The organism is Acinetobacter sp. neg1 (assembly GCF_000788125.1).
Taxonomy (GTDB): Bacteria; Pseudomonadota; Gammaproteobacteria; order Pseudomonadales; family Moraxellaceae; genus Acinetobacter; species Acinetobacter vivianii.
This window is the reverse complement of sequence record NZ_JSZD01000006.1, coordinates 980,417-1,038,087: the sequence shown is the minus strand read 5'-3', so window position 1 is coordinate 1,038,087 and position 57,671 is coordinate 980,417. Positions and strand designations below refer to the sequence as shown.

51 protein-coding genes and 1 pseudogene (2 of these 52 running past the window's edge) are annotated in these 57,671 nt (G+C 40.6%); 33 read left to right on the top strand and 19 right to left on the bottom strand.

Features of this window, described 5'->3' with window-relative positions:
• A protein-coding gene (locus tag PJ15_RS05920) for a LysR family transcriptional regulator (RefSeq protein ID WP_047428913.1) crosses the window boundary here: on the top strand, nt 1-869 show its 3' portion. 163 nt of this gene lie to the left of the window's left edge; 869 of the gene's 1,032 nt are visible here — the last part of the coding sequence; the start codon falls outside the window, past its left edge; it ends in the stop codon at nt 867-869.
• Nucleotides 870-1,002: 133 nt separating this feature from the next.
• The gene (locus PJ15_RS05915; protein WP_047428912.1) at nt 1,003-3,261 is read left to right on the top strand and encodes a TonB-dependent siderophore receptor; all 2,259 of its coding nucleotides are present in this window, start codon (nt 1,003-1,005) and stop codon (nt 3,259-3,261) included.
• 104 nt (nt 3,262-3,365) lie between these two features.
• Here PJ15_RS05915 and PJ15_RS05910 read toward each other — a convergent pair whose 3' ends face one another.
• From PJ15_RS05910 to PJ15_RS05860, 11 genes are all read right to left on the bottom strand, one after another.
• Nucleotides 3,366-3,791: a DUF4377 domain-containing protein gene (locus PJ15_RS05910; RefSeq protein ID WP_047428909.1), complete on the bottom strand. Its 426-nt coding sequence runs from the start codon at nt 3,789-3,791 to the stop codon at nt 3,366-3,368.
• 303 nt (nt 3,792-4,094) lie between these two features.
• Nucleotides 4,095-5,321 carry an acetamidase/formamidase family protein gene (locus PJ15_RS05905; RefSeq protein ID WP_047428907.1) on the bottom strand — a complete coding sequence of 409 codons (1,227 nt, stop codon included), beginning with the start codon at nt 5,319-5,321 and terminating at the stop codon, nt 4,095-4,097.
• A gap of 145 nt (nt 5,322-5,466) precedes the next feature.
• The gene (locus PJ15_RS05900; RefSeq protein WP_052138559.1) at nt 5,467-6,165 is read right to left on the bottom strand and encodes a DUF1826 domain-containing protein; all 699 of its coding nucleotides are present in this window, start codon (nt 6,163-6,165) and stop codon (nt 5,467-5,469) included.
• 208 nt (nt 6,166-6,373) lie between these two features.
• A complete protein-coding gene (locus tag PJ15_RS05895) occupies nt 6,374-8,125 on the bottom strand; it encodes a tannase/feruloyl esterase family alpha/beta hydrolase (protein WP_047428904.1) in 1,752 nt (583 codons plus the stop codon).
• A 33-nt stretch (nt 8,126-8,158) separates the two neighbouring features.
• On the bottom strand, nt 8,159-8,548 hold the full coding sequence (locus PJ15_RS05890) for a PaaI family thioesterase (RefSeq protein ID WP_047428902.1): 390 nt from the start codon (nt 8,546-8,548) through the stop codon (nt 8,159-8,161).
• Between the two features lie 40 nt (nt 8,549-8,588).
• Nucleotides 8,589-9,125, bottom strand: a complete 537-nt coding sequence (locus PJ15_RS05885) for a DUF3237 domain-containing protein (RefSeq protein WP_047428900.1) — start codon at nt 9,123-9,125, stop codon at nt 8,589-8,591.
• A 57-nt stretch (nt 9,126-9,182) separates the two neighbouring features.
• A complete protein-coding gene (locus tag PJ15_RS05880; protein WP_047428898.1) occupies nt 9,183-10,433 on the bottom strand; it encodes an OprD family porin in 1,251 nt (416 codons plus the stop codon).
• Nucleotides 10,434-10,515: 82 nt separating this feature from the next.
• Nucleotides 10,516-11,655, bottom strand: a complete 1,140-nt coding sequence (locus tag PJ15_RS05875; RefSeq protein ID WP_047428896.1) for an acyl-CoA dehydrogenase family protein — start codon at nt 11,653-11,655, stop codon at nt 10,516-10,518.
• 74 nt (nt 11,656-11,729) lie between these two features.
• Nucleotides 11,730-13,616, bottom strand: a complete 1,887-nt coding sequence (locus tag PJ15_RS05870; protein ID WP_171248562.1) for a feruloyl-CoA synthase — start codon at nt 13,614-13,616, stop codon at nt 11,730-11,732.
• Between the two features lie 83 nt (nt 13,617-13,699).
• Nucleotides 13,700-15,151: an aldehyde dehydrogenase gene (locus tag PJ15_RS05865; protein WP_047428892.1), complete on the bottom strand. Its 1,452-nt coding sequence runs from the start codon at nt 15,149-15,151 to the stop codon at nt 13,700-13,702.
• Between the two features lie 37 nt (nt 15,152-15,188).
• Entirely contained in the window at nt 15,189-16,028 is an 840-nt protein-coding gene (locus PJ15_RS05860; RefSeq protein ID WP_171067703.1) for a p-hydroxycinnamoyl CoA hydratase/lyase, read from the bottom strand.
• A gap of 248 nt (nt 16,029-16,276) precedes the next feature.
• On the opposite strand from PJ15_RS05860, the gene mhpT reads away from it, so the two are divergent.
• The 3 genes from mhpT to PJ15_RS05845 all read left to right on the top strand — a co-directional run bounded on the left by mhpT (nt 16,277) and on the right by PJ15_RS05845 (nt 18,851).
• On the top strand, nt 16,277-17,509 hold the full coding sequence (gene mhpT / locus PJ15_RS05855; RefSeq protein ID WP_013198528.1) for a 3-(3-hydroxy-phenyl)propionate transporter MhpT: 1,233 nt from the start codon (nt 16,277-16,279) through the stop codon (nt 17,507-17,509).
• A gap of 70 nt (nt 17,510-17,579) precedes the next feature.
• The gene (locus tag PJ15_RS05850; RefSeq protein ID WP_005070428.1) at nt 17,580-18,035 is read left to right on the top strand and encodes a MarR family winged helix-turn-helix transcriptional regulator; all 456 of its coding nucleotides are present in this window, start codon (nt 17,580-17,582) and stop codon (nt 18,033-18,035) included.
• Between the two features lie 123 nt (nt 18,036-18,158).
• A complete protein-coding gene (locus tag PJ15_RS05845; protein ID WP_077162611.1) occupies nt 18,159-18,851 on the top strand; it encodes a GntR family transcriptional regulator in 693 nt (230 codons plus the stop codon).
• Nucleotides 18,852-18,892: 41 nt separating this feature from the next.
• Here PJ15_RS05845 and PJ15_RS05840 read toward each other — a convergent pair whose 3' ends face one another.
• Both PJ15_RS05840 and PJ15_RS05835 read right to left on the bottom strand, forming a co-directional pair.
• A complete protein-coding gene (locus PJ15_RS05840; protein ID WP_047428871.1) occupies nt 18,893-19,837 on the bottom strand; it encodes a PDR/VanB family oxidoreductase in 945 nt (314 codons plus the stop codon).
• A 12-nt stretch (nt 19,838-19,849) separates the two neighbouring features.
• A complete protein-coding gene (locus PJ15_RS05835) occupies nt 19,850-20,926 on the bottom strand; it encodes an aromatic ring-hydroxylating oxygenase subunit alpha (protein ID WP_047428869.1) in 1,077 nt (358 codons plus the stop codon).
• A gap of 517 nt (nt 20,927-21,443) precedes the next feature.
• On the opposite strand from PJ15_RS05835, the gene PJ15_RS05830 reads away from it, so the two are divergent.
• From PJ15_RS05830 to PJ15_RS05815, 4 genes are all read left to right on the top strand, one after another.
• Nucleotides 21,444-22,790, top strand: a complete 1,347-nt coding sequence (locus PJ15_RS05830) for an MFS transporter (protein WP_047428867.1) — start codon at nt 21,444-21,446, stop codon at nt 22,788-22,790.
• Nucleotides 22,791-22,822: 32 nt separating this feature from the next.
• Entirely contained in the window at nt 22,823-24,103 is a 1,281-nt protein-coding gene (locus tag PJ15_RS05825; RefSeq protein ID WP_047428866.1) for an OprD family outer membrane porin, read from the top strand.
• Nucleotides 24,104-24,367: 264 nt separating this feature from the next.
• Nucleotides 24,368-25,741, top strand: a complete 1,374-nt coding sequence (locus PJ15_RS05820; protein ID WP_047428864.1) for an outer membrane protein transport protein — start codon at nt 24,368-24,370, stop codon at nt 25,739-25,741.
• 38 nt (nt 25,742-25,779) lie between these two features.
• Nucleotides 25,780-27,147 carry an amidohydrolase gene (locus PJ15_RS05815; RefSeq protein WP_047428862.1) on the top strand — a complete coding sequence of 456 codons (1,368 nt, stop codon included), beginning with the start codon at nt 25,780-25,782 and terminating at the stop codon, nt 27,145-27,147.
• A gap of 59 nt (nt 27,148-27,206) precedes the next feature.
• On the opposite strand, the gene PJ15_RS05810 is transcribed toward PJ15_RS05815, so the two are convergent.
• A complete protein-coding gene (locus tag PJ15_RS05810) occupies nt 27,207-28,211 on the bottom strand; it encodes an AraC family transcriptional regulator (protein ID WP_047428860.1) in 1,005 nt (334 codons plus the stop codon).
• 214 nt (nt 28,212-28,425) lie between these two features.
• On the opposite strand from PJ15_RS05810, the gene PJ15_RS05805 reads away from it, so the two are divergent.
• The 11 genes and pseudogenes from PJ15_RS05805 to PJ15_RS05755 all read left to right on the top strand — a co-directional run bounded on the left by PJ15_RS05805 (nt 28,426) and on the right by PJ15_RS05755 (nt 40,066).
• Complete coding sequence (locus PJ15_RS05805; protein ID WP_155766449.1) at nt 28,426-29,442, top strand: fatty acid desaturase; 1,017 nt, start codon at nt 28,426-28,428, stop codon at nt 29,440-29,442.
• 272 nt (nt 29,443-29,714) lie between these two features.
• A complete protein-coding gene (locus PJ15_RS05800) occupies nt 29,715-30,659 on the top strand; it encodes a DUF4424 family protein (protein ID WP_047428856.1) in 945 nt (314 codons plus the stop codon).
• A gap of 109 nt (nt 30,660-30,768) precedes the next feature.
• Nucleotides 30,769-31,680 (top strand): LysR family transcriptional regulator MumR, encoded by a 912-nt coding sequence (mumR, locus tag PJ15_RS05795; protein ID WP_004770567.1) that lies wholly within the window; start codon nt 30,769-30,771, stop codon nt 31,678-31,680.
• A gap of 338 nt (nt 31,681-32,018) precedes the next feature.
• Nucleotides 32,019-33,273 (top strand): annotated as a pseudogene (locus PJ15_RS05790) (NRAMP family divalent metal transporter).
• A gap of 34 nt (nt 33,274-33,307) precedes the next feature.
• Nucleotides 33,308-34,072: a LamB/YcsF family protein gene (locus PJ15_RS05785; RefSeq protein WP_004770563.1), complete on the top strand. Its 765-nt coding sequence runs from the start codon at nt 33,308-33,310 to the stop codon at nt 34,070-34,072.
• Between the two features lie 2 nt (nt 34,073-34,074).
• Nucleotides 34,075-34,890, top strand: a complete 816-nt coding sequence (locus PJ15_RS05780) for a putative hydro-lyase (RefSeq protein ID WP_155757749.1) — start codon at nt 34,075-34,077, stop codon at nt 34,888-34,890.
• A 32-nt stretch (nt 34,891-34,922) separates the two neighbouring features.
• Nucleotides 34,923-36,509, top strand: coding sequence for an urea amidolyase family protein (locus tag PJ15_RS05775; RefSeq protein WP_047428854.1), 1,587 nt, complete (start codon nt 34,923-34,925; stop codon nt 36,507-36,509).
• Entirely contained in the window at nt 36,506-38,224 is a 1,719-nt protein-coding gene (locus PJ15_RS05770; RefSeq protein ID WP_004770558.1) for an acetyl/propionyl/methylcrotonyl-CoA carboxylase subunit alpha, read from the top strand. The genes PJ15_RS05775 and PJ15_RS05770 overlap by 4 nt, the downstream gene beginning before the upstream one ends.
• Before the next feature lie 362 nt (nt 38,225-38,586).
• Nucleotides 38,587-39,180: a LysE family translocator gene (locus PJ15_RS05765; protein WP_004770557.1), complete on the top strand. Its 594-nt coding sequence runs from the start codon at nt 38,587-38,589 to the stop codon at nt 39,178-39,180.
• A 40-nt stretch (nt 39,181-39,220) separates the two neighbouring features.
• The gene (locus tag PJ15_RS05760; protein WP_004770555.1) at nt 39,221-39,430 is read left to right on the top strand and encodes a hypothetical protein; all 210 of its coding nucleotides are present in this window, start codon (nt 39,221-39,223) and stop codon (nt 39,428-39,430) included.
• Between the two features lie 354 nt (nt 39,431-39,784).
• Nucleotides 39,785-40,066, top strand: a complete 282-nt coding sequence (locus PJ15_RS05755; protein ID WP_004770553.1) for a hypothetical protein — start codon at nt 39,785-39,787, stop codon at nt 40,064-40,066.
• A 353-nt stretch (nt 40,067-40,419) separates the two neighbouring features.
• Here the strand turns inward: PJ15_RS05755 and PJ15_RS05750 are convergent, their stop codons facing one another.
• The 3 genes from PJ15_RS05750 to PJ15_RS05740 form a co-directional block, all read right to left on the bottom strand.
• Nucleotides 40,420-42,009 carry a M28 family peptidase gene (locus tag PJ15_RS05750; protein WP_052138556.1) on the bottom strand — a complete coding sequence of 530 codons (1,590 nt, stop codon included), beginning with the start codon at nt 42,007-42,009 and terminating at the stop codon, nt 40,420-40,422.
• Between the two features lie 284 nt (nt 42,010-42,293).
• A complete protein-coding gene (locus PJ15_RS05745) occupies nt 42,294-43,364 on the bottom strand; it encodes an AraC family transcriptional regulator (protein WP_047428852.1) in 1,071 nt (356 codons plus the stop codon).
• A 129-nt stretch (nt 43,365-43,493) separates the two neighbouring features.
• Nucleotides 43,494-44,438, bottom strand: coding sequence for a LysR family transcriptional regulator (locus tag PJ15_RS05740; protein ID WP_047428850.1), 945 nt, complete (start codon nt 44,436-44,438; stop codon nt 43,494-43,496).
• 116 nt (nt 44,439-44,554) lie between these two features.
• Between PJ15_RS05740 and PJ15_RS05735 the strand changes: the two genes are divergently transcribed.
• The 5 genes from PJ15_RS05735 to PJ15_RS05715 all read left to right on the top strand — a co-directional run bounded on the left by PJ15_RS05735 (nt 44,555) and on the right by PJ15_RS05715 (nt 48,417).
• On the top strand, nt 44,555-45,535 hold the full coding sequence (locus tag PJ15_RS05735; protein WP_047428848.1) for an MBL fold metallo-hydrolase: 981 nt from the start codon (nt 44,555-44,557) through the stop codon (nt 45,533-45,535).
• A 120-nt stretch (nt 45,536-45,655) separates the two neighbouring features.
• The gene (locus PJ15_RS05730; protein ID WP_081402752.1) at nt 45,656-46,606 is read left to right on the top strand and encodes a LysR family transcriptional regulator; all 951 of its coding nucleotides are present in this window, start codon (nt 45,656-45,658) and stop codon (nt 46,604-46,606) included.
• Nucleotides 46,607-46,831: 225 nt separating this feature from the next.
• Nucleotides 46,832-47,284, top strand: a complete 453-nt coding sequence (locus PJ15_RS05725) for a hypothetical protein (RefSeq protein WP_047428846.1) — start codon at nt 46,832-46,834, stop codon at nt 47,282-47,284.
• Between the two features lie 254 nt (nt 47,285-47,538).
• Nucleotides 47,539-47,871: a hypothetical protein gene (locus PJ15_RS05720; RefSeq protein ID WP_047429193.1), complete on the top strand. Its 333-nt coding sequence runs from the start codon at nt 47,539-47,541 to the stop codon at nt 47,869-47,871.
• Between the two features lie 318 nt (nt 47,872-48,189).
• The gene (locus tag PJ15_RS05715) at nt 48,190-48,417 is read left to right on the top strand and encodes a hypothetical protein (RefSeq protein ID WP_004770538.1); all 228 of its coding nucleotides are present in this window, start codon (nt 48,190-48,192) and stop codon (nt 48,415-48,417) included.
• Nucleotides 48,418-48,635: 218 nt separating this feature from the next.
• Here the strand turns inward: PJ15_RS05715 and PJ15_RS05710 are convergent, their stop codons facing one another.
• Nucleotides 48,636-48,866: a hypothetical protein gene (locus PJ15_RS05710; RefSeq protein WP_004770535.1), complete on the bottom strand. Its 231-nt coding sequence runs from the start codon at nt 48,864-48,866 to the stop codon at nt 48,636-48,638.
• A gap of 291 nt (nt 48,867-49,157) precedes the next feature.
• Here PJ15_RS05710 and PJ15_RS05705 point away from each other — a divergent pair, with 291 nt between their 5' ends.
• The 8 genes from PJ15_RS05705 (at nt 49,158) to PJ15_RS05670 (ending at nt 57,454) form a co-directional block, all read left to right on the top strand.
• Nucleotides 49,158-49,769, top strand: a complete 612-nt coding sequence (locus PJ15_RS05705) for a LexA family protein (protein ID WP_004770534.1) — start codon at nt 49,158-49,160, stop codon at nt 49,767-49,769.
• 4 nt (nt 49,770-49,773) lie between these two features.
• The gene (locus tag PJ15_RS05700; protein WP_047428844.1) at nt 49,774-51,072 is read left to right on the top strand and encodes a Y-family DNA polymerase; all 1,299 of its coding nucleotides are present in this window, start codon (nt 49,774-49,776) and stop codon (nt 51,070-51,072) included.
• A 162-nt stretch (nt 51,073-51,234) separates the two neighbouring features.
• Entirely contained in the window at nt 51,235-52,143 is a 909-nt protein-coding gene (locus PJ15_RS05695) for an AraC family transcriptional regulator (protein WP_047428842.1), read from the top strand.
• A 57-nt stretch (nt 52,144-52,200) separates the two neighbouring features.
• Nucleotides 52,201-53,079 carry an AraC family transcriptional regulator gene (locus PJ15_RS05690; protein WP_047428840.1) on the top strand — a complete coding sequence of 293 codons (879 nt, stop codon included), beginning with the start codon at nt 52,201-52,203 and terminating at the stop codon, nt 53,077-53,079.
• A 122-nt stretch (nt 53,080-53,201) separates the two neighbouring features.
• Nucleotides 53,202-54,116 (top strand): alpha/beta hydrolase, encoded by a 915-nt coding sequence (locus tag PJ15_RS05685; protein WP_004770527.1) that lies wholly within the window; start codon nt 53,202-53,204, stop codon nt 54,114-54,116.
• A 92-nt stretch (nt 54,117-54,208) separates the two neighbouring features.
• Entirely contained in the window at nt 54,209-55,366 is a 1,158-nt protein-coding gene (locus PJ15_RS05680; protein ID WP_081402751.1) for an NADH-dependent flavin oxidoreductase, read from the top strand.
• A gap of 27 nt (nt 55,367-55,393) precedes the next feature.
• Complete coding sequence (locus PJ15_RS05675) at nt 55,394-56,290, top strand: AraC family transcriptional regulator N-terminal domain-containing protein (RefSeq protein ID WP_413772460.1); 897 nt, start codon at nt 55,394-55,396, stop codon at nt 56,288-56,290.
• A 237-nt stretch (nt 56,291-56,527) separates the two neighbouring features.
• Nucleotides 56,528-57,454, top strand: coding sequence for an alpha/beta hydrolase (locus PJ15_RS05670; protein ID WP_047428837.1), 927 nt, complete (start codon nt 56,528-56,530; stop codon nt 57,452-57,454).
• A 53-nt stretch (nt 57,455-57,507) separates the two neighbouring features.
• On the opposite strand, the gene PJ15_RS05665 is transcribed toward PJ15_RS05670, so the two are convergent.
• Nucleotides 57,508-57,671: the 3' portion of a LysR family transcriptional regulator gene (locus tag PJ15_RS05665; RefSeq protein WP_047428836.1), read on the bottom strand. The gene runs 748 nt beyond the window's last position; 164 of the gene's 912 nt are visible here — the last part of the coding sequence; its start codon lies off the right edge, out of view; the stop codon is at nt 57,508-57,510.

Here is a 57,671-nt window from a genome sequence, read left to right as displayed (position 1 = left end):
AACTGAGCTTAACCCCCGATGGTGCAGTGTATTATGATCGTACGCTTAGAATTTTGGCGGATGTCGAAGATATTGAATCTTCTTTCCACGATGAGGAACGAGGACCGCGAGGAAGATTACGTATTGATGTTCCAGTTTCAATTGGGCGTTTGATTCTCATTCCAAGATTAAGAGAGTTTCATAACCGCTATCCCGATATTGATTTGGTGATCGGAATGAATGATCGCCCTGTGGATTTGGTTGGTGAGGCGGTGGATTGCGCTATTCGTGTGGGGGAGTTACAAGATTCCAGTTTAATTGCACGCCGTATTGGAACATTCCAGTGTGCAACAGCAGCATCGGCATGCTATTTAGAAAAATATGGCGAACCGAAAACACTTGAGGATTTGCAAAAGAATCATCAAGCCATTCATTTCTTTTCTAGTCGTACAGGGCGTAATTTTGATTGGGATTTTGTGGTCGATGACCTGATTCAAAGTGTTAGTGTCAATGGGCATGTGTCTGTTAATGATGGTGATGCTTATATTGATTTGGCCTTGCAAGGCTTTGGTTTGATCCAAGGCCCGCGCTATATGTTGACCAATCATTTTGAGGCGGGAAGTTTAAAAGAAGTTTTGCCAAAATGGACACCTGCACCGATGCCAATTTCGGTCGTTTATTTGCAAAGTCGACATTTATCACAAAAGGTTCGAGTCTTTGTTGATTGGGTAGCAGAGCTGTTTGCAGGCTGTCCATTGCTTGGGGGGAGTGCGTTACCTTTGGATCAAAAATGTGAATTTGCCTGTGACCAAAAAACCAATCATGAATATACGATTCGTACTTTGGTTGAACAGCATAATATCGCTGAGGCAAGGGCGTTAAAGACTTGATTCAATGAATTAAAGACAAAATATGCGATCAAGAGGCTTATATTTCTAATAAATAATAGAAATCAGTTAAATTTGTTTGTTTTTGTTGGTTAAATGATAATAATAATGATTCTTGTTTATTTGTTAAAATATTATGGACAGCCAGATCAGAAAAACTGCTTTAAATATTGCGATAAAGTCAATCTTAGTGTGGGGCGTTTTATCAAACAGTGCGCTTGCAGAAGAACAGCTTTTGGCCAAGGAATCATCTTCAATCTTACCTACGATAAAAGTTACTGCGGAAGAAGATGAAAAAACTGAAGGGAATAAAAGTTTTAAAGCGAACTCATCTAGAAGTTCATCCAAGCTTAAACTTTCTTTAAAAGAAACCCCTCAATCAGTCAGTGTGATTACACGAGAACAGATAGAACAGCGAAATCTAAATATTATCGATGATGTCCTTGCTGCTACACCTGGGGTAACAGTCACTAAAAGTGATAGCGAGCGTTCAAATTATTTTGCGAGAGGTTATGCAATTACAAATCGACAAATTGATGGAATGCCAATAGGTGAAAATAGTCCACGTGTAGATAGTTTTTTCTTTGATCGTATTGAGGTTGTGAAGGGTGCGACAGGTTTAACAGGGAGTACGGGAAATCCTTCTGCAACCATTAATATGATTCGCAAGCGACCAGCTAAAGAACTGTCGGGTAATGTAGCAACTTCATTTAGCCGTTGGAATAAAATTCGTAATGAAGTTGACGTTTCGATTCCATTATCCACAGATGGAAGTGTAAGAAGCCGAGTGATGGCAGCCCGAACTGAGGGTGATTCATATATGGATTACTACTCTCTAGAAACTTTGGCTGCAATGGCAATGGTAGAAGCAGATATTACAGAAAAATTAACGGGTAGTGTTGGCTTCCAGTATCAAGATAATCAGCCTCGTGGTTCGACATGGGGAACAGTACCTTACTGGAATCAAGATGGTTCGCTTGCCAATTTACCAAGAAATTTTAGCTTGGCGAATAGCTGGAACACCATTAGTCAACGAGATAAAACAGCATTTGCCGATTTGACCTATAAATTTGATAATAATTGGATGATCAAGGCTGCTGCCGCGTATTCACTATCCAAAAGTTTTTGGTTGATGTCCTATGGCGGTTCTGGTTTCCCGAATCAAAATGATGGGACTGGAGTCGGAGTATGGTCAACAGTCTATCCAACATCAGAATCTAAAAAAACGAATTTAGAGCTGTATGCGAGCGGTCCTTTTAAGTTATTTAATCGCGAACATGAACTTATTATTGGTGCTAATGGCTTTGACCGTTCTACAGATAGTCCTTCAGGTCAGCTCAATGGTTTGGCGAGTGGTCAATTGACCTGTACTAAAAAAGTGAATGATGTCACTTTACCTTCTAATAATATTGGTGATACATGCGTGATTAATGATTGGCGTACATGGGATGGCAATGCAACCATTAAACCAGATTATACCGTTACGCCAGCAACCAAAGATGCCAAACAACGTAATTATGGGGTATATAGCACTTTAAAACTCAATGTTACCGATGAATTAAAATTAATTGTAGGCGGACGCTATAGTGATTATTCAGCGACGAATGGAACGAAAAGTGATGTAAAAGCTGATGCATTTACGCCTTACTTTGGAGTGACATATGATCTTAATGATTTTATAACGGCTTATACCAGTTATACCGATATGTTTAATCCAAGTAGTCAAAAAGACCGTAATAATAGCTTCTTGGAGCCAGAAGTTGGTAAAAGTTATGAAGCAGGTTTGAAAGCAAGTTTGCTAGATAATCAATTACTGGCAACTGCTGCTGCTTTTTGGTCTAAAAAATCGAATGTTGCCATACTTGATAGTGAAGCAGTCGCTGCGGGTATTAAAACAGATGATGGTGCTGACCCAATGAAAGCATCAGGTGAGGGGTTAAAAATTGAAGGTTTTGAACTCGAAGCTATTGGGCAGATCACACCTAATTGGAATATTACAGCTGGTTATACCTATGTAAACAGCATAAGTTCAGAACAAGTAAGCGCTTCTACCTCTATTCCCCAAAACTTAGCGAAGGTTTATACCAACTTTAAATTACCAGAAGATTTATGGGATGGTGCAAATAAGGTAAACGTAGGCTTTGGGGTAAATTGGCAAAGTGAAGTAAAGCGCAAATGGGGTGGAGCACCATCGAATACAGATGGTTTTATTCGACAAGAAGCATATTTTCTGGCAAACGCCAATATTGGGTATGAATTAAGTAAAGATCTGAGTGCTAATATTCAAGTTACTAATTTATTTGATAAAAAGTACTATCAGGAAATAGGGTTTTATAATGGTGTGTATTGGGGAGAACCACGTAATGTAACCTTGTCTTTGCGAGCAAAATTCTAAATCATATATAAGAAAGATGTAGGCGGGCCGTCAACTAACCAGTTCAGGTTTTAAAAATAAAAAGCACTCGGTACTAAAACCAAGTGCTTTTTATTTTTAAAATTTTATTTGCTAGGAACCGTTTCAATCACTTCATCTAGGACATAACGGATACTTGAGCCATCAGCTGGTGGACTCGGGATGTCATATTCTTTAACACGAATGAGGACTTGTTCATTGCTCTTATGCGTAAAACCTTCGATTCCTGCATAGAAATTTTCCCAATCTTTGCTCTTATATGTTTTTTGCCCATCTTTATAATCAAGTTGTTTAACTTGTAAGCAATCCATTTGTCCTGCTCCAGCATCACATTTTTGAGTTTTTGGAGAAATCTCAAGATATGAAACTCGATTAGGCGTTTGCTCTGCTCCCGTTTGTGCAGTGACAGATTTATCTTCACTTGTGGGTTTGGTCTCAGTCTGTTTATTCGCGTCTTTTGAACAAGCTGTTAGGGCAATTGTTGTTAATGCTATAAATAAGATTTTTTTCATTTGTTTTCTCAATTATTGAAAAGTCTCATCATAAAAGAAATCATAAGAACTGATGTTAATAAAGTGTTAAATAATTATCATTTTTATTGAGCAATCTAGTATCTTTTTTCTAAGATATTGGGTGATATTCCTAACCAACTGAACGTGTTTTATTCCATTTTCACTGGTCATTGTAGAGAATATATAGCGTGAATAGGAATATTCTCAAATTATTGTCATTCGTATCAATTAAATATAAAGCTCAAAGAGCCAAGCCATACACGCTGACTCTCTGAGCAAAATAACAATTAGGGATTGACTGTATTATTTGGCTGCTTGATTAAATTCTTTAAAATCAGCTTTACGTATTTTTGCGTGAATTCCTTTGGTTTTATCCACTACCTGCGAAACCTCAAAATCTGTGGCTGCACTTAGATAAGCGTAAGCAAGTGCTTCGTCAATGCCATATTCCTGATTTAAAAAACGGATTGCTTCACGAGTCGACTTTTTCATAGCTTCATCTAAATCCTCATCCAGTCCTGGCGTAATCCAGAATTCTGCATTCTCTGCCAAAGGCTGCACAATTTCCTTACCTGGGATTTTATCTTTGCCTGCTTTTAATAAGGTAAATTTAAGGGTTGCACGAGCGGATGCTTCTAGTGCTGTCAGCGCAACTTCGCCATCACCCTGTGAAAAATGGCTATCGCCGGTATAGAACAGCGCACCCGGAACTTGTACTGGATAATAAATGGTTGATCCTGCGCCTAATTCATTGATATCAATATTACCGCCATACATTGCAGGCGGGACTGAATGGACAGGCTCAGATGTATTGGCCGCTACTCCCATAATGCCCATAAATGGATAAAGCGGGAAACGAATCGCTTTTCCTGATTCTGTTTTAAGTACGCCTTCATATTCACCTTTGGCGTTCTTTTCGATTGGGGTAAATACTGAAACATTCCCATAGCGTTCTGGGTGAGCAGCAGATGCATTTTCTTGTTTAGGTGTTTTAGGAAATTCACCCACCAGTGCTCCTTTACCATGACGATTGGAAATAACGCCGTAAGGAACACGAGGTTCAACTTTAATAACTTCGACTTTTAAAATATCACCGGGTTGTGCACCTTGAATTTCAACAGGTCCAGTGACGATATGCGGGCCATCCTGATGAAAATCATGTTTTAAATTAGACTTCGTAATTGTTTTTGCTTCATCGAGAATATTTTCAGCTTTTACACCTTTCGATTTAAAATATTTTTCTGCATCACGCCCTTGATCCTCCAATAAGCCTTCATGTGAGACTGTATCAAAGGTCACCACACTTCCTGATGGAACAGCAATAACAGGCTTGGCATCTTTATTGGGTAAATAGCCCCAAGTGATGGTCTCTAAAGTCGAAGGAACATAATAATTGCCTTTATAGTCACCATCTTTTAGCTGGACAGGTTTATTTGAGATCTGTTTAAGAATATTAAAACTTTCTGCGTAAACCGTTGACGTCGCAAAACTGCTGAGAATGACAAAAGAGAGGAGCGAGCGCTTAAACATAAAACATATCCTAATGAATTTTAAAAAATAACGGATATGTTTAGAGCAAATTTTATGCCATCCTAAAATTCTATTTTATTGGATAATTTAAATGAAAAATGCACTATATTCACACAATAGCTGTCTAATCTAGTGCATTAGCCTCCTAACAAATCAACAGCAACCTATATTCGCCATCTTTTTCAATAGGTGCTCTATGAATACAAGGCAAGACTTGTTGGGTTGGATGATCGACGGCTAAGCGCCAAATATGTCCCACGCCTAAATTGACTGGTTGTGCATCAGGCTGGGCCTGATAATGCAAATCAAAAAAGTACTCTTGCAAGAAATGCTCAAATTCAGCTTCTGGCCCGTCATGTAATTTTCTGAGCTGTTCTCTGATTTCTGGAATTAAAACCTTTTGTTGCGCCTGATCATTGGGCAGGATTTCGCTAGCAGCCCCATGATAGGTGCATAAAAATGTATCTGTTTCGATGGGTGAACGATCGACGTGATAGGAATACACATCTGTGGAAATGAAATTTAGTTCATCATCGCGTTCGTAACTTTGAATTAAATTAAGCGTAGGCGAGGTTCCGAGATCAGCTAATAACTGCATATCCTTTAAGATCATTTCTCTTGCCAGATGACCTTGTGCTGAAAGTTGCAGTGCCAAAAGATCTTCTATCGAAATTTCTGTAACGTTCTCTTTTAACTGAAGTTGAGCCACAATTTCTTTAAAATCACCAACCAAATTTCTGTACCAGCAAATGGCATTCATCTCTCCTTGAAAATGGGTGCTTATAAGTTCGGAAAAAGTAGAAACTATTCCAACTTGTTTGTTGTCAGAGAGCGTATTGTTCATAACAGAAATAAAAAGAGACTATATCTAATAATATTACACTTCATTTTAATGATTTTTTTATTTTGAGCTATAACAGGGAGCTAACTTGAGGCTCTTAGGGGAAAATAAATGATCTATAAAATGATATTTATGAAAATCATCTGCTTGCCTCCACCATTCTTAAAATTAAAAAAGAGCTTAAATAAGCTCTCTTTTAATTGCAACGGACTTATTTACAGCTAAAGTTTTCAGCTTTTTCACTATCCCCCTGACCATTGTAACGGGCAATCAATGGGTAAGGACAAAGTGGACGGGTACGGTCTGGTGCCCAATCTTGCGGAAGTTCAGTATTCACTTCGCCACTTGGGTTGTCTGTACCGCGCGCAGTCGCAATGATACGGTCTGGTGCCTGTCCATATTCAACCCAGTTGACTAAAGTGGTTAAAGCATCAAATTGGTCGGTTGCAATGCCGCCACGGGAATGGTTCATGCCCGGAACTCTAAAGAAACGTGCAAATTCAGGTGCTGTGCCTTTTGCATCATTTTTATAGTGTTGTAGCAGTTGATCGTACCAATTTTGAGTGTCATCCACAGAGAAAACGCCGTCTGCTGTGCCTTGTACCACAATCATTTTTCCACCGTGATTACGGAGTTTATCCAGATTCAATTCATCGGGTGGTATCATGAATGACATGGAACTTTCGGTATACACATCATTGATTGTCGAGAGTTTTGGATAGTCGGTATCGAAGTTAAAATTAAAGGCAAATTGTCTAGAGTTTTGCGTCACGGTTGGATCGGGCGGAACCTGAAAAAGAATGCCGACTGCAACGGGGTCACGTGCTGTTCCCACCGAAGATTCGAATTTCCAGCTTGCCCAGTTGCTTCCCACTAAACCGGGGTCGAAAGGCTGGGTTGCATAGAGCGCTTGTCCAGCAGAGTTTACAGGGCCGCGGTAAATGTTGGCTAATACATCAATTTGTTCGGTACTTAAACAAGTACCATCTCTTGTGCTTGAGCAAACGGGAACATCTTTGTGAATATCAAAAGCTGTACGACAAGCCTCAACATCTTGAACCAAGCCATCTGCAATACCGTCTAAAGCATCGCATCGATCTAAAATCGCTTTTGCTAAAACTTTACGCTCTGGAAGAGTAAGAGCGGTACTTAAGTCATTTTCATCTGTTGCAACCCGACGAAGCTGCTGCGCCGTGTAGAGTTGAGCCGCGGCTGCACGAGGTAAGTGAAAACCCGGTGTACTTGCTAAAATTCCATCATATTGGTCGCCCAAACGAGTTGCTGCAATCATGGCATGACGGCCGCCGTTCGATGTACCGCCTGCATAGGAGCGATCTGGCAATTTACCATATGCTGTTTTAATTAGGTTTTTTGCCATAGGCGTGAGTTTGGTGATCGCACCGTAGCCGTAGTTAATTCTGGCTTGAGGGTCTAAACCGAACATTGGATTTTGTGAAGCATTATGCCCGGCATCGGAAGAAATGACCGCAAAGCCATCATGTAGGGCATTGGTCAGTGGACCACCGCTGCCGACCTGACCCGTTGCAGATACTAGGTTACCATCGGTTCCACCATTGCCTTGATAGAGGAAACGACCATTCCAGTCAACAGGTAGGCGCATTTCAAAACCAATTTGATAGGTTTGTCCATCGACGGGACTTACACGTTGGTCCATATAACCCCTGACCAAACAATGAGCACCAATCGGTTTGTTGGCGACAGACAATGTGCCTGCTTCTTGAAGGGTAGCTGAGCTAATGACGGTATTGTTGTATTGAAATCCAAGTAAGTCGGTACAGCTTCCTGTCATTTTTACGCCCACAGCAGGAGACAACTGCGGTGGTTTGGTTGTTGAGGGAACCGTTATGTCATCATTATCACTTCCGCAGCCCGCCAAAGAACCAAGCATGGCAAGTACTAAAGCGGAGCGGTTCAAAATTCGTTTATTGTTGGTGTAATTCATTTATTCATATCCTTATTGAATGAATGTTTGCAATTAATCTAAAACCAAAAAATTAGCTGTGCTTCGTGCAATCATTTTGTTGTTTTGCCAAGCTTCACTTTCGAGATTTAGTACAGTTTTGCCTTGTTTAATGAATCGGCATTTTGTAATGACTTCACCTACAGCACAGGGCCTTAAAAAATCCATTGTTAAGTTGATGGTGGTGGCTGGTTTATGGTCATTGGCGAGATATGCAAAAAGCCCCATCACATCGTCAAGCATGGCGCAGATCATGCCACCTTCAACAGTGCCGCGTGGATTGGTAAAGTTTTCTAGCGCTGTGTAGTGGATGGTGAGTTCAGTATTTTTGTCATTCCAATGAATATTATGTCCACCCAAATGGTGATGGATGGGCGGTAAGTGTTTTAAAGTTTTTTGATCCATAATGAAGGCTCCATCCTTTTTATCAGTGTTATAAAAATTATTATTTCAGGGTATAGGCATCATAAATAACCGCTTTGCCCAAGCGCATAGCACTACCTACCGCAATGGTCTGGTTCAGCCATGAGTATTTAGGTGAGCTGGTTTCAAACTGCATGGTAATTTTGAAATAGTAATTTTTCGGGTCGACATCTTTGCCTTGGGCAAGATGTTTTAGCGTTTCTGCTGAGCCATGTCGGTAACCTTTGGTTTGAAGGTAAATAAGTGCGCCATCATCGGTTTCTAACAAATATCGTGTATCAATAATGGCTAATCCTTTACTGTCGACAATTTGCCAATCTGCGCCATTATTTAAAATGTGGCCCTTAAGTGATTTCCCTGCAAATGTCCCACCTGTAATCGAAATAATTCGGCGTTTACCTGCATCACTGGTGTTGCCTAACTCCCAAACAGGGGCATTCAGATCAACACTAAATTTTGCTAAAGGCTCAAGCTGAATAGGTGGTGGGCTATATTGCGTTTCGGCGTGCGTCAGGGCAATTAGACTCATTCCGCAGAGTAGTGTTACAACTTTCTTCATGATGAATTTCCCGAAATAAAAAGAGGTTCTATCTGTGACAGAACCTCTGGTTTTGGATTATTTAAATTTCCATGTGTAGTCGATGTTGATACGGGTTTCGTTGACAGGTTTGATGTTGGCTGTAGAGAGCATGTTGTTGTCATAAATGGCATAGCGCGCGCGTAGCCCTAGATTTTTTAACCAGCCACTTTGAACGGTGTAACCTAAATCAAAGTCTGTTTCGCGCTCTTTTAGATTGGTGCCACCTAAGTTGGGTGCATAAATATTGTGACCTGTGGTGTAACGGGTCATAAAGCGTAAACCCGGTACATAATCTTTAAAGTCATATTCATAACGGAAGCTATAGGCTTTCTCTTTTGGGTTTAAAAACTCACCCGGCCATGTGTCGATGAGAAGCCCAGTTTCACCGCCAGTCAAATATGGGAAGGCGGTGTCACCGTGATGTTGGAAAGTCCCAAAAATAAATTTATGGTTTTGATGTTTAAGTTCGAAATGCGCATGATACAGGTCATTATTGACTAAGCCTGCTTTTGCTTGTCCGTCATCTCGGCTGCGGTAGTAACGTAATTGCGAACTCAGATTGGTGCTGTCATTAATTTTATGTTGATGTAATACGCCGACCAGAGTTTGATTATATAGATCATCAACATCCATATAAAAAGCGGTGAGCTTAAATGTGGGATTGAGTTGATAGTTCCCGTCTAAATAATAGAGCCCATCGGTTTCAGCACCTTTGAAACGTCCATTCACGCCTGAAATTTTAATTTTTTCGTAGTCGGTCGAATCACGATGATTCACTTTATCGAGATAGGCTGCCTGTAAGTCGAAGTCTTTAATATCTTTACTGGTCAGTGAAATGCCTCGATAGGTCTGAGGAAGCAAACGAGCAGGTGAAGCCACTAAAACAGGGTTCATCGGCATAAGCGTACCGATCCGTAGCTCGGTCTGGCTCATTTTGGCTTTTGCGGTGACCCCAATTTCTCCATAAGAATCGGCGGGTTCATTGGTGACCGCATTTCTGAGTAAATTGCCAGTACCTGCATGTTCGGCATCAGCATCGAGTTTAAAACCTGCAGTTGCCAGTACATCCAACCCAAAACCGATTTTCCCTTCGGTATAACCTGAGTTGGCTTTGAGAATAAACCCTTGCGTCCAGTCCTTGGCAGCGGGATAAGCAGATTGCTCTTTGTAGTCACGGTCAAAATAGAAATTTCGTGTGGTGAATTCTACTGAGCTGTTGTCAATAAAACTGCTCGCCCAGACCGATCCTGAGAGCATAAGGGTAGAGTACATCCATAATTTCGACATCGCATTTCTTCCTGAAATAACATTTTTTTGTTTTCAATAAGGCATGATTGTTGTGTCTGCCTGATTTGGTTTTTAAATCGAATTATTTTCCGAGCAGTTCTCGGGCCACGATTTCTTTCATAATTTCATTGGTTCCCCCATAAATTTTTTGTACCCGTGCATCCACAAAAAAGCGTGAAATCGGATATTCCTGCATGTAACCGTAGCCACCAAAAAGCTGAAGTAATTGATCAATCACTTCACATTGGACATCGGTAATAAAGCACTTCAGTGCGGCAACTTGAGTGACGCTTAACTGGTGTTGTTGATAAAGCGCTGCACATTGATCTACAAAGGCTTGTGCGGCTTTTGCTTTGATTTGCGCATTTGCGAGCACAAAGCGTGTGTTTTGCATTTGACTTAAAGGTTGTCCGAAAGCTTTACGTTCCAAAACATAGTCTTTAGTAATTTCAATGGCGCCTAAAATTGACCCCAACGCCATCATTGAAATGCTCAAACGTTCACGAGGTAACTCTTGCATTAAATAAGCAAAGCCTTGTCCTTCTTCACCTAAACGCTGAGTTGCAGGCACATAAACATCATCAAAAAACAGTTCGGCTGTATCTTGAGCATGTAGCCCGATTTTTTGTAATGAACGGCCTTTTTTAACGCCATCTAAAGCAGCATCGACTAAGAAAATTGAAATGCCTTTTGCTTTGGCTTGCGGATCGGTTTTCGCCACCAGAACAATCAGGTCGGCATGCAATCCATTTGAAATAAACGTTTTTGAACCATTAATACGGTAGTGGCCATTTTCTAAAATGGCTTGAGTGCGTATGGCTTGTAAGTCTGAACCAGCATTGGCCTCTGTCATAGCAATTGCAGTGACGACTTCACCTGTCACCATTTTCGGTAACCAATAACGTTTTTGCTCTTCAGTTCCAATATTTTGCAGATAAGGTGAGACCAACTCATTTTGCCCACCAATGGCAACCGCCAAAGATGCAAAGCCAGCTTGAGCAGTTTCTTTAACCAGCATGAGTGAATAGTGCACAGGAGCACCGTAACCGCCATATTCCTCGGGCACATCGACGCACAAAAAGCCATTTTCCCCAAGACGAAGCCATAGATCACGTGGGATAAGGCCATTGTGTTCCCATTGTTCATAATACGGAGCAACCTGTTCTTTTAAGAACCTGCGATAGCTGTCCCGAAATAGTTCAAATTCTGTATCGTGTGGCATGTTGAACCTTTTTTAGGCAAAAGTGAGGCTAAGGCCCAAACCGAAGTTTGAGCTTCTTTTTGTATTTCAATTGCTTATTGCTTTAAGGTGGGCACCCGAATAATCAGCGGGTTATCATTCTGCTTTTGATAAAGCTCATCAATTAAAGCGGCACGACGTTTCGTAATATTGCTTTGATTGAGGTTGCCTTTATCTGTCACTTCGCCTGCATCGAGTTGAGGTGGCTCGGTCATTAAATAAAGCATTGAGACTGTATTTGAGCTACCAGTCGCATCTTTATTAAAGGTCGTTAAAAATTGGCGGAACCATTGCTGAACTTTAGGATGCTGTAGTATCTCTGCTGGAGAATGTTCGCCCAGCTTAAGACCAGCTTGTTGAGCACAAGCATCTAGTTTTGGAAAAATCAAAAAGCCAACCGCATTTAGGTTTGAACCTGTAATACAAACATCTTGAACCAGTAAGTTACCTTGAATGAGTACTTTGTTGCGTAGAGTGCCTACATTCACAAAAGTGCCTGTATTGAGTTTAAAGTCTTCGGCAATTCGTCCATCGTACATTAGACCTTTAGTTGGATCATTGATATTGACCAAACGAACGGCATCGCCTGTATGGAAAAAGCCTTCGTCGTCAAAAACAGTGCTTTGCTGGTCTGCCTTTAAGCGCCAATAGCCTTTCATGACATGTTTGCCACGCACACAAAACTCTAGTTTGTCACCACATGGCACTAACTTAATTTCACAGCCCGGTGCAGGGTAGCCAATAAAGCCTGCCATCACGCGTGGACCCGTGGTAAAAGCGCAAGACGGGGCGGTTTCAGTCATGCCCAATCCGCTCATGATGCGAATTTTTTCTCCGCAATGTTGCTGAGCAATTTTATCGAGTCTGTTCCAGCCCGCTTCTGAAAGTGCAGCACCTGCAAAGAATAAAATTTTAACTTTGGCAAAAAAGCGGTCTCTTAATTCCTCATCTTTTTCTAAAGCTTCGGTGAGTTCTTCCCAACCTTTTGGCACATTTAAATAAACGGTTGGAGAAATTTCTTTGAGATTACGAATGGTTTCGTCAAATTTTCCTGCAACGGGTTTGCCATCATCAATGTAAATGGTACCGCCGTTATAGAGCGCGATGCCGACATTGTGACTGCCGCCAAAAGTATGGTGCCAAGATAGCCAGTCGAGTAGGACAGGCGGCGTTTCTTCAAACTCAGGGAAAGTCTGTAATAGCATTTGCTGATTAACACACAACATTAAATGCGTGGTCGGCACAGCTTTAGGAAGTTTGGTTGAACCTGACGTAAATAAGAATTTGGCAATTTGGTTCTCATCAAGGGTTTGATAAAACTCTTGAACATTTGAAACAGGCGTATCTAATAGCGACTGAAAAGATGTGCAGATCTGATCGCCTACAATCCCTTTATTGGTTACCACTTCAATGTCAGGTGTAATACAGGCTTGAATGGCTTTGGCAAAGGCTTGTCCATCGCTGGCATAGACCATGCCAGGTGTAAGCACTTCAAACACATGTTTAAGTTTGCCAAAGTCTTGAGAAATCAGAGAGTAGGCGGGTGAAATAGCTGAGAAAGGTACACCTGCCAGCATGGCAGCCATAGACAGTGTTAAATGTTCAAGATCATTACCACTTAAAATAACAAGTGGTCTTTCTTGGCTTAACTTACGTTCATGTAAAGCCTGAGCAATGTGCCATGCACGTTGTAAAACTTCTGCATAACTCAGTTTGACCCATTCACCTTGAGCATTGCGTTTTGCTGCAAAAATATGGTCAGGTTTGGTTTGTGCAAAATGAATTAACCGATCTGTCAGTTTTTGTGGATACGGTTTTAATTGCTCTTTTGGGCTGATATAGAGCGTGTCATCTTTATGGTGATAATGAATATCATGTTGCCCTAATTTTACGAACCGTTCGCGGTCTTGTGATTGAGTGGCATTCATTTGCATTTCTTTCACTCCATGGAAAGCGCATCACTGCGCTTTATTTTTTTTGCATCATGCAATTTTTATTTAATATGTCTGTGTTCGCATTAGCCTGACTAAATCGGGTAATGACGTGATTGGGTTTGGATGGTGATCCAGCGTAGTTCGGTAAATTCGGCAACAGAAACTTTACTACCAAAACGTCCGTAACCACTCGATTTTGTTCCGCCAAATGGCATTTGAGCTTCGTCATGTACGGTTGCGCCGTTAATGTGACAAATACCCGAATCAATCTGTTGAGCGACTTCTAATGCTTGCGAAATATTCTGGCTAAACACTGCCGAAGAAAGGCCGAACTCGCTGTCATTTGCCAGTGCTACACCTTCTTTAATGCTTGAAAAACGTTGAACTGTGCATACAGGCCCAAATGATTCTTCGCGGTAAAGCAGCATGTCAGGTTTAATATTGAGCACCAGCGTCGGTTGCATGGTGGTGTCTTCAATATGAATGCCTAAAGGTAAGTCAGCACCTTTGTTTTGAGCATCTTCCAGCAAATGCTGAATACGGTTTGCAGCACGTCGACTTTCTAAAACACCGAGGACATTGTCTTTTGAAGTTGGATTGCCCGCCTGAATAGAGCGCGTTTTCTCAATCAGCTTTTCAATAAATTGGTCGGCAATATTGTCTTGAACCAAAACACGTTCGGTCGACATACAAATTTGCCCCTGATTAAAGAATGCTCCAAAAGCGACTGCATTTACGGCTTCATGAATATCAGCTTCATTTAAAACCACGACAGGGGCTTTCCCACCGAGTTCGAGTAAAACTGGTTTTAAATATTTAGCTGCAGTCTCGGCAATAATTTTTCCGACTTTGGTTGAACCGGTAAAATTAATGCGTTTCACGGCTGGGTGAGACACTAAACGCTCCACGATTTGTGGTGCATCTTCGGCGGCATGCGTAATCACATTCACCACACCTTCACCAAGACCTGCTTCATGTAACACTTCACCAATGAGACGATGTGTTGCTGGGCAAGCTTCTGAGGCTTTTAACACTACCGTGTTCCCACAAGCCAAAGGCATAGCAAGTGCACGTGTTGCCAAAATGACAGGGGCATTCCAAGGTGCAATTCCTACAATCACACCGCAAGGAACTCGCACACCCATCGCAAGATTGCCCGGCACATCTGACGGAATCAGACTTCCGTCAATTTGTGTGGTCATAGCTGCGGCTTCACGTAACATGTTGGCAGCAAGGTGAACATTAAACCCATACCATGTTGCAGTTGAACCTGTTTCTTGCATTCCAGTTTCAATGAATTGCTCAGTCTTTTGGTCCATTAGATCGGCTGCTTTTAACAAACGTAAGCGACGTTCAGTAGGCGAGAGTTTCGACCATACTTTGAAAGCTTGTTGTGCCGAGTCTATTGCACGGTCAACATCTTCCAATGTTGCAGCAGCAGCTTTTGTTGCTACTGATCCATCAATAGGACTAATACGCTCAAAAGTTGCCTGATTTGATGCATCAACAGATTGACCGTGAATAAGTAACTGTACATTTTGCATGGGTTGTGTCCTTACATTGCCATTAGAGAATCAAAAGTTAACCAGTACGTTTATAGCTCTGTAAACCCGGTTTAATTGATTTTTCATCTAAAAATTGTTTCAAACCTTCTTGGCGACCATTTTCTGTATCGCGGTGGATACATTGATCAAGTTTGGCATATAAGTAGTCTTCGTTTTGATCCCAAGTGAGTTCACGGCAACGCTTAAAGCCATTTTTAGCGGTACGAAGAACCACAGGGTTTTTCTCAAGTAGACAGTTTGCAAGCTCAGTCACTTCAGCTTTTAGCTGTTCAAGGGGGACGCTTTTATTTACAAGGCCCATAGTTTCAGCTTCTTTACCACTAAAGGTTTTACCCGTCATGATGTAGTACAAAGAGGCACGGTGACCAACAGTGTCTGCCATTGCTTTGCTTACAAGGTTACCCGGTGGGATCCCCCAGTTAATTTCAGATAAACCGAAAGTTGCTTCATCTGCTGCAATTGCGAGGTCACAAGCCACTAAAGGTGAGAAACCGCCTCCAAAGCACCAGCCGTTGACCATAGCAATCGTTGGTTTTGAATACATGCGAAGAAGTTGCCACTGCCAACGGCATGAGTCGCGGCGAATACGTTCTTGATAAATTTCTGGTTGAGTATCGACTTCACGGAAATATTCTTTCAAGTCCATGCCTGCTGTCCAAGAATCACCTGCACCAGTCAACACAAGCACACGTGCATCTTGATCAAGTTCTATCGCTTCAAGCACATCAATCATTTCACGATTGAGTGTTGGGCTCATGGCATTTTTCTTTTCTGGGCGGTTTAGTGTTACCCATGCAATTCCATCTTCAACTTTAACATCTACTGTTTCCCAGCGGTTTTCATAACTCATCTTCATACTCCTTGAATGATTTTTAGCTGTTCTGGGATTTAATTTAATATCAGTTAAACTTACATTCAAGTCTTTTTTGTAAAATTTCATAAATATTTTATAAACCATTGTATTTTAAATATTAATTAATTTTATTGATGATTTTATATAAAAATATGTTGATTTTTTAGTAAGTTTAACTGATATTTTTGGTGTGTTTAAACAATAATACACAAAGGGCTAAATGGAACGACTAGTCAATAAGGGATAACACAATGGAAAAGATATTAGGACAGTCCGCAAGGGCAAAAATCACGTTGCTATTATGCTTTGCAATAGCAATTTTTGAAGGTTTTGATCTTCAGTCAATGGGGGTAGCCGCTCCACGAATGCGGGCTGAGTTTATGTTGGACAATGGCCAGATGGCGTGGGCGTTTAGTGCTGCAATTTTAGGAACACTGCCAGGTGCCATATTAGGTGGTAGATTTGCAGATATTGTCGGGCGTAAGAAAATTCTGATTTTTAGTATTTTACTTTTTGGAATTATGTCTTTGCTAACGGCTTATGCTGCTAACTTTAGTTTGCTGTTACTCATTCGTTTTTGTACTGGTTTAGGAATGGGTGGGGCACTTCCGATGATGATTACACTGGCATCTGAAGCTGTACCTGATAAATATAAAGGTACCGCGGTGAGTATTATGTATAGCGGTATTCCTTTTGGTGGGTTACTTACTTCTGTCGTTGCTATGTCGTTGGCAGGTGATGCAGAGTGGCGTCATATTTTCTATATTGGTGGTATCGCGCCAATTTTACTCATTCCGCTGATTATGCGCTTTTTACCTGAGTCAAATGATTATCTACAACGTAAAGGTCAAGCGCAAAAAACCACGCCATTTTTGGAAGTTTTATTTGCAAAAGAACGCCGTATGTCGACGATTCAGCTTTGGGTAAGTTTTTTCTGTACGCTCGTTGTACTGTATTTCTTGTTGAATTGGTTGCCTTTACTGATGGGCGCGCAAGGCTTATCGAAACTTCAGGCAAACTATGTGCAGATGGGCTATAACGTGGGTGGAATTTTAGGTTCAATTCTCATGGGTGTATTGCTTGATAAATTACGCATGAGTTTTGTGATTAAGCTCATTTATCTAGGTATTTTATTTTCACTGTGCTGTTTAGCAATTTCTCCGACCGTGGCTTTACTGGCACTTTCGGCAGTGGGTTGTGGTTTATTTATTGTGGGTGGACAATCGGCATTATACGGTTTGGCTGCCATGTATTATCCAACCGAAATGCGTGGAACTGGTGTAGGTTCAGCAGTTGCAATCGGGCGTATTGGTTCTTTTGCAGGGCCTTTAATGGCAGGTTTTTTACTCTCGCTCGGACAAAGCTCGACCATCGTGATTGGTTCAAGCATTCCAGTGATTTTAATTGCAGCGATCTCTGCATTACTTCTTGTCAAAAAACCTAAACAGCCTGTACATTTAGTACAAAGCTCAGGTGCTCGCTAAGTTTTAACGAAAGTATGGGGTTAGAACCTCATACTTTCATTACAGATTTTCTTATGATGATTGAAAGGTTATGGTACGTTCGAATTCAGTTCAAAAAAAAGTAGAAGATGAGCCTAAGTTAAGTTACATGATTGCTCGTGTTGACCGAATTATTAGTAAACATTTAACAGAACATTTAAAAGAGCTTGAGATTACCTTGCCGCAATTTACTGCGCTTTCTGTTTTAGCTTCAAAAAGTAATGTATCCAATGCCAAACTTGCTGAGCGCTCTTTTATTAAGCCGCAATCGGCCAACAAAATTTTGCAAGATTTACTGGTGAATGGCTGGATTGAGAAAAAACCAGACCCAACACATGGTCGCCGTATTTTAATTACCCTGACTGAAAGCGGTGTCGAAAAGCTCAATAAATGTAATGAAGTGGTTTTAAAAGTTGAAGAAAAAATGCTTGAAGGCATTGATATTAATTTGGCTTATTTAATTCGTAATAACCTCGATATTATGGTCAATAATCTTAAAAACCTTTGATGAAAGGTAGTTTGCAATTTAATTTTTTAAAATCTACAGAAATACTTAAGCACTGATTCACACAGAAAATTTATTTCATTTTACAAATGAACTTGCTAGCATCGAAGTGACGTTTTTGGTGATGTGTGGCAGCGAATGTCTTCAGGACAACAAGTTTTACTTAAACTAAGAAAAATGATTATTTCAGGGGAACTTGAAGGCGGTGCCAGAATTGCCGAAATTCCGACTGCCGAGTTACTTGGTGTTTCAAGGCAGCCTGTTCGTATTGCCTTTCGCTTGCTCGAGCAAGAAGGTCTCCTCATTAAAAACCCAACTCGTGGTTACACGGTTCGTGAAATTTCAGAACAACTTGTTCATGATGCGCTTGAAGTGCGTGGTGTGCTCGAAGGGTTGGCTGCGAAAACTTTGGCAGAACAAGGCTTAAGCGAAGAGCAGAAAAAGACGCTGCAACATTGCATTCAAGAAACTGAAAAACTATTTAATGATAAAGACGAGTTTGGCGATGCTGAACTAGAACGTTATCACCATTTTAACGTCATTTTTCATGACACCATTATTGAAGGCGCACAAAACGTCGCACTCATACAAGCTTTAGCAAAAAACAATCAGCTACCAATGGCATCTGCTCAAGCCATTACCTATGACCAGAATCAAGCTTTGTCAGAATATCGCCGTTTGCACTACGCACATTTGCAGCATTGTTCGATTTTTGATGCCTTAGTACATCGTCAGGCAGGGCGTGCTGAAACCTTAATGCGTGAGCACAGTAGTGTGGTGATTTTGGGTGAAACGCTCAGAAATGTTCTCAGCGCTTAAGGTGAAATGTTCCTTTATTTCTGAATAAAGGAACTCAATAATTAAAGTTCAATCACAAGATTTTTAGTTTTTGCACGAGAACAGCAAGGTGTAAATTGGTCATTCAATGCGTGTTCCTCATCGGTCATAAACATATCTCGATGTTCTGGTGTGCCTTCTATAACACGTGTAATACAGGTCCCGCAAATGCCTTGTTCACACGAAACAGGAATATCAAAACCATTTGCAATTAATGCTTCAGTAGCAGTTTGCTCTGGTAGTACTTCAATTCGACGGCCCGTACCTTTAACTTCAATAGTAAAAGCTTCATCGTTGGACGTATCTGCTTTTTGCGCGACAAAATGCTCTTGATGTAACTGTTCATTGTGCCAACCAGCTTGTTCGGCTGAGCTCATAACAAACTGCATAAATCCTGTCGGACCGCATACATATAAGTGTCTATGTGGTGAAGCTTGGCCCAAAACCTCTACCATATTACATTCGGTATCTGGCTGATCTTGAATATGAAAATGGACTTGGTTACCAAAGTGCTCGGTTAAGTTGCCATAGAAGGCAATCATTTCATGACTACGAACAAAGTAGTGCAATTCGAAAGGTATATTGGCAGACTTAAGCCGATACGCCATCGATAAGATTGGAGTAATACCAATACCACCCGCAAATAAAACCGCCTGCTCTGTTTGAGGGTGAATTTCAAATAAATTGCGTGGTTCACCAATCTTTAAATGGTCGCCTTCACGATATTCAGTGTGGATGCAACGTGAGCCACCGCGTGAATTGGCATCATGTAAAACACCAATGACATAACGATGCTTTTCAGTGCAGCAGTTTGAAAGTGAATATTGACGGATTAGACCGTTTTTTAGATGCACATCAATATGTGCACCTGCCTCATAATTCGGTAGCTCTGTACCATTTGCTGCAACCAATTCAAAAGCACGAATGGTCGGGGTGAGCTGGTGAATTTTTTGAATAATAACGTCCATGTTCATGCTCCTTTAAATAATCCGAATGTTTGGAAACTTCTGTGTGGATGTTTCAGGAGGCATTTTATTTTCTTCGGCAAGTAGTCGCTCAATCACTTTACGAGACTGTACACCGCCTGCGTCGATGTTGAGCATCAGTAACTTGCGATGTGGGTTGTTTAAAATATTTTGTTGCTGTTGCTCAAGCATTTCTAAATCTTCGGTAAAGATTTTGCCTTGGCCTTCACGAATTTGATCGGTGAGTTCAGCATTGTCAGGTTGGAAGTTGCGTGCCATTCCCCAGAAATACCAATGTGAGGTTTCAGTTTCCGGCGTAATAAAATCGACCACGATTGAAGAAACTTTTTTGTCATTTGGGGCATGATAACCACCATGTCCAGCATGCGCGACACCCACTTCAATGTGAACATTACTTGGTGCAAAGAAGTGGCAACGTTGCCAACGGTCAACTGATACATTATCTGCTAAGTGGTTACCACGAAGAGCCATTTGCCAAAATGGAGGCGCGATCACATTTTCCATATAGCGTTCGGTAATGACATGGTCGCCGTCAACTTTAGTCACAGGCAATGATTCATCAATCTCTTTTTGCCCAATACTGCTTGAGTGAACATAGGTCTCGTGGGTTAAATCCATCAGGTTATCGACCATCAGGCGATAGTCACACTGAATGTGAAACAGGCCTCCGCCATAGCTCCATTCAGGATGATCTGCCCATTCTAAAGTTGGCAGTTTTGCTTCATCTGCTAAAGCTTTCTCGCCCGGCCATATCCAAATAAAACCGAACTTTTCGATAACCGCATATGCTTTATTGCAAGGGAAACCATTGACACGTTGGGCTGGCATTGAAACTGTTTTTCCGTCACAACCCATCACTAGTCCATGATATCCACACACAAGATTTCCATCTTCGACATAGCCAAGTGAAAGTGGGGCGCCGCGATGGGGACAAAAATCTTCAACGGCTGCAACTTGGTTTTCTTTACCACGGTAAAAAACAATTTTTTCACCACAAATAGTGCGACCTAGTGGTTTGTCTTGGATTTCTTCTGGACGGCAGGCAACATACCAAGCATTTTTAATAAACATTGTGACGACTCCCTATCACTTATTGGATCCAATTTATAATAAATAAAAATAATGGTCAATTGATAGGCAGTCTTTTTTTTGAAAAATATTGATCTTTAAATTTGGTTGTTTTGTGGATTTTTAATTGCTATTAAAGACTTTTGTATTCCTTTTGTGTTTTGGGAGAAAATTTTATTGGTTTTTATTTGGATCCAGTTTTGTGTGGTTGACAGCTGAATTGGATCTCATATTTGGAATTGTGATAAGTAAAATGAGTAATGTATTGTGGATCCATATTCTTATTTTCTATTATTATAAATAAATTATAATTATGTTTTTCAGTTATTTATTTTTGATTTAATCAAATTTTAAAAATATTGTTGATTTTTTGGATCCAAATATTCAGTATAGAAAAAGAGCAGGATGCTCCAAAACAAATATTCCTCTAGGTCATTATGGATATGGATATGCATAACCACCCAATTGCTCTTATCAGCAATGTCGTATGTATCTCTTATCCACATTGGGAGATACACAAATGGAAAGAGACGTTCTAAGCGAGATCAATCAAAACAACATGAGCCGTTATCAATGGTTCGTCATTTTGATCTGTATTTGTCTCAATATTATTGATGGCTTCGATGTGATGGTGATGGCATTTACTGCGCCATCCGTGTCAGCAGAATGGTCACTTTCAGGCGCACAAATTGGCTTATTGCTTAGTTCAGGTCTTTTTGGAATGGCTGCTGGTTCTATTTTTCTCGCACCATTAGCCGATAAAATTGGTCGCCGTTTACTCATCTTAGTTTGTCTTGTGATTGCAGGTCTTAGCATGCTGGGCTGTGCTTTTGTACAAAGTCACGGCATGTTGGCAGCACTTCGATTTATTACCGGCATTGGAGTGGGTGGCATCCTTGCAAGTAGTAATGTACTGGCAAGTGAATATGCCAATGCGCGCTGGCGCAGTCTCGCAGTGAGTTTAATGTCTACAGGCTATGGAATTGGTGCGACACTTGGCGGAGTACTATCACTGGCATTGATTGAGCATTTAGGTTGGCGGTCAATCTTCTTGGCCGGCGGCATTACCACCATTGCAATGTTATTGATCAGCATATGGTTATTACCTGAATCTTTAGATTATTTACTGGCAAAGCGACCAAAACAGGCTCTAGAAAGAGTTAATGCAACGGTAAATCGTATGGGCCTTAACCAACTACCCGTTATGCCACGTTATGAAAAAATCAGTACGCAAAATGGCAGTGAACTCAGCAAATTATTTACAGGACAACTTGGATTTCAAACACTTTGTCTTTGGTTCGCCTTCTTTTTAGTGATGTTTGGCTTTTACTTTGTCATGAGCTGGACACCAAAAATTCTTATTTCAATGGGGATGTCGCCACACCAAGGCGTAAGTACCGGTATTTTAATTAGTATTGGCGGTATTTTCGGGGCGGCTATTATTGGTTTATTGGCATCACGCATGAAAATTTTCTATGCCTTAAGTCTATTTTTAGGGCTAACGTCTGCATGTGTTTTCCTATTTGTCGCAGTCTCGGCTCAAGTGAGTATTGCTCTCATAGTTGGCTTATTACTCGGTACACTGATTAATGGCTGTGTAGCAGGTTTATATTCGATTTCTCCAACAATTTATGATGCTGAAATCCGTAGTCGTGGCGTGGGCTATGCAATTGGTTTTGGACGAATCGGGGCAATTTTATCGCCAACGGTTGCAGGTATTTTCTTAGATAAAGGTATAGCACCCGCAACGCTTTATGCTTATTACGGTGTGGTCTTTATTTTAGCCATTTTCCTGATTTTAAGTTTGAGTAATGCTTTTTACCGAAATAAGAAAGAGCCAGATTACGCACTTAAAACAGCGCCTTAAACCATTAAAAAATTAAATAGTTGAGATAAAAAATGAAAAAGACACCATTGTGGGTGGGGGTATGCTTGTGCCCATTATTGAGTCAAATTGCGCATGCCGAGTTTATTGCAGACAGTAAAGCTGAGTTGACACTACGTAATTTTTACTTTGACCGAGATTATAAGAAAGACCCATATCCGTATACAGCGGCTAGAGACTGGGCGCAGGGTCTAATTTTTAAAGGACAGTCTGGTTATAGCGAAGGGACAGTTGGCTTCGGTGTTGATGTGCTGGCAATGGCTGGGTTTAACCTGATGGGAAATCGGGCGGATGACTATGCGCGTAGCGGCTTACTCCAAGTAAATACCGATAACTCGCGTGATGATTATTATGGGAAAATCGGCATTACAGGGAAAGCGAAATTTAGAAAGAATGAGCTTTTTGTGGGCGATCTGGTTCCACAATTGCCGACTATATTCTCATCGCCAGCGCGTTTATTTCCCCAGACTTATCGTGGTGTCCGCTTTGTTTCAAATGAAATTCCAAATCTTCAACTCGAAGGCTTTTATGTTGATGAAGTACGTCAACGTGACTCAATCCGTTTTACCGATGTCGGAACAGACAATATCAACCATCGTTTTGACAAAGCGGCAACTACCGATTCTTTTTATACATTAGGTGGAAATTATCAGTTAAAGGATTACCGTTTGCGTGCTTATCATGCTGAGCTGAAAGACATTTACCAGCAACAGTTTTTGGGTTTTAACGGCAAACAGCCTTTAAATGATCAGCTTAACTTTTTAAGTGATGTACGTTTTTTTAACAGTGAAGAAGCTGGAAATAAAAAAATAGGAGAAGTCGATAACCGACATATGAGTGGTTTATTTGGTTTGAACTATCAAGATCATACAGTTTCTTTGGGTTACATGCAGTCATTTGGCTCGACTGGTTTGCCGTTTTTGTCGGGAACCGAAAGTCCCGTCGTGCTTGATTTTATGAGTTCAGACTATTCGAATAAAGACGAAAAAGTCTATTCGATTCGTTATGAATATGACTTTAAAAATGCGCGAGTAGGTGATGTTTCGTTAAATGGACTACGTTTTATGACCCGCTATGCCAAAGGCGAAGACATTGATTTGTTGCAATACGGCGATCAGCGCTTTAAAGAGGAGTCGATGGAATTTGATTTGGGTTATAAAATTCCAGAAGGCAAGTTAAAAGGTTTGGGAATGCGGGCTCGCTTTTCTCATTATCGCAATGATATGCCCACTAATATGACTTTCCATTCCGCCAATGAAACACGCTTGAATATTGACTATAGCTTTAAGTTTTAATGTCTTGCGCTAGTCATCTTTAATTTCATAAAAGAAGCTTGGGATTGGATCTCCACAATATTTGAGCGAGGTTGTGGCGTTCTGATCCCTTTTATTACACCTAAACACCTCTATTCCCTCACTTAAAACCTTCTTGCCATTTAGCACAGCCTATTGGCATGCACAGCCAAGTGTTTGGCGTTTAGGGTTAAGTAAATTCCTTCATATCTACATATATTGATTCAAGAAAATAAAAAAAGTCCAGGATGGATTTGGGAATTTACGATGCAAAAGAAAATCTTAGTTATAGCAATCAGCTCTATTTGGACAGGTTCTTTAAATGCGGCAGCCTTTGATAAAACAGGACAATCTGTTGCGGCATTTTTGCAGCCTGATCATTATTTTGAAGCAAGTCTTGGAGTTACGGACACGTCTTTAAAGGGGCAGGAAGCAGGTACAAATTCAGGAAATAGTGCGATTTCTGATATTGGTCATACAGATTACCGCCCAACAGCTGCTTTAAAGTTACAGCTAGCCCCACAGTTCTCTTTTGGCCTACTATATGACCAGCCTTTTGGTTCAGATACAGAATACACAGGAAATAATAGCTTTGTTGCCACAGGCAAAGATATGGTGATGTTGCCTGGACTGACAACCTCCAGATTGGCAAATGCAACCCAAGGCAATCTCCCTACAGGAAATTCCAAATCAAGTTTCGATATACAGAATTTGAGTCTCATTTTGGGCTATCAACCCAATAAAAACTGGAACTTTTATGCAGGGCCTGTTTATCAGACGTTTAAAAGTGAAGTTGAGCTCAGGGGCAATGTCTTTAGTGTTTACAATGGCTATGATCTGCATAGCAAAAGTGTTGGCGATTGGGGATGGCTGGCGGGACTTGCTTATCAGATACCTGAAAAAGCAATCAAAGCCTCTATAACCTATCGTTCTGAAATTCAGCATAAAGTGAATGCAGTTGAAAATGCACCCTTGGTCGATATGTTAAAAACTCAACAAGGCCGTGATTTGGTTGACCAGCATTTAGATTACATGATTTCTATTGGTCAAATGTCACTACAGAAAAAGGCGGCATTGAATCAGATTGTTGCAGGATTGGCACATACCCAAGATTCAGGAACCACCCAGTTTAAAACCCCAGACTCAGTCAATCTTGAGTTTCAGACCGGTTTACGTCCAGGGACTTTGCTGTTTGGTAATGTCCGTTGGGTGAACTGGAGTGAGTTGAATTTTCAACCTTATCGCTTTGGTGAAATCTCAAAAGTAGTAGGTGTCCTTTCTACGCCAAGCCGTCCAGATGGCTTTAGTCTGGTTCGTTTCTATGACGATCAATGGTCTGCAAATTTAGGGGTTGGGCAGAGATTTTCACCTCAATGGTTGGGGAGTGTATCGGTCGGATGGGATTCGGGAGCAGGAGATAAAGTCTCTACAGGTGGGCCTGTTAAGGGATATTACAACTTAGGTATAGGTGCTCAATATAGTCCAACAGCTCAATATTTTATTTCTGGTGGGATTAAATATTTCTGGTTAGGCGATGCCAAAGGGCAGCTCGGAGCACAGGCGGGCAGTGACTATTACGTCGCAGATTTCAGCGATAACCATTCAATCAGTTATGGTCTGAAAATTGGCTATAAATTTTAATGAGATTAAAAAAGTTCATTGAGAAAGGAATTTAGACAATGAAAAAAGTTGTGAATCAATTGGGTTGGATAGGAGTAACAGCATTTCTGCTCATCAATGCAGGCGCTGTACATGCCGATGAAGCAAAAGCAAGTCTCCCTGCGGTATCAGCAAAAGCATTAGACTTTATTGATGGTCAAACAGAATGGTTGAGCAAAACTTACAAGGATATTCACGAACATCCTGAATTGGGATTTATGGAAACCCGTACCTCTGCAATTGTCGCCAATGAACTAAAAGCTTTAGGTTTTGAGGTTTCGACAGGTATTGCCAAAACAGGTGTGGTCGGTGTTTTAAAAAATGGCAAAGGCCCAACGGTGATGTATCGTGCCGATATGGATGCATTAGCCATAGAAGAGGCGACCGGCTTGCCTTATGCCAGTAAGGTTCGCGCTAAACTTGCTGATGGTACTGAAACGCCAGTTGCGCATATGTGTGGTCATGATGCACATGTGACATGGATGCTAGGAATGGCGCGTACCATGGTGGCTTTGAAGAATGAATGGAGTGGTACCATTATTCTTGTTGCCCAGCCCGCTGAAGAACCAGTCACAGGTGCGAAAGCGATGTTGGCTGATGGTTTATGGAAAAAATATAATTTACCCGAACCTGATTATTTCTTTGCAGTGCATACCACGCCTATTCCAGTCGGTATGGTATTGAATGCACCAGGTCCACGTATGGCAGGAACAGATCAGCTCGATGTTTTATTTAAAGGTGTTGCTGGGCATAGCTCAGTGCCTCACTTAATTAAAAATCCGATTAATATGGCGGCTAATGCGATTACCCAATATCAGACGATTATGGGTAATGTGGTCAGTGCTCAAGAGCCAGCGGCACTGTCTGTCGGTTCAATTCAGGCCGGCGCGACCAATAACGCTGTGCCGTCTTCGGCTTTGGTCAAAATGAATATCCGCTGGTTTAATCCAAAAGTCCGTGACAATATGCTCAATAGCATCAAACTTATGAGTGATGGCGCAGCCCAGATGCAAGGCATGGAAAAAGATCAACTCCCCGAACTGACCATGAGAGGTTCTGTGACACCTGTGATCAATGATAAAGATCTTTCCAACCGCCTAAATGGGCCTTTAAAAGCATTATTGGGTGATAAAAAGGTGGTGAATGATTTCCCTGCATTTATGGGATCAGAGGATGTGCATCATTTAATCGATGAGCAGAAAGATGTTCCATTTACTTTTATGTTTGTCGGGGTTGCCAATCCACTTACTTTTGCTGCGGCGAAATTAAAGGGACAAGCTGTACCTTATCTCCCGCATAGTCCGAATTATGTTGTCGATTTAAAGGCATTGCCAATGGGGGTAAAAATCACCACTGTTTCGATGCTGGAACTATTGAATAAGAAGTAAGGTTTTGAAAAAAGATACATCGTAATCGATGTATCTTTTTTTATTTTAAGACGGAAAAATCAGTTTTTGGAGAGATTTTCACGATAGTGCAGTGGAGAGCAATCGGTCCAGCGACGAAATGCCCGTGTAAAACTGCTGACATCTGTAAAGCCGAGAATATAGGCAATCTCTGTAATACTATAAGAATTATTTTTGATATAAGAGCTTGCCAGTTCCTGCCGCGTCTTATCCAAAATTTCACTGTATGAGGTATTTTCTAAAGACAGTTTTCGTTGCAGACTACGCGTGCTCAGCCCGAGACTTTTAGCAATCTCTTGTTGTTGTATTTCTCCTGCCGCGAGATTTTCAATAATTTTTACCTTGATCCTTGCCTGAATATTTTCCTTATCGAAACGTGCCAAATAGCGCATGATAATTTCATCATATTCCTGTGACAGGATCGGATTTGCACCTTCCAGCGGAAGTTCTATCGTCGCCGTATCAAAGACAATCATATCTTGGGGTGCATTGAAAATAAGAGGGGCTTTGATAATACTGCGATACGTTTCGAGATCACTGGGCTCAGAACGTCTTAACTCGATCCGTAACGGTGAAAAAAGTGATCCTTGCAACGCTCTGCATGAACGGATAAACACGGAAATAAAAGCATCGATTGATTCGTACTGAACTTCATCAGGCACATGGATGATGAAGTAATGATTCTGGTCTTTGCCATAGAACTCCAGTTCCGGAATGTCCGTTACCAAACGAAAATATCTGATGATTCGGATAAACATCTCTTTGAGTGTGGTACTGGTCGCCAAAGAATGTCCCAGAACATGGAAGGTATGTTGATTGACCTGATTGGCAACTTTAAGCCCAAAACATGAATCTTGTGTTGCCGCGGTTGCCAGTTGCCATAAACGTGCGGTTTGTTGCAAAGAGTAGCGGGCATTCGGATCATTCAGCGCCTGTATATCTAGTCCAGCCTGTTCAATTAAACTTTTACTATCACAACCTGCTTTTTCAAGGGCTTTTTGAATTGCTTTTACCCAACTTGTCAATGCTGTCGCCGTCTGTGGCATGTCATGTCCTATAACGTTTAATTCTCATTCTTGAACTGAGTATAAGGTTTTTTTCATCATTTTTTTATTCAATTCTGCTGACAATCATGAATTGGCATCTATAGCCAATAAATTGGCGTTTCGGGTTAAGCATCAAATCACTGATCTAAATAAAGTAGAGTCATAAGAACATCGAGGAACGATGATGAGCTACGTATACAAAGATCCGGCAGGTATGACTGATGCCGAAAAAACAGAACATATTAAACGTGTCGTTATGGACGAAGGCATTAGATTGAGAAAACATTATTCTGTTTTGAATCATCAAAATACCATTGGCGCTTTAATTCTATTATTTTCTTTACTCGGAATGGGCGCTACCGCCTATTTTTACATCACACAACAACTATCCGTATGGTGGACTATTCCGCTGATTGCATTTTTTGCTTCTTTCACCCATGAATTAGAACATGACCTGATTCACTGGATGTATTTTCGTAAAAAACCGTGGGCACATCATTTAATGATGGGGCTGGTTTGGCTGGCTCGACCAAGTACTATTAATCCGTGGTTACGTCGAGAACTGCATTTCAATCATCATAAATGTTCAGGTACAGAAAAAGATGTTGAGGAAAGAGCATTATGGAACGGTGAGCAATGGGGTGTACTGCGCTTTTTTGCTACGGGCGATAATGGGCTATCTGTTTTATTTAGAGTATTTAAGCTGAAAGACAGTCACCTCCGAAAAATGGTGATTAAGCGGAGTTTAGCTGCCTATTTTCCTTTGGGTATCATTCACTGGTCAATCTGGTATGTGTTTCTAGGTTTCCATGCCCTGAATGCGATTTCAAGTATTGTTGATGCACCGATTTTATGGTCAGCAACGACATTACAAGTCATGCACGTGATCAATATTTTGACCGTGGTATGGGTTGCCCCAAATGTCTTACGGACTTTTTGCCTGCACTTTGTCACCAGTAATATGCATTATTATGGTGATGTTGAATTGGGCAATGTGATTCAGCAGACGCAGGTGTTGACTCCGTGGTGGATGCTACCGTTCCAGTTATTCTGCTGTAATTTTGGTTCAACCCATGCAATCCATCATTTTGTGATTAAAGAGCCTTTTTATCTTCGGCAGATGACTGCACCCGTTGCTCATCAGGTGATGCGTGATATGGGGGTTAGATTCAATGACCTCGGCACATTCAAGCGTGCGAATCGTTGGGAACTGAATAAGATTGTCGATTAAGCATAACCGGAAGAGTGTAGCGCGGGACGTTATACTCTTTCTCTCGCTGGCAGGACATTGTTTTATTGAATCCTTGTAAAATCTCTTCTTGGATGCAGAAGGTTGCACTGATCGCATTCAATGAAATATCTTGAATATTGAAAATTCACATTCACTGTATAGAAATGATGTTCTCTCATCCATCATAATAAAAATTTCACATTGTTGTTCTATAAACGCTATGATTCTAATGAATATCTGATAAGAACAAGTTCCATTAGAGCAGTTAAAAAATGAAAAAAATTGCAGTAGCTTTGGTTTGTTTAGCTCCATTATCAACATCTAGTCTTGCCAATGATTCTACGGGGTATGTTGGGACAGGCGGCATTCAATATCTCAAAAATGCACAGATTGCGATGCAAAGTGAAGACCTGTTTATTAGCAAAAAGCTGATCAAGGTCGATTATGTTTATAAAAATTTAAGTAAGAAAGATATTACTGAAACCGTGTTATTTCCCTTGCCACGTATCGATAATTTCTTTGAAGCGGATTTTGCGCATACCGAGCAGCTTCTAAAAAGTTTTAAGATTATTGTCGATGGAAAAAATATAAAACCTGAAATGCATGTGCGGACATTTATTCAAAAGGATGAAAAGTCGCCGCTCATTGATACGACAGATACATTTAAACAATGTGGCTTTAGTCAGACTGATATGCTCAATCCTTGGGCGAGAAATAACGATGATTATGAATATTATCAAGATAAATTGAGACAATGTAAGCAGCCACAAATACAAAAAATTCTGGCCAATTTCCAAAAAGATGATGTGATCCCATGGTCATCTCAAGTGATTTATAGTTGGAAACAGACCTTTAAAGCCAATGCATTGACCAAGATTCAACATGCATATGAACCATTGGTCGGTGGTTCTGTTGCGTTATATCCAGATGAATATAATCAGAAATTTTGTATGGACGCCCAATTTAAACAGGGACTAAAAAAAGCCAGTGCAGAACATTCGCCGTTTAGTGCCTTGAGCTATATACTGACCACAGGAGCAAACTGGGCCAAGCCGATTGAAAAGTTTAATTTGACGATTGAGCGTGATAAAAACGAGCTGGTGTCTTTTTGCTGGAAGGGAAGCGTCGAAAAAATTAGCCCAACCCGCTTCCAGATGATCAGGCACAATTTCATTCCCAAAAATGATCTGGATATTATCTTTGTGACTGTGAAATAAGCACTCACTCAAGGTCATCCTCATAAAAAGTCAATAAATCCCTAGCATCATCAGGGGTGTAACTCTCATACTATCAAGTGAGTTAGGGAGAGACGACACAGGATTAAGCGTGAATTTAAAGAATCTGGAAGCATTTTATTGGGTGGTGACTTTAAATAGCTTCAATAAAGCTGCGACTAAATTACAAACCACCCAGCCTGCGGTATCTCAAAAAATCACAGCACTTGAAAACGATCTTGGTTTTAAAATTCTAGATCGTAGTTTTCGGCAGTTTAAACCAACGCATAAGGGCATGACTTTATTTAAGTATGCTGAAAAGTTTATGCGCCTAGAGACGGATCTGGTGGCTGAGCTGACTGAAAACCAGCATTTGACTGGCACAATTCGCTTGGGTGTATCGGAAACTATTGTTTATACATGGCTAGTTGAATATATCGAAAAGGTTCAGCAAGAATTCCCTAAAGTTTCAGTTGAAATTGTGGTCGATCTGACGCCTAACTTACAGGAAGGTGTACGAACAGGTGATCTGGATATGGCTTTTTTGCTTGGGCCAACCTTAGCCTTTGAATGTATCGAACAGGCACTGTGTAATTTCGAACTAAGTTTTTTGGCTTCACCTTCGTTTAAAGGTGGAATTGGGCAAATGTCATTTAAGACATTAATGTCTCATACCATTCTGACCTATCCAAAAATTACCTATCCTTATAAAGAACTTAAAGCAAAAATGAAAGAACAAGGGATTGATGAACCACTTTCAATTACCAGTTATTCATTAGCAACACTGCTACGTCTTGCTGAGCAAGGTTTGGGCATCGCCGTTGTGCCGACCTTAACCGCCTTGAAGGAGATCACTGACGGTCGGCTGGAAATCTTAAATACGCCGATTCGCCTAAAGACCTTCCACTTTACCTCGGTGTATATTCATGGCAATGATGTGGCCTTGAAAGAAAAATTAACTGACGTTGCGGTGATGGTGTCGGATAGTGCCATGAAAAGGCTGAATGCGCAGATTAATACCTAAATAATCGGCGGCATTTTCCAGTTCTTTTTGTCATTCTTATAAGCATTGCTTATTTGCCAAGTGATAAACACAGCTTATAGAACGTGATAAGTAAAATTTATCATCAAAAATATTGAAAATAAAAATACTTAAAATTCAGTATCTTGAATTTAAAAGTTAATGTAAAAAGTCGTATTGTTCAGCTGGCTGTGCTGTGTTTTTATCTTAAATACAAGATTTGATGAACTCATGTGGTCATTCAGGAACAGAGAATCTTGGTTATTGAAAAGGATTGAAGAAGATCATTGGTCAAAAATGATACTTCTGAATCAAATTAAAAATAGCGTTATGAAGCTCAAATGGATGAGGAACGCATTCAATATGTCTTTACTGAAATCTTCTTTTTTATCAGATCGCCAATGGGCCATTGTCGCCTCGATCTTTATGATGGCAACCTCAGCAATGGGGCCAGGATTTTTAACCCAGACCGCTGTATTTACAGTCAAGTTAGGCGCAGCATTCGGCTTCGCCATTTTAGTTTCTATTCTGATTGATTATGTAGTTCAACAAAATATTTGGCGTGTAGTCACACTGACGCAAATGCGTGCATCAGATATTGCCAATAAAGCATTACCAGGTAGTGGTTATGTACTGGCTTTTCTGGTGATTTTGGGCGGTTTTTTCTTTAGTGTCGGTAATATTGCAGGTGCAGCTTTAGGTTTAAATGCACTTTTTGGTCTAGACACAAAGTGGGGCGGTATTTTAAGTGGTGCGTTAGCCATTTTGATTTTTGCATCAAGAAAAGCCACGCTTGCCATGGATAAAAGCATGATCGTGTTGGGATTACTTAAAATCCTCCTGATTATTATTGTTGCCGTCATTGTAATGCCTCCTGTTGGTCAAGCGGTACAGCAAACCTTTGCGCCAGATCAGATCGACTTTGCCATTATTACCACCATTGTCGGTGGTACGGTGGGTGGTTATATCTGCTATGCGGGTGCACACCGTTTACTCGATAAAGGCGCGGTTGGCCCTGAAAATATTGATGAAGTTGCGAAAGCTGCGACCAAGGGCATTGTCGTGGTTGGTATCATGCGCTACGTGTTGTTTTTAGCATTTTTAGGTGTGGTGGTGAGCGGTGCAACGATTGATTTAGCCAGCCATGACGCCAATCCGGCAGCGCAAGCATTCCAATATGCAGCGGGTACATTTGGTTTTAAATTATTTGGTTTAATTTTCTGGGCAGCAGGTATTAGTAGCACGATTGGTGCAGCATATACGTCGGTTTCATTCTTTACCGCATTTAAAAAGAATTTAACCCCAAAGCAAACCAACTATACGACCATTACCTTTATCGCATTGGCTTTATTGCTCTATGTGTTATTGGGTGCGACTCCAGCAGGTCTACTCATTTTTGTAGGTGGTTTTAACGGTTTGGTGTTGCCAATTGGCCTTACAATTTTTGTGTATGTAGCAGCGTGCCGTAAAGATTTAATGGGTAATTATAACTATCCAAAATGGTTACTTATTTTGGGTGGGTTAACATGTTTGTTGACGTGGTGGATGGGCTATATGTCGTTTACGACAGTGTTTAACTATTTGACTAAGCTTTAAGCCAGACTGCGTGAAGTAATAAAGGAATAATGCCATGTTTGTAGATTTAAATAGTGATTTGGGTGAAAGTTTTGGCTCATGGAAAATGGGTAATGATGATCAGATTTTACCTGTCGTGACCAGTGCCAATATTGCGTGTGGCTTCCATGCTGGCGACCCGCTCGGCATTTTAAAAACAGTTCGTAAAGCAGTAGAGCTTGGTGTGACCATTGGTGCTCATGTGTCTTATCCAGACCTTGTTGGTTTTGGCCGCCGTAATATGGATGTGTCGCGTGATGAACTGATTGCCGATGTGCTTTACCAAATTTCTGCACTCGATGGCTTGGCTAAAGTAGCAGGTTCAAAAGTGCAGTACGTTAAACCACACGGCGCACTCTACAACACCATTGCACATGACCAAGCTCAGGCAGCCGCAGTGATTGATGCGATTAAAATGTATAACCCTGAACTGGTTTTAGTGGCTTTGGCGGGATCGAACTTAGTCGAGCAGGCACGTGCGGCTGGCTTAAAAGTGGTATCTGAAGCATTTGCAGACCGCGCTTATAACAGCGATGGTTCACTGGTATCTCGTCGTCTCGAAGGTGCGGTTTTACACGACTCGGCATTTGTTGCGAGCCGTGTGGTTTCAATGCTTAAAAATGGTGGGGTTGAGTCAATTGACGGTGTATTTACCCCAATTCAAGCCGACACCATTTGCTTACATGGCGACACCGACGGTGCGCTAGAGATGTCAGCAGCTATTAAAGCCGAGCTTGTAAAAAACAATATTGAAATTCGCCCATTTGTAAACAAAGCATAAGGATGAGCACCATGTATAAGGATATTAAAGTCGACCCAGCTCAACTTGAAGCCGCTTTAAATGCGCGTTTAAAAATCCGTGCAGGTTTTGATAAACCGACAGCAGGCATGGCTGCGGGCATGACGCAGGTCAACATGATTTCGGTGCCAAAAGAGTGGGCATATGACTTTTTACTCTATGCACACCGTAACCCACAAAGCTGCCCAGTGCTTGATGTGCTCGAAGAAGGTATTTATGCAACTAAACTTGCGGCAGACTCAGACATTCGAACTGATTTCCCGCGCTATCGTATTTGGAAAGATGGGGAAATGGTCGATGAAGTGACCGATGCAAGCGAGATTTATAACGCTCACCCTGATTTGGTGACTTTCTTAATTGGTTGTAGTTTTTCTTTTGAAACGGCTTTGCAAGAAGCGGGTATTGAAGTTCGCCATATTCATGACGACACCAATGTACCGATGTATTTAAGCAACATACTGTGTGAACCAGCAGGGCGAATCTCAGGAAATATGGTGGTTTCCATGCGACCAATTCCATCTTATCAAATTAGCGAAGCGGTAAAAATTACATCACGTATGCCAAGCGTGCATGGCGCACCTGTACATATCGGGCACCCTGAAAGCTTAGGCATTAAGGATATAAACAAGCCTGATTTTGGCGATGCTTCCCGTATTGAAGCAGGCGAAATTCCTGTGTTTTGGGCATGTGGCGTAACACCGCAAGCTGCGGTGATGAACTCGAAAATTCCTTTTGCCATTAGTCATGCACCGGGTCATATGTTTATTACCGACATTCCTGACCGTGCTTGGATTGGCTAATTGAGCTAAAGAAGAATTAAAAGGATAAGCAAATGCGTTTTTTATCGGTAAACGCCGATTGTTTTCTGATTGAGCTTGCGAGCCTTGAAGAAACTTTGGCGTTGTACAATAAATTGCAAAATACGCAATTGAATGGAATTAAAGACTTAGTCCCTGCTGCAAAAACAATTTTGGTTTTTTTTAACGAGATCGAAACCAACTTTCAAATGCTGGTTGCTTCAATTCAGAGCCTTAAAATTGATTCTGGATTTGAGCGTAGCGACCAAGAAGTGATTGTGCCGATTCGTTACGACGGTGAAGACCTTGCTCAGGTTGCTGAGTTACAAGGGCTGTCTATTGCTGATGTGATTAGAAAACATCACCAAAGCGTGTGGAATGTCGCTTTTATTGGTTTTGCGCCCGGCTTTGCGTATATGAGCAGTCCCGATAAGCCTTTTACCGATATTCCACGCTTAACGGTTCCACGTAAAAAGATACCGTCAGGCTCTTTGGGGTTGGCTGGAAAATACTCTGGTATTTATCCAAAAGACAGTCCGGGTGGCTGGCAGCTGATTGGTACAACATCAGAAAAAATGTGGGATTTAGAGCGTAAAAATCCTGCATTGCTGTTACCGGGCATGACCGTTCATTTTGAAGATGTTACGCATCGGCCAACCACTGTAGCTGTACCGCAGCAAATCACGCGTACAGTTGAGCCGAAACAATCTGTGCCACTATTTACGATTACTGCGCCAAGTTTACAGATGCTTATTCAAGACGAAGGGCGTTTAAACCAAACCAATATTGGGGTTGGGGTTGCAGGGGCAATGGATTTGTCTGCCATGCATAGTGCTAACCGTATTGTGGGTAACCCAACCGATACACCAGTCATTGAAGTTTTAAATGGTGGCTTAAAAGCCAAAATGCAGCATGCGGGCGTTATTGCGGTAGCTGGGGCTATTTCAAACATTCGTGTGAAATTTGCCGATGGTCAAACCGCAGACTTTGCAAGCTATCAACCGATTGATTTAGATGAAGGCGATGAATTTCAAATTCAGCCACCAACAGCAGGTTTAAGAAACTATCTGGCAATTCGCGGTGGTGTAGACGTTGAACCAGTACTCAATAGTGCCTCATTTGACAGCTTGGCAGTGTTAGGGCCAGAGCCTTTAAAGCTTGGAGATACCATTTACAAAGGACAGGTTCAAGCAGCCAACATTAGCGTAAATGAAGTGGGTAAAAGCGACTTGCCACAAGCTGGTGAAGTCGTTGAGCTAGATATTGTAATGGGGCCGCGTACAGACTGGTTCGAACAAGACAGTATTGAACTACTCTGTCAGCAAGAATGGCTAGTGACCAATGAAAGCAATCGAGTCGGGCTAAGACTCTCAGGTGCAGAGCCTTTAACTCGCAAAATTACCCATGAACTGGAAAGTGAAGGCACATGCATTGGTGCTTTGCAGATTCCACCGAGCGGCCAACCCGTTTTGTTTATGAATGATCACCCTTTAACGGGCGGATATCCGGTCATTGGCTCTGTTGCTAAACACCATTGGGACTTGGTGGCACAGATTCCAGCAGGTTGCCGTATCAAATTTAAAAAAATTGCCGAATTTACAGATTTTGAGAATGAAAGATGAATACAGAAAAATTATTGATTGCGAATCGTGGTGAAATTGCCGTTCGTATTATTCATGCTTGCCGCGACATGGGAATTGCTTCGGTCGCGTTATATGCAGATGACGACATTGGCAGCATGCATGTCGAGCTTGCAGATGAAGCATGGGGCTTGGCTGGTGCGACTGCCAGTGAAACCTACCTAAATATTCCAGCCATTATCGAAGTTGCAAAAAAATCGAAAGCGACGATGGTGCATCCGGGTTATGGCTTTTTATCTGAACGTGCTGAGTTTGCCCAAGCCGTGATTGATGCTGGCTTAAAATGGGTCGGGCCATCACCAAGTACCATTGAAAAACTAGGTGATAAAATCGAAGCACGTAAAATTGCTGCCTCGGTGGGTGCGCCGTTGGTTCAGGGGACGCAAGATCCACTCAATAACGCAGATGAAGCTTTAGAGTTTGCTAAGCAGTTTGGTTTGCCGATTGCCATTAAAGCTGCGTTTGGTGGCGGTGGCCGCGGCTTAAAAGTTGCGTGGAAACTCGAAGAAGTTCAAGAGCTTTATGAGTCGGCAGTACGAGAAGCAAAAGCTGCTTTTGGTCGTGGTGAATGTTTTGTCGAGCAATATCTCGATAAACCGCGCCATGTGGAAGCGCAGGTGATTGCTGACCAGCACGGCAATATTGTGGTACTGGGTACACGCGATTGTTCGTTGCAACGCCGTAACCAAAAGTTAGTTGAAGAAGCGCCAGCGCCATTTATTAGCGATGAGATTTACCAGCAAATTTTAAGCTCGGCAAAAAACATTTGTCAGGCTGCAAACTATGTGGGTGCGGGTACAGTTGAATATTTACTGAGTCGTGATGGCAAACTTTCATTCTTAGAAGTGAACACACGTTTGCAAGTTGAGCACCCAGTGACCGAAGAAACCTCAAAAGTCGATTTGGTGGTTGAGCAAATTCGTGTGGCTCAAGGTGAAGTGCTTTCTATTAAAGAAACACCAAAAGCCCAAGGCCACGCCATTGAGTTTCGTATTAATGCCGAAGATCCAGCGCGTGGGTTTATTCCAGCCTTTGGTGTGTTGAGTTTATTTGAAGCGCCGTTTGGTCACGGTGTACGCGTCGACACAGGTGTTCGAACTGGCTCTTTAGTGTCTAGCCACTTTGATTCACTCATGGCAAAACTGATTGTGACTGGCCCAACCCGTGAAGTTACAATTGCTCGTGCTAGACGTGCTTTGAAGCAATTTAAAATTGAAGGCGTGGCTTCGGTTTTAGATTTCCACCGTGCGGTACTCAATGAACCTGATTTTACCGATGAGTTTAATGTCCATACGCGTTGGATCGAAAATGACTTTAAACAAGAGTTGAAACCGACTAAACGCGGCATTCCGAACCATCAACAACCGATGTTGCTGAGCTACATTGAAATTGATGGCAAGTTACATCGTTTAGGTTTACCTGCAGGTATGTTTGCACAAGGCCCAGCAACCGCAGTTCAAGCCCAAACCGCTGAACCAGAAGTGAGTGCCGAGCATTTACTTGCCCCAATTAATGGTGTGATGAGCGCTTGGAAAGTCGAAAATGGTGAACAAGTGACGGAAGGGCAAGTGGTTGCCATTATGGAAGCTATGAAAATGGAAGTACAAGTACTGGCGCATCGCAGTGGCGTTATTCAGATTAGTGTAGAGAAGGGCGCGACTAGTCAGGCAGATAGCATCATTGGCACAATCCGTTAAGTTTATTTAATAAACTTACAAAAATTTTTGGCCTGATGATGCTAATCTGCTTTATCAGGCTGAATTCACCCTATTTGTTTGAAATAGAAAAATATATAACCAGATATAAGGCTAAATTTTGTTGAATAATCAAAATATTGTGTGAAATATAACTAAATTGCAGAGAGTTTAATTTTAAATTGTGATTTTAATCACAGATTTATCTGAACTAAGGAAAGTTTCAACTGATTAGTTTTTGCTTTTAACTTATTGTTTTTTAATATTTAACAAGAAGATCTACATTTTTCGTTACAACCCTTTAGTCGACAAACTTTGTTTTTATTTGCGATATTCGCTTGCAAACTTAGCAAAGGAATTTGCCTATGGTGTCATTTTTATTCATTGGTTTGATCATTACGATTTTACTTACACCAGGTCCAACGAATACATTATTGGCTTCATCTGGAATTCAGGTTGGTGTAAAGCATTCACTTAAATTAATCCCATCTGAGGTTTTAGGCTATCTTATTGCAATTACAACTTGGGGATTTTTACTGGAGTCTGTTTCCCATTTAGTACCGTGGTTGCCTCCGTTATTAAAGCTATTTAGTGCTGTTTTTATTATTTATTTAGCTGTAAAGCTTTGGTTAACCTCAACAAAACAAATAGATTTAAATCAGCCATTGATTACATCTAAGGCATTATTTGTTGCAACCCTGCTTAATCCGAAAGCGTTATTATTTGCTTCAGCCGTCTTTCCACATACAGCATGGTTGAAACTAGATCAATATTTTATCCATATGGGAACATTTTTAGCCCTGATTACGCCAATTGCATTTTTATGGATTGCTTTTGGAACCATGTTGATTTCTAATAAAATCGTTTGGTTAAATCAACGTAACTTGCAACGAACTGCTGCTTTTATTTTAACTTTTTTTGCAATGCCTTTAGCTTTTTCGGCAATTACATCTTTTTAATTTATTTAGCTTTTTTCAATTTTTAAAATGGAGTTATTTGATGAACAATATAAAAATCAAAGTAAAGGATCAATTTGAGGCTGAAAACATAGCCGTTGCCTTAATTCGAAAGGCGAATGATCAAGAAATCCCTTTATTTAAAAGAATAGAACACATTGAAATTGAAGGAGAGATCCTTCTGCCAAATATGGAACTTCTTTATGAAAATCCAAAAGATGGTCGTATCTATAGATTTATAGAGGAATTATAATTGAGTTACTGAGAAACTTATATTCTCGATGATAAGATGAATTCCATGATCAAAAGTCATGGAATTTTTTGTTGCTATTATTATTCGATTGAATTATTTAAATTTTCTTATTTGTATCTACCTATTTCCTAGAAGCTAAGCGTTCGAAAATTATTGGCAATTAAAAAATATAATAAACAAGATACTTAAGCGTATTTGATTTGTTGTTTTTTATAAAGAAATTATATTAATTAATGATGGGCTTATTTCTGATTTTTATTAAATACATTAACTGTTAAATTTAAATGGTTTTAATGGTAATTTTTTAGTTGATGTCTTTATATAATGAACACTCTTTTTTATAGGGTGTCTTTAATGATTGAATGGATTTGTAAAACATGTAAAAAGTATAAGCGGTTTAATCCGAATACTTTAAAATTAGGGCAGATTGTTTCCTTTTATCAATATGAAGTGATTGCCGGTAAGCTAAATAGCTTAATCAAAAAGGGCGTGATATTGAGAATAAAGAACAAAATCTTGACCGTACTGGATAATGGTTTAATCCTTTACTTTAAGGATACACAAGTTTATCCGCTAGATGCACCTGCGCAACTTGTTTATAAAATATTTGGTGAGTGTAGATGTTTGGGACGCTAATCAATATTGTATAAAACAAGCCAATAGAAAGAGGACATTTGAATAATGGTATGAAATTCTTGTTTCATTAAAAGAATATAAATAACAAGATTTTAATTCAATAAGAATAAATTAAAAATAGAAGTCTAGATTTTTTACTCAGTATCTCATTTCTATCCAAAGCTCTATTTAATGATATCCCTTTGTCAATTCCGTAAATTTTCAAGCTATTTAGATAAAAAATAACAGTGCCTAAGATTTTAAAAATCATCAATAAAAATGATGACTTTAAATAGTAAAAGACATCATCTGATGCCTTTTATTTTTAAGATTGAATAATTGAAGAAACTCAATACTATTTAATTTGCAATGGTTTATCTTCTTGGTAATTCGCTACGCGGTACGCGTGTTAGATCCATTGTCATTTGGGTAAAAGCTGCGGTTTGTCGATGTAACAAATCAAAATCAACAAAATCTACGGTATCAAGACCATAGTTCAGTAAGTACGCTGGTCCTGTGAGATAGTTGATGGTTGGAATACCACCCGCGCCCCAGAAATAGTGTCCTTCACCCGGCCAGACCGAATCTTCAGCATAGCTTCCATTTGGATGTAATGGCGGCATGATAAAGGTTGCACCCGCTTTGGCATTGACTGGCCATTGCTTTGATAACTCGACAAGAGCAGGTTGATTAGAGGTAAATAAAGCTCCAAACTCTTTTTTACCCGTTGCAGTGAGCACACCTTTCTCATTTGGAATCCATTCATTGATACCCAAGTGTTCGATCGTGATCGCAGCGTTGATTCGATCCGCAATACCATCATTTTTATGCTGATCCAGAAAACTACGGATGCCACTGCCTGCAAAGAAATGGCCCGTCGACAGCATGATCATGACACTTCGATCTAAAGACTTTTGAGGTAGTCGGGTCAGATACTGGGCAATATCAATGACTGCATTTGGTCCATTGTCCTCAACGCCATTTGTACCATCGGTATGGCTATTCAGTACAACCAGCTCATCGCTTTTTCCAGCAATGGTACCGATGATATTTTTGGTCGTCACTTCTCTTTCTGTCGCGTTCAGTTTAATTTGAACAGTATGCTTAGCATTGGCTTCTTGGCGTAGTTTGACGCCTGTTGCCATATCTACATAAAAACCTGGTAAGCCATAAACCTCGGCATAGAATGGTGCATAAATTTGAGCAAGTTCTTTACTGCCTGCATCGTTGGCAATAAATACTATTCCTTTGGCATTAATTGCTTTAAAGCCTTTGAGCAGATTAATGACAGAACCCATGCCATTTGCTGAACGTTTATAGGGATCCGATGGGTTGAGGGTATGATCTGGGTCGTATGTACTTATTGCTCGATTGGCGTAGAAGTTTACAGTGAGTGCGGGAGTTGGAAAATCTACAAGCACAATTTTATCTGCATACTCGGCTGCCAGACTTTCAATAGAGGTAGCCCCAGTTAATAAGCTTTGTAATTGAGTTGGTGTTAAATATTTAAGTTCAGCAGTGGTGCCTTGAGCGGGTGTAATGCCTGAATAGGGCACATAAGATGCATTCACGGTTTCATATTGGTTGATTCCAGAACTAATCCCTAAATTCCATGAAGTGGGTTCCCAGACTTTAATCTTGATTTCTTCAAGATGTATATCTTTCACCCCTGCTTTTTGCAAACGTTTATATAGATCCTGCGTATAAGCTTCATGTGATTCAGAACCTGGTGTACGTAAACCATAGGCATCGAGTTCTTTATGCCACTCACGCATGAGCTGGGTTGGTAAGAATTGTGTTTCATCAACCTTAAGTGCTGCACTTGCTGGCAGGCTTTGAGTCGGCCAATCTTGATCTTTGGAAGGAGAGGTGTCCGAAGAGGACTGATGATCATTTCCACAACCTGAAATAAACAGTCCCAATAGACAAGCTGAGGCAAATTTGCGATATGAACGTTGATTCATCCTGATGTTCATTTCTTTCTCCATATTGGATGTGCGCTATTTAAAATTTAATTTATTTGTAAAGGATGATGGCTAAGATCTAATAATGAGTTGGCTATTCACCAGACTTATAGATTGCAATCCATTTACGCATCTATATCATTTCCTAATGATAGGCCTACCCAGCATAAGCTTAAATGACAGAAGACAAAATAACGGAAGCAGGACATCTCATTGTGTTTTTAGGGCAAATATAGAGAAGAAAATAGTGTGACTCAAACTTAAGCTTGATACATGAGCTAGAGTTATTTCTTTTTATACATCAATAAATTTTTTTGATATTGCCCAGGCGTATAAGTGGTTAGTGTGCGAAACCAGCTAATAAATGAATGACTGGTGTTAAAGCCTAAAGATCTAGTAATTGATTCAACTGTATTTTTCTTGTCTTGAAGATAATTTTCTGCAAGTTCCAAACGGACTTCATTTAAAAGCTGACTATAGGTTTTACCTTCTTGTTGTAAGTTGCGGCTTAAAGTTCGTTCATTCATTCCTAATTGTATTGCAATCATTTTTCTGGAAGATTTTCCTTGATGAAGCATCAGGCGAATACGCGCCTTAACCTGTTCAATCAAGGTGGTTTTTATTGCCATTTGTTCAAGAAGTTTGCGCGCTAATTGCTCGACACTATCATATAAGGCAGCATTCATTGTCTTTAGTGGAAGGTTGAGTGCCTTATCTGACAGAATGAGAGCTGATTCAGGCATGCCGAAGTAGACAGGACATTGAAATGTTTGCTCATAGATGCTTAACAATGCAATATCATTTTTATCGGTCATTTCATGATGAAAGTGCACTGCCAGTAAATTGGGATAACCATTGTCCCTGACCAGCCGTACCAGCATAGACCAGTAGCCCAGATTATATTCTGTTGCACAGCGCACAAAGATCGGATCTTGGGAGTTGCAATCCCAGCCCCAATAGACCAGATTAGATTTTCTTTTTAGCGATATTCTACCGATTCTTCCAATCAATTGCTGGTAACGCTGCATCATTTCGATGGCATCACCCAATGTACCGCTTAGTGGTACTAAATGTCCCAATACGCCGTAAGCAGTAGGGTCGAGTTGTTGTAGCAGTTTGATACTAATTAGAGGATCATGGTTGAGCTGATAGCAGTAATTCACCATACGTTCCAGATAGTACAGGGGAATACAGGCATTCGGATCAATCAGTAATTTTTCGTCAAGGCCACTGGCAAGGAGCAAAGCTGAGCGGCTGGTCTGAAACATCGCCGCATTATCTAGAATATGTTTGATTAAACTGACCAGAACAGCACTATCGACTGCTAGTTCTTGCGAAGATAAATTCATTTCCATGGAGCCCTGCAATATATGAATCTATAGTATCGTTTTAGTATAACGACGCATATATGTTCAATAACCTCAAAACAACCCCTTCATTTTTTCTGTAAGCCAGAGAATCCGCACGGTGAAATTGATTTAAGTCTATGTATTTAAACTCTCTATATCAAAATCAAATTGAGTAAGTTTGTTACGCAGCAATGGCATTGCAAAATCCAGAAAGAGTTTGGTGACGAGTAAAACATTTTGGCGTGTGGGAAGCAGTGCATTCATTAAAGAATCAGGGGATGACCATTGCGAGTGAGCGCTAAAAACTTCAATAAACTGATTCTCTCTTAATTCATCAATACATAAGTAATGCGGAAGAACAGCAATTCCCATTCCATTTTTAACAGCAGACTTTATAACAGACATATTTCCACAGCTTAAATAGGGTTCAAGTTGCAAGTTCAAGACATCACCATTTTTGTGGACAAAGTCCTTTAATACATAATTTTCATGTAACCCTAGTGTTATATAGTTAAAGGCTATCAGTTCACTCGGATGTTCTACTTGGACTTTACCGTTGTTATAGTTTTTACTTGCGACCAGTATCATCGGAATCGCGCAGACTGGACGTACAATTAAACTCGAGTCTTCCAGCGCTTTGGAAGTAATGCGAAAAACCAGATCAACCTTGGAACTGATCAGATCGATATTGCTGTCTGCGACATGGATAATGACTCGTATTTGAGGATATTCCTGCATAAACAAGCCTAGAATTGGAACAATCGCTTCTTGAGCAAGCGTTGAGGAGCAACCGATCCTTAATGTGCCTTGAGGTGTGCTGGAAAGGTCTGAGGCGACAGAAAAAGCATTGCGTGCGGCTTGTCTAAGCTCTACAGCATAGTGATAGACCTGTTCACCTGCTGGCGTCAATACAACATTTCGGGTGTTTCGATGTAACAAACGAATGCCCATTCTATTTTCAAGATCAGCAATATGTCGACTTAATTTAGAGCGTTGTATGCCTAAGCTACGCGCGGCTGCTGAAAAGCCTGCGTGTTCTACAACTTCAGTAAATAATAAGAGATCGTCGAGTTTTTCCATTCGCCCTATAAATCATTGTTGCTATTTTTAGAACAGTATATTGTGATTTTTATGAGTTCTGTCAATTTCTTTAAGTTGCTAAATTATTTAAAGGTATATCGATGGGATTTTTATAAATGAGTATATATAAAAATCAACTGATGCGTAAGAGACTGACAAATAAAGTTTTTATGTTTCTTTTGATGTCATGTGCATTCACTTCAGTTGCTGCCCATGATAATGGCAAAACTTTTGATCAGTCTGCATATCAGAATCGACCCGTGCTGGCGGATTTTACTGCGGCTGCATGTCCCGATAATCCCCGAGCTTTAACACAGGTCAAGGGCAATCTTTATCGTCATACCACAGGTGCTGGTCTAGCGGTGCATAGTGGTCTTGTCTTGATCACCAAAGAAGGTGCATTGGTAATCGATCCAGCAATGACATGTACATCTACTTGGTTAAAAGATGAGATCAAGAGTCGCTTTAATGTACCTGTGAAATATGTGGTATATACCCATGCCCATGCGGATCATATCAGTGGCGGTCAGGTCTTTAAAAATGCTGGTGCAACCATCATTGCAAATCAACGCGCGGTTGAACCTATTGTCGGAGAGAAATTACCGACTGCATTACCCGATAAAGTTTTTGATCAGGATATGAAAATCACATTAGGAGGTGAGGAAGTCTTACTACATTATGTTGCACCTAGCCATTCCGACAGTATGGTGATGGTTCTTTTCCCAAAATATAAAGCGTTGCAATGTACGGATGTCTGCGAAAGTAAGAGCATGCCTTACAATGATTTTTTAGATTTTTATTACACAGGCTGGATTGATACGTTGAATTGGGTGATCAATCAGGATGTGGATATTATTGATGTTGGGCATTATACGCCCGCCACACGTGCAGATCAGATTGCACTCCGTCATTACATTATCGATTTACATCAACAAGTTTTAGATTTGGTTCGTGCAGGACAGTCATGGGATCAACTCTATCGAAACGTAAAATTTAGTCCTGAAGTACAAAGCTGGACAGGTTTTAGTACGATGAAAATACCAAATATTCAGGGAATGTATCGGTGGGTGACTAACCATCGAAGAGGCAACTGGTAATTACCATCCTCATTCATAGGAAGATGTATCCAATCACGGATTCTAATCTTATTTAAGTGCACCATTATCTTGAAGATAACGAATTTTCATGTGCTTTCTTACGTTTTCAATAAGGAAGTCATGAGAAATATCCGAAATTTTCATAAGCAATTAATGAGTATTAAAGTGTTAGAGATTAAAGATTTAGAAACCTTCATCAATGTTGTCGAGAGTTCTTCTTTGGCAGATACGTCTAAAGAGTTGAACGTGAATCAATCCACGATCACCAAGCGTATCAATCAGCTTGAAGAGAAAGTGCAAGGAGAACTATTTAATCGAAGAAGTCGTCCGTTACGATTAACGCAACTGGGAGAGAAAGTTTATTTTAAGGCGCGTTATATTCTTGGACAACTTGAAAAGCTGGAAAGTGTATATGAACAGGAAATAGGACTGTCTAAGGAAAAAGTAAAAGTCGGTATTTCAATTACTTTGATGGATGGTCTGTCTGAGTACCTGTACGAAAAATATAAATTTGCTCAATCTTCAATAGAGTTTGATATTTATGGGGGCAGAGCGCAAAGCCTGATCCAGCAGGTGCAAAATAAGGAGTTGGAGCTGGCGATTGTCATGTTGCCATCCAATTTCAAGTTACCAGTGCATTTATCTTTTTTAAATATTGGTGCAGTACCGTTGGTCATCGTGTCTAAAAATGTAGGCGTTAAACAATATAGCGATTTAGAGAGTTGCTGCAAAAAAGGGTGGGTCATGCCGCCTGAGGGATGTTACTTAAGAGAACTTTTAAGTGATGTCTTACAAGAAAAACAGTTAAGTTTTGATGTGAATAAAGAAGCCTTTGGAATAGATTTTTTATTGGACAGTATTTTAAATGATGAAGGTTTAAGTATATTGCCGAAACCATTTTTTGATCATTATATGAAGTCTAACAATGATTTAGAGGCTGTTTTGGTAGAGGATTTTAAGGTAAACCTGAATCTAGGCGTTATTTACTCAGATAAGAAATATCTGGATAAGGTGAGTTATTTCTCAAAAATCTTGAAGCAACTCTACTTTCGAGAGAACCCCTATAATTAATATTTAAGCTACATTACAAAGTAATTGATAGACTTGCTCTAAGTCTATTATTTGCTTAGCGTTTTCTCTAAAAATAATAAAATGAATAAAGCCAATTTTATTAAAAAATGTGTAGGTGGTTGCAGAACTCTCGTATTACTTACATGTAAGGTGGAAATCTTTACAATTAAAAAATAGTTTTCATCTCAAAATAAGAATAATAGCTTGCACCTAAAGGAAATAGAAATGCCTCAATATTTAAGAATTTCTGAAAATATTTATCGGAAATTTAAGGAAAATGATAGATTTACCGACAATAAACAAGATTGTCTGAATCTCATTATTAAACAAATCCGTAAAGAACTTGTCGATACAGATCTGAAGCTAATTTATAACTATATTGATTTTGTTGACGGATTTGAGCAGCCACTCAAAGATCGACGCATGACGCTGGATATCAGTTTAATCCCGAGCTACAAGCATAAAGATGAATTTGTGTTATGGCTTGCAGGTTTTATTGAAAAGATTACCGAAGGGGGAGTAAAACGCTTAGCGCCGATCCATGCCAATATTCCGCCTGAATTTACGTTCCAGAGTGATCCAAATGTCGTTTTAGATATACGAAATGAACATAGTGGCGAAAGAATTATCTCTTATTTTAGGAGTGATGACTTCGCAGAAGAAATCAAGAATATCTGATTTGATTGAATAAGCAGCGGATCTCTTTAGTAGATAAATGAGATCGTTATGCTTTTTGCTGTAAATATTATAAAAATCATGGCTTGAACCACGATGAATAATACAAAAGCTTGCTGAATAAGTTATTTTTCGTCGAATCAGATTGAAAGATAGGGGAAGGCCTTAGGTTAAGATTAAGCTAAATTTTATGCCAATTGATACAACATAACATGATAATATTCATCACTAAAATTAAAAATTATTGGGGCTTGAGAATGAAAAAGACACTATGTTCTGTGGTTATTTTTATTATATCAACAGTGACTTTTGCTGCTGATGCATCTGCAAAGTTACAGAATTTAGAGCCTGTTCCCGCTGCTCAGATCTCTACGGACAAAAGTAAAAAATCGCTTATTAAACAATCTGTGAAAAAAGCCAATATTAATGAGGAAGTGGATACACAAGCCTTAAAGTTAGGCGGTATTCATCGTAGAGAGGATGCGCGGGAATATCTTGAGCTCAGAAATGATGTGGAAAAAGAACCGCAGCAACAGCCGCTAGAAAAAGCCAAAGTGAAAAATACTACGGAGGAAGTGGCAAGCAAATAGCCGTTGCTCAAGTATCAAAGGGATTTGATCAAGCAAGTTTGGATCTAATATTTGAGGCTTCAAAACGCGATAAAGCGAAATATCGATATCGAAGTGATTACATTGTGCTTGGAATTATTTTGAAACGTTTCCTCCCTTCATTGTAACCCGATGGTTAATTAAATATTAATAAAATCCATAATTTTAGAGTTAATTTCAATGATTTAGCACTTTTAAGAATAAAACTATAATACTTATAACTCTTGTTACAACCATTTGATCGACAATTTATAGAAAATTTCCCATAGTCCTATGAACAAGATTATTGGGAGAACTGTTATGGATAAGATTACAGTCATCGTAAAAGATCAAGAAGAAAATGAGTCTATTGTCGTGGCCCAGTTAAATGACCTCGAAGATCAGGATATTCCGTTTTTTAAACGTGTCGAACATATCGAAGTCGAAGGGCATATTATTCATCCAAATATAGATTGGCTGTTTGAAAGTGAAGCAGATGGAAAAATCTATAAACTCGTTGCACCTGTGGACGATAAAAGATTCGTTTAAATTTAATAAAGTTCCATTTCTGTTATAGAAAACCCACTTAGCATTAAAATAAGTGGGTTCTGTTGTTGCCGATCATAAAAATATCGTTTTCTTCATCAATTATTTTTATTCTATCAATATCTCGGGTGTTGCAAGGGAGATGATTTAAAGAGCTGGCGGGTTGATGTGCGGAGTCCAAGCTCTTTCTAAATCAAATATCATTTTCAGGGTGTTCTGGATCAAGTAATTGGGTTGAGGCCTTTCACGATATCATTAAATTCTGAACCATTTAACCAGAAGGATTTCTTGAGGAAAAGTGTGGTCATAATACTCTCGGCACTTTCGCTGTCTGGACTTTCACAAAAGAGCCCATAGCTATTGCCAAGTACGGTATTGTTTTCAATCAGACGAATAAAATATGCATGTTGTTCGTCTGCATAACCTAAAATAGCATCACGTTGATTGTTCATTTTTCATGTCTCCACATCAAAAATATTTGAATAAAACCTAACTGCTGAAAGATCAGAAATATTTATGAATCAGATCAATAACTTACTCTTTTAAACAACCGTTGAAAAATCATAAGTTATTCATTTAAATCATTAATTTGCTTTGTTTTACGTCCTTGTCTAAGTTAAACAAGCCAAAATCTGATCTATGGGATTTATTGTTATGCAAAATTAATTGGCCGTCAACTTGAATTTGTAACTTTTTCAAGTTAAATTATTTTAACGCATTTTAGACTTGGGTAAGGGGGGGATATGACCAAAAAAACGGAATTTGAACATGGTGGCGCCAGAGCTAATGCTGGACGAAAAGCACAGTTCAGTGAACCAACAAAAGTGATTCGTGTACCTGAGTCTCAAGTTGATTTCATCAAAAACTGGTTACGGAATAATGTCAAAACAGGCTCACGTTCTGATTTGACCTCCTCATTGAAAATACAAAATGTACAAGCCAATAATGATCGACTTTACCATATTCCGCTTGCAACGGAACGTGTTGCAGCGGGTTTTCCATCACCAGCTCAGGATCATATTGAACAAGCACTGGATTTAAATCAGTTTTTAATTCGTAATGAAAACTCTACTTTTATCGTCAAGGCAAATTCGCTTTCAATGCTGGATGCGGGCATTGATATTGATGATCCTCTCGTGGTGGATCGCAGTTTATCTGCCAAATCGGGTGATATTGTTATCGCCTTAATTGACAATGACTTTACCGTAAAACGTTTAATGATTGATCATCATTTCAATCCACCAAAAGTCTGGTTAAAAGCCGAGAATCCTGACTATCAGGATATTTATATTAGCGAAGGCCAAGAGCTACTGATCTGGGGCGTTGTGACTTACAACCTGAAACCGATGAGATAAGCCGATGAGTCTGCCACAACGTATTTTTGCCTTGATTGATGTGAATAACTGCTATGTCAGTTGTGAGCGCGTGTTCAATCCAAAGTTAGAAAATCGTCCTGTGGTGGTGCTGTCCAATAACGATGGTTGTGTAGTTTCTCGTTCTTATGAAGCCAAAAAACTCGGTATTAAAATGGCTGCACCCGTATTTCAGATTGAGGACATTATCCGGCAACATCAGGTTGAGGTGTTTTCCAGTAATTATGCCTTATATGCGGAAATGTCACGCCGTTTCATGAATATATTGGGTAATTTCGTCGATCCTTGTGAGCAGGAAATTTATTCGATAGATGAAAGTTTTTTGGAATTGACAGCCTATCAACATTGTTATGATTTAAGTGAATATGCCCAACAGATTATAGACACAATCAAAAAATGGTTGGGTATTCCATGTTGTATTGGTATTGGCTATTCCAAAACGCAGGCCAAACTTGCCAATAATTTAGCCAAGAACCATTCCTGTTTTAACGGTGTCTGTAATATGGTGGCTGAAGATCCCTGTGTGATTGAGAGCTTGCTGGGAAACATGCCTGCTGGTGAAGTTTGGGGCGTGGGTCGCAAGATTCGGCAACGTCTGGAAAAAATGAATATCTACTCGGTCATGGATTTGGTACAAGCTGATCCCAAAATGATGGGAAAGTATTTTTCAGTGCTGATGGAAAATACGGTGAAAGAATTACAGGGTATGGCCTGTCTGGAAATTGAAGATGTGATCGCTGATCGTCAGCAAGTATTGAGTAGCCGTTCTTTTGGTCAGCCGATTGAAGATAAGAATAGCCTAAGCGGAGCTTTAACTGAATTTACCTTGCGTGCGGTAGAGCGGCTTAGACAACAGAACTTACTCTGTAAAGCAGTCGGGGTGAGTATCCGTACCAATCGCTTTAATAAAGAAAATTACTATCGTCCGTTTACGGTGGTGTATCTAGCGGATTATAGTGATGATCGACTTGAGATCATGAAAGCCGTGCAACAAGGTCTGGACCGTATTTATCAGGCAGGACACCGCTATAAAAAAGCCGAAGTGATTTTACTGGATATTATTCCACAACGTAGTCATGCCGTTGATCTATTCCACGATACGGATGAGCTGATCGCCCGAAGGAACCTGTCACTGGCCTTTGATGAGATCAATAAAAAATTTGGTCGGGATGCCATGACTTTAGGCCGGTTAATTACGCCGCATGGACGAACATGGAGTATGACCCAGAATCATAAATCTCCCAGTTATTTGACCAAGTGGGATGAAGTTCTGAGAGTTTTATAATATTTCTAATCGTAATCGGTATTACCAAATCCTTATATACTCTTTGCCCCCAGCTTGATTAAGCTGAAAGTGATATCACGCAACGTACATTTCATAAATTAAAGTGCTTTAATATCAAATTATTGGTTCTGATTTAACGTTTTATTGGGATAGACACCTTGTATGGCGATTTCTGTAGAAAGACATATACCGACCGAGCAACTGATTAACGCAATTGCACGTTTTACAGAGGTGCAGGGCGATCATGTCTCGGACATTCCACAGCTTTCATTTCATAGTCGCAAACATCCGACAGACAGTGCGCATTGTATTTATAATCTAGGCATTGGCATAATTTTGCAGGGGCAGAAACAAGTCGTTATTGGGGATCAGATCTATCAATGCTCGGAAGAGCAAAGTATGCTGACCACGATTGATCTGCCAGTTACTTCCCATATTGTTCAGGCTTCACCGCAGAAGCCCTTTTTAGCCGTTTTACTGTTACTTGATTTACAAATGGTGAATCAGGTCATTGCGGATATGCCTCAAGAATTATGGATAGAATCTGACCAGAATCATCCTTCATTTTCCGTGGAGTCAGTCGATGCAGCATTGGTCGATGCATTTTTGCGATTGGTGAAAGTGCTAGATGAACCTGTGATGATTCCTCATCTGGTTCCCCTGATTCAGAAAGAAATTATTGTGCGGGTACTCAATGGCCCGCATGGAATCTATTTGCGGCAATTGGTGAAATCAGGTTCGGCACATCATAAAATCCATCAGGTGGTGAGCTGGCTCAAACATAACTATGTACAACCTATGCGTATGGATGATTTGGCGGATAAAGCGTTTATGAGTCCTTCGACTTTCAGGCAGCACTTTCGTGCTGTGACTGGCATGAGTCCCTTACAATATCAAAAGCAGCTACGTTTACAGGAAGCCCGACATTTGATGTTTAATCAGAATGTTGATGCAGGACGGGCAGCGGGGCTGGTTGGTTATGAAAGTGCCTCACAATTTAGCCGTGAATATAGTCGTTTATTTGGGGAATCGCCCCAGCGGGATATTCAACGGATGCGACAAGGTTTATAGCTATTTAATATAGGATAGGCCCTGTAACTTGAGAGATTTAAGTGGATAGGTTTTGCGATGGATGAGTCCGATCAGATATCAGAACGAGTCAGAGGTTTAGCACATAGAGTCGATGGGCTGGTTCAAATTGAAGATTTCCAGACGGAAATTTCAGGATTCTCTTTGCATCGTCGTACCGCCAAGCAGGCCATTCATTGTATCTATGGACTTGGGTTGGGTATTGTGTTGCAGGGACAAAAGGAGGTCCTTATCCGCGATAAAGTGTATCGTTATGGCGCTGGTCAAACGATGCTCACTACGATTGATTTGCCTGCCATTAGTCGCGTAACCCGAGCCTCTTACCATGAACCTTTTTTGGGAATGATGCTCGCCCTGGATCTGAACCTGATTATTGAAACAGTGCAGACATTGGATGAAGGGATAGAACGCAAAAATCTTCCTGCATTTTCCATTGAATCTATGGATCATGGATTGGTTGATGCGTTAACGCGTCTAGTCGGACTGATCGAGCAACCGACACTGGTTGAGCAACTCGCTCCACTGATCAAGCAAGAAATTATTATCCGTTTACTGGTTGGCGAACATGGGCGTTATTTGCGGAATCTGGTGAAAGCAAAGGCTTCAGATCAGAATATTTTTAGTGTAATCCAGTGGTTAAGAAATCACTTTCTTCAAGAAAACTGTATAGAAACTGCTTTCGAACAGGCAAATATCAGTGCAGCGACATTGAGAAATCATTTTAAGCAAGTGACGGGTATGACACCGTTGCAATATCAAAAACAATTGAGATTGCAGGAGGCTCGAAAGCTGGATTTATCGCAAGCCATGAATGTGCAGCAAATTGCTGATCTGGTTGGCTATGAGAGTCAGTCACAATTTACGCGTGAATATTCACGATTGTTCGGCAACAGTCCTCGTCAAGATTTACAGCATTAAATCCTCAAAATAGGCAAACAATCTTCAAGAATAGGCAACTTTGATTTGTAGCAAGTCTCTAAACTGATCACATCAGCAAAGACTTCTTTGTTTACTATTTCCGACATTCAAGAGGTGATGAAATGGAAGCAGTTAAAATCAAAAATACCTATTGGGATATTGCCGCAGATCTATATTTTCCCCCTGCATTTGATCAAAACAAAAAATACCCAGCCATTATCAGTGCACATCCAATTGGCAGTTGCAAAGAACAAACCTCAGGCAATGTGTATGGTGAAGCCCTTGCCAAAGCTGGTTTTGTGGTGATTGCATTTGATGCAAGCTTTCAGGGCGAAAGTGGTGGAGAGCCGCGCTATATTGAAGATCCATCGCTACGTGTTGAAGACTTTCGCGTTGTGGTTGATTATCTGGTTACACTGGACTATATCGATGAAAACCGAATTGGTGTCTTAGGCATTTGTGGTGGCGGTGGTTACTCGATCAATGCCGCTATGACCGAACGCCGTATTAAAGCAGTAGGAACGATTACAGGCGCAAATTATGGTCGTGTTATGCGTGAAGCCAGCGCTGGTAATCCGATTGCATTTTTAGAAGCTATTGCAGCACAAAGAACGGCTGAGGCCAGAGGCGCAGCGCTTCGAGTCGATCAGGGTCTCTATCCAACGGTAGAAGCTGCAAAAGCCGATCATGCCGATATTGATCCTTTAGAAGCAACTGAATATTACCGTACGGCACGTGGTGAAAAACCGAATGGTGTAAATAAAACATTGTTCTCTCACAATGCGGTTGCTGTCGGCTGGGATGCATTCCATCTGGCAGAAATTTTATTAACTCAACCTTTGATGGTTGTGGTGGGAAGTAAGCCAGGTGGTTTTGGTGCATATCGTGATGGTTTTGAAATTATCAATCGTGCGGCATCGACCAATAAAGAACTGGTTGTGGTTGAAGGTTGGTCGCATTACGACTTATATGACAAGCCTGAACCCGTCAAGATTGCGCTAGATAAGCTGATTCCATTCTATCAGGCCAATCTTTAATTCTGATTTTTGATTTTATTCTCGCTATTTGGAGTTGGTCAGGTTGCTGGCCAACTTACTACTTCTGAAAAATCCCCAATTCAATATGAATAATGGTGTCCTCCGTGAATTCTAAATTATTCCAGCCCTTTCAACTAACTCCAGAATTGAGTTTGCGTAATCGAATTGTTATGGCACCGATGACCACATGGTCGGCAAATGATGACGGTACTATTTCAACTCAGGAACTTGAATACATGCGTGAGCGTGTTAAAGGCGTGGGCTTGGTGATTACAGGTTGTACACATGTACAGGAGAGCGGACTTGGGTTTACCCGTGAATTTGCTGGTTTTGATGATCGGTTCACACCAAGTCTGGCGCAATTGGCCCAAGCGGCTAAAAGTGGTGGTGCACCCGCCATCTTGCAGATTTTTCATGCAGGCATCAAAGCCATTCCTGATCTGATTCCTGACGCGGATATTGTGAGCGCCAGTGCTGTCGCCATTAGCGCAGGTCCATTTAAACATCAGCAGCTTGCTAGTCGCGCATTGTCGCATGATGAAGTTTTACAGTTAATCCGTGATTTTGGTGAGGCGACGCGTCGGGCGATAGAGGCTGGATTTGATGGCGTTGAACTGCATGGTGCACATGGCTTTATGATTCAGAATTTCTTTTCGCCTTTGTATAACCAGCGTGACGATGTATGGGGTGGTTCATTAGAGAAGCGGATGGCGTTTCCGCTAGCCGTTGTAGGGGAAGTGAAGCGCATTATTCGGGAACATGCGCAACGTCCTTTTGCTTTGGGATATCGTATTTCTGTTGAGGAATATGAGGACAAGGGTTTAGAGATTGCCGATAGTTTGGCGCTGATCGATCAGTTAATTGCCGATGGTGTTGATTATTTGCATGTGTCATTAACCGATGTGTTACACGCTGTTCCTAAACACAATCTTGAGCAGCAGTTGACCATTCAACAGGTCTTGCAACGCGTTGCGAATCGTATTCCTGTTATTGCTGCGGGTTTGTTACGTACACCGCAGCAGGCCGAACAGGCTTTGGATTTAGGTTTACCACTCATTGCCATTGGTAAAGCATTAGTCATGAATCCGAACTGGGTTGAGCTGGTCCAACAGGGGCGATATGACGAAATTACGGTGGAACTCAATCCTGCTGATGTTCCTCATTTGAGTATTCCAAATCATTTATGGCAGGAAATACAGGTACGAGAAGGTTGGTTCAAGCTCTATCAGGCTAAAGCAAAGCAAGCTTGAGGCATGGTTAGGTGGAGGTAAGAGTGCATGATGTTTCATGAAGATGAGAATGAGGTGATGACGGCTTTAGTGCAGACCGTCAACCAGCTCATTACAACGGATGGCGATCATCAAACTGCGATTCCTGCCTTGTCCTTGCATCGCCGTTCTGAACCAGAAGCGACCCATTGTATTTACCAGCTGGGATTAGGCATGGTGTTACAGGGTGAGAAACAAATCATTGTGGGACAGCAGATTCTGACCTATACCGCTGGACAGTCGATGTTGACCACAATTGATATTCCTGTGATTAGTCATACACGAAATAGTATAAAACATCAGCCTTTTCTTGGGTTGATGTTACAGCTGGATCTACAACTGATTCGGGAAATGGTTGCCGAGATGGGACAGGGAAAGCTGAATGAACAAGTTTATCCTTCATTTGGTGTTCAAATGATTGATTATGCATTACTTGAGACCATTCAGCGCTTAGTGAATTTGTTGAATGAGCCTGTTCTATTGCCACAGCTTTATCCAATCTTGCAACAAGAGATCATGATCAGTTTGCTCACTGGTGCAAATGCTATTTATTTACGCCAGTTGATCAAGACGGGTTCCGTCAGTCAGAAGATTGCCAAGGCTGTGACATGGTTAAAGCAGAATTTTGTGCAGGCAGTTCGGATGGATGATCTGGCAGAGCAGGCTTATATGAGTCCTTCCACGTTTAGACAGCATTTCCGTGAAATTACAGGAATGAGTCCGTTACAGTATCAAAAGCAATTGCGCTTACAAGAAGCACGGCATTTGATGTTGAATCAACATCTGGACGTTGGACATGCTGCTGGATTGGTCGGTTATGAAAGTGCCTCGCAATTTAGTCGTGAATATTCACGATTGTTTGGTAATGCACCGCAAAGAGATATTCAGGACTTACAACTGATTTAAAGAGTTTAATGCTTGAGAAGATGAGGGGTCAGCGTACTAGGTGGCGCTGGTTGTTATATCTATTTGAAAATCATAACTAAATTTTGAATCAGTATGAATAAATAAAATAGGCAAATATCCCGTCAAAATAGGCAATTTAAACAGGTTTTACAATTCTATACTCATTGCGTGAAAAGCAAAAATCCAGTCTAAAACACGGATTTTCGTTATACGTAATCATCTGGTGAGGTACTCAGCATGCAAGCAGTTCAATATAAAAATTTGGCATGGGAATCGGCAGCAAATATTTTATTTCCCAATGATTTTGATCGAAGCAAGAAATATCCTGCTATTGTCAGCGTTCATCCCATCGGAAGCTGTAAAGAACAAACCTCAGGCAATGTGTATGGTCAAGCCTTGGCGGAAGCTGGTTTTGTAGTTTTAGTGCTGGATGCCTCTTTTCAAGGGGAAAGTGGTGGAGAACCACGATTTATCGAAAACCCATATCATCGCGTTGAAGACATTCGCTATGCCGTGGATTATCTGGTCACACAAGAGTTCGTGGATGAAAACCGTATTGGTGCATTAGGCGTTTGTGGTGGTGGTGCTTATGTGCTAAATGCAGCATTAACTGAACGTCGTCTTAAAGCGATTACCTCAATTACAGGAGTAAATTTTGGTCGGATGATGCGTGAAGGCTATGGCGGTACAGGGCAGGCTTTAATTGATGGCCTTGATGCTATTGCACAACAGCGTACCGCTGAAGCGCATGGTGCGGTACACTTGGTCAATGATTTTCTTCCTGCTTCAGTGGAGGCTGGTAAACAAGCTGGTATCACCGATATCGACCCATTAGAAGCAACGGATTACTACAAAACATCACGAGGGCAACAGCCGAATGGTACAACCCGTGCTTTATTTTCACGGATGAGTGTGGCATTGGGGTGGGATGCATTTCATTTATCAGAAATATTGCTTACTCAACCGATTTTGGTCGTGATTGGAGATAAGCCAGGTGCGTTTGGTGCTTATCGGGATGGCTATGAAATTTTTAATCGTGCCGCTTCAAAGCAGAAAGAACTCTTGGTTTTGGAAAATACATCGCATTATGAATTGTATGATCAGCCAGAGTCTGTAGCAAAAGCTTTAGAAAAAGTCATTCCGTTTTTTAAACAACACCTTTAATCCTTAAGTGAAGCAAAAAGACAGGTTTATCCTGTCTTTTTTATGGAAAGTCCTTAGATTGGCGTGGTCAGTTGCTGCGGTAAGCAGTCGACGAATTCATCAATAGCCAAGCGAGTCTTGAGCGGCATATAAGGCGAGTTCGGCCATACCACATGGATCGGGAAATATATACTTGAGTAATTTTCCAATACTTGTAGCAAAGTACCATCATGGAGTT

Coding starts and splice junctions, on each gene's coding strand:
- PJ15_RS05885 (WP_047428900.1), bottom strand. CDS start 9,125: ATGAAGAAAGTTGTAACACTACTCTGCGGAATGAGTCTAATTGCCCTG.
- PJ15_RS05735 (WP_047428848.1), top strand. CDS start 44,555: ATGAGTATATATAAAAATCAACTGATGCGTAAGAGACTGACAAATAAA.
- PJ15_RS05685 (WP_004770527.1), top strand. CDS start 53,202: ATGGAAGCAGTTAAAATCAAAAATACCTATTGGGATATTGCCGCAGAT.
- PJ15_RS05675 (WP_413772460.1), top strand. CDS start 55,394: ATGATGTTTCATGAAGATGAGAATGAGGTGATGACGGCTTTAGTGCAG.
- PJ15_RS05785 (WP_004770563.1), top strand. CDS start 33,308: ATGTTTGTAGATTTAAATAGTGATTTGGGTGAAAGTTTTGGCTCATGG.
- PJ15_RS05835 (WP_047428869.1), bottom strand. CDS start 20,926: ATGTTTATTAAAAATGCTTGGTATGTTGCCTGCCGTCCAGAAGAAATC.
- PJ15_RS05830 (WP_047428867.1), top strand. CDS start 21,444: ATGGAAAGAGACGTTCTAAGCGAGATCAATCAAAACAACATGAGCCGT.
- PJ15_RS05680 (WP_081402751.1), top strand. CDS start 54,209: ATGGTGTCCTCCGTGAATTCTAAATTATTCCAGCCCTTTCAACTAACT.
- PJ15_RS05800 (WP_047428856.1), top strand. CDS start 29,715: ATGAAAAAAATTGCAGTAGCTTTGGTTTGTTTAGCTCCATTATCAACA.
- PJ15_RS05875 (WP_047428896.1), bottom strand. CDS start 11,655: ATGCCACACGATACAGAATTTGAACTATTTCGGGACAGCTATCGCAGG.
- PJ15_RS05890 (WP_047428902.1), bottom strand. CDS start 8,548: ATGGATCAAAAAACTTTAAAACACTTACCGCCCATCCATCACCATTTG.
- PJ15_RS05895 (WP_047428904.1), bottom strand. CDS start 8,125: ATGAATTACACCAACAATAAACGAATTTTGAACCGCTCCGCTTTAGTA.
- PJ15_RS05915 (WP_047428912.1), top strand. CDS start 1,003: ATGGACAGCCAGATCAGAAAAACTGCTTTAAATATTGCGATAAAGTCA.
- PJ15_RS05695 (WP_047428842.1), top strand. CDS start 51,235: ATGGCGATTTCTGTAGAAAGACATATACCGACCGAGCAACTGATTAAC.
- PJ15_RS05865 (WP_047428892.1), bottom strand. CDS start 15,151: ATGCAAAATGTACAGTTACTTATTCACGGTCAATCTGTTGATGCATCA.
- PJ15_RS05745 (WP_047428852.1), bottom strand. CDS start 43,364: ATGGAAATGAATTTATCTTCGCAAGAACTAGCAGTCGATAGTGCTGTT.
- PJ15_RS05820 (WP_047428864.1), top strand. CDS start 24,368: ATGCAAAAGAAAATCTTAGTTATAGCAATCAGCTCTATTTGGACAGGT.
- PJ15_RS05710 (WP_004770535.1), bottom strand. CDS start 48,866: ATGAACAATCAACGTGATGCTATTTTAGGTTATGCAGACGAACAACAT.
- PJ15_RS05765 (WP_004770557.1), top strand. CDS start 38,587: ATGGTGTCATTTTTATTCATTGGTTTGATCATTACGATTTTACTTACA.
- PJ15_RS05725 (WP_047428846.1), top strand. CDS start 46,832: ATGCCTCAATATTTAAGAATTTCTGAAAATATTTATCGGAAATTTAAG.
- PJ15_RS05730 (WP_081402752.1), top strand. CDS start 45,656: ATGAGAAATATCCGAAATTTTCATAAGCAATTAATGAGTATTAAAGTG.
- PJ15_RS05720 (WP_047429193.1), top strand. CDS start 47,539: ATGAAAAAGACACTATGTTCTGTGGTTATTTTTATTATATCAACAGTG.
- PJ15_RS05810 (WP_047428860.1), bottom strand. CDS start 28,211: ATGCCACAGACGGCGACAGCATTGACAAGTTGGGTAAAAGCAATTCAA.
- PJ15_RS05700 (WP_047428844.1), top strand. CDS start 49,774: ATGAGTCTGCCACAACGTATTTTTGCCTTGATTGATGTGAATAACTGC.
- PJ15_RS05780 (WP_155757749.1), top strand. CDS start 34,075: ATGAGCACCATGTATAAGGATATTAAAGTCGACCCAGCTCAACTTGAA.
- PJ15_RS05850 (WP_005070428.1), top strand. CDS start 17,580: ATGGTACGTTCGAATTCAGTTCAAAAAAAAGTAGAAGATGAGCCTAAG.
- PJ15_RS05910 (WP_047428909.1), bottom strand. CDS start 3,791: ATGAAAAAAATCTTATTTATAGCATTAACAACAATTGCCCTAACAGCT.
- PJ15_RS05840 (WP_047428871.1), bottom strand. CDS start 19,837: ATGGACGTTATTATTCAAAAAATTCACCAGCTCACCCCGACCATTCGT.
- PJ15_RS05740 (WP_047428850.1), bottom strand. CDS start 44,438: ATGGAAAAACTCGACGATCTCTTATTATTTACTGAAGTTGTAGAACAC.
- PJ15_RS05750 (WP_052138556.1), bottom strand. CDS start 42,009: ATGAATCAACGTTCATATCGCAAATTTGCCTCAGCTTGTCTATTGGGA.
- PJ15_RS05815 (WP_047428862.1), top strand. CDS start 25,780: ATGAAAAAAGTTGTGAATCAATTGGGTTGGATAGGAGTAACAGCATTT.
- mhpT (WP_013198528.1), top strand. CDS start 16,277: ATGGAAAAGATATTAGGACAGTCCGCAAGGGCAAAAATCACGTTGCTA.
- PJ15_RS05770 (WP_004770558.1), top strand. CDS start 36,506: ATGAATACAGAAAAATTATTGATTGCGAATCGTGGTGAAATTGCCGTT.
- PJ15_RS05755 (WP_004770553.1), top strand. CDS start 39,785: ATGATTGAATGGATTTGTAAAACATGTAAAAAGTATAAGCGGTTTAAT.
- PJ15_RS05905 (WP_047428907.1), bottom strand. CDS start 5,321: ATGTTTAAGCGCTCGCTCCTCTCTTTTGTCATTCTCAGCAGTTTTGCG.
- PJ15_RS05690 (WP_047428840.1), top strand. CDS start 52,201: ATGGATGAGTCCGATCAGATATCAGAACGAGTCAGAGGTTTAGCACAT.
- PJ15_RS05860 (WP_171067703.1), bottom strand. CDS start 16,028: ATGAAGATGAGTTATGAAAACCGCTGGGAAACAGTAGATGTTAAAGTT.
- PJ15_RS05775 (WP_047428854.1), top strand. CDS start 34,923: ATGCGTTTTTTATCGGTAAACGCCGATTGTTTTCTGATTGAGCTTGCG.
- PJ15_RS05760 (WP_004770555.1), top strand. CDS start 39,221: ATGAACAATATAAAAATCAAAGTAAAGGATCAATTTGAGGCTGAAAAC.
- PJ15_RS05805 (WP_155766449.1), top strand. CDS start 28,426: ATGACTGATGCCGAAAAAACAGAACATATTAAACGTGTCGTTATGGAC.
- PJ15_RS05715 (WP_004770538.1), top strand. CDS start 48,190: ATGGATAAGATTACAGTCATCGTAAAAGATCAAGAAGAAAATGAGTCT.
- PJ15_RS05825 (WP_047428866.1), top strand. CDS start 22,823: ATGAAAAAGACACCATTGTGGGTGGGGGTATGCTTGTGCCCATTATTG.
- PJ15_RS05900 (WP_052138559.1), bottom strand. CDS start 6,165: ATGAACAATACGCTCTCTGACAACAAACAAGTTGGAATAGTTTCTACT.
- PJ15_RS05705 (WP_004770534.1), top strand. CDS start 49,158: ATGACCAAAAAAACGGAATTTGAACATGGTGGCGCCAGAGCTAATGCT.
- PJ15_RS05670 (WP_047428837.1), top strand. CDS start 56,528: ATGCAAGCAGTTCAATATAAAAATTTGGCATGGGAATCGGCAGCAAAT.
- PJ15_RS05880 (WP_047428898.1), bottom strand. CDS start 10,433: ATGTCGAAATTATGGATGTACTCTACCCTTATGCTCTCAGGATCGGTC.